At 37.6% G+C, this 41885-nt stretch carries 42 protein-coding genes; 30 read left to right on the top strand and 12 right to left on the bottom strand.

Annotation, left to right across the window (positions count from 1 at the left end):
- Positions 1 to 102: 102 nt before the first annotated feature.
- The 15 genes from GHT08_RS20225 (at position 103) to GHT08_RS20155 (ending at position 15078) form a co-directional block, all read left to right on the top strand.
- A complete protein-coding gene (locus GHT08_RS20225; protein WP_163583201.1) occupies positions 103 to 960 on the top strand; it encodes an aminoglycoside 6-adenylyltransferase in 858 nt (285 codons plus the stop codon).
- Positions 961 to 966: 6 nt separating this feature from the next.
- Entirely contained in the window at positions 967 to 1725 is a 759-nt protein-coding gene (locus GHT08_RS20220; RefSeq protein ID WP_163583198.1) for a GNAT family N-acetyltransferase, read from the top strand.
- 274 nt (positions 1726 to 1999) lie between these two features.
- Entirely contained in the window at positions 2000 to 2884 is an 885-nt protein-coding gene (locus GHT08_RS20215) for a glycerophosphodiester phosphodiesterase (RefSeq protein WP_163583197.1), read from the top strand.
- A 176-nt stretch (positions 2885 to 3060) separates the two neighbouring features.
- A complete protein-coding gene (locus GHT08_RS20210) occupies positions 3061 to 3534 on the top strand; it encodes a DinB family protein (RefSeq protein WP_163583196.1) in 474 nt (157 codons plus the stop codon).
- A gap of 17 nt (positions 3535 to 3551) precedes the next feature.
- Positions 3552 to 4103: an alpha/beta fold hydrolase gene (locus tag GHT08_RS20205; RefSeq protein WP_163583195.1), complete on the top strand. Its 552-nt coding sequence runs from the start codon at positions 3552 to 3554 to the stop codon at positions 4101 to 4103.
- A 47-nt stretch (positions 4104 to 4150) separates the two neighbouring features.
- Positions 4151 to 4759, top strand: coding sequence for a dihydrofolate reductase family protein (locus GHT08_RS20200; RefSeq protein WP_163583194.1), 609 nt, complete (start codon positions 4151 to 4153; stop codon positions 4757 to 4759).
- Positions 4760 to 4974: 215 nt separating this feature from the next.
- Positions 4975 to 5601 carry a hypothetical protein gene (locus GHT08_RS20195; protein ID WP_163583193.1) on the top strand — a complete coding sequence of 209 codons (627 nt, stop codon included), beginning with the start codon at positions 4975 to 4977 and terminating at the stop codon, positions 5599 to 5601.
- Positions 5602 to 5742: 141 nt separating this feature from the next.
- On the top strand, positions 5743 to 6381 hold the full coding sequence (locus GHT08_RS20190; RefSeq protein WP_163583192.1) for a hypothetical protein: 639 nt from the start codon (positions 5743 to 5745) through the stop codon (positions 6379 to 6381).
- 6 nt (positions 6382 to 6387) lie between these two features.
- Complete coding sequence (locus tag GHT08_RS20185; RefSeq protein WP_163583191.1) at positions 6388 to 7101, top strand: ABC transporter ATP-binding protein; 714 nt, start codon at positions 6388 to 6390, stop codon at positions 7099 to 7101.
- Entirely contained in the window at positions 7061 to 9538 is a 2478-nt protein-coding gene (locus GHT08_RS20180; protein WP_337747870.1) for an ABC transporter permease, read from the top strand. Before GHT08_RS20185 ends, GHT08_RS20180 begins: the two co-directional genes overlap by 41 nt.
- 12 nt (positions 9539 to 9550) lie before the next feature.
- Positions 9551 to 10054 (top strand): PadR family transcriptional regulator, encoded by a 504-nt coding sequence (locus tag GHT08_RS20175; protein ID WP_163583189.1) that lies wholly within the window; start codon positions 9551 to 9553, stop codon positions 10052 to 10054.
- A gap of 292 nt (positions 10055 to 10346) precedes the next feature.
- Entirely contained in the window at positions 10347 to 11333 is a 987-nt protein-coding gene (locus tag GHT08_RS20170) for a LacI family DNA-binding transcriptional regulator (RefSeq protein WP_163583188.1), read from the top strand.
- Between the two features lie 147 nt (positions 11334 to 11480).
- Positions 11481 to 12815, top strand: coding sequence for an ABC transporter substrate-binding protein (locus GHT08_RS20165; protein ID WP_163583187.1), 1335 nt, complete (start codon positions 11481 to 11483; stop codon positions 12813 to 12815).
- A 112-nt stretch (positions 12816 to 12927) separates the two neighbouring features.
- Positions 12928 to 14241 (top strand): carbohydrate ABC transporter permease, encoded by a 1314-nt coding sequence (locus tag GHT08_RS20160; RefSeq protein ID WP_238343623.1) that lies wholly within the window; start codon positions 12928 to 12930, stop codon positions 14239 to 14241.
- Positions 14242 to 14256: 15 nt separating this feature from the next.
- Entirely contained in the window at positions 14257 to 15078 is an 822-nt protein-coding gene (locus GHT08_RS20155; protein WP_163583186.1) for a carbohydrate ABC transporter permease, read from the top strand.
- 35 nt (positions 15079 to 15113) lie between these two features.
- On the opposite strand, the gene GHT08_RS20150 is transcribed toward GHT08_RS20155, so the two are convergent.
- Positions 15114 to 16544: an amidase gene (locus GHT08_RS20150; protein WP_163583185.1), complete on the bottom strand. Its 1431-nt coding sequence runs from the start codon at positions 16542 to 16544 to the stop codon at positions 15114 to 15116.
- Between the two features lie 84 nt (positions 16545 to 16628).
- Positions 16629 to 17231 (bottom strand): TetR/AcrR family transcriptional regulator C-terminal domain-containing protein, encoded by a 603-nt coding sequence (locus GHT08_RS20145; RefSeq protein WP_163583184.1) that lies wholly within the window; start codon positions 17229 to 17231, stop codon positions 16629 to 16631.
- Positions 17232 to 17396: 165 nt separating this feature from the next.
- Between GHT08_RS20145 and GHT08_RS20140 the strand changes: the two genes are divergently transcribed.
- The 5 genes from GHT08_RS20140 (at position 17397) to GHT08_RS20120 (ending at position 20657) form a co-directional block, all read left to right on the top strand.
- Complete coding sequence (locus GHT08_RS20140; protein ID WP_163583183.1) at positions 17397 to 17885, top strand: hypothetical protein; 489 nt, start codon at positions 17397 to 17399, stop codon at positions 17883 to 17885.
- A gap of 328 nt (positions 17886 to 18213) precedes the next feature.
- Positions 18214 to 18645 carry a VOC family protein gene (locus tag GHT08_RS20135; protein WP_163583182.1) on the top strand — a complete coding sequence of 144 codons (432 nt, stop codon included), beginning with the start codon at positions 18214 to 18216 and terminating at the stop codon, positions 18643 to 18645.
- Positions 18645 to 19427: a DNA alkylation repair protein gene (locus tag GHT08_RS20130; protein WP_163583181.1), complete on the top strand. Its 783-nt coding sequence runs from the start codon at positions 18645 to 18647 to the stop codon at positions 19425 to 19427. The genes GHT08_RS20135 and GHT08_RS20130 overlap by 1 nt, the downstream gene beginning before the upstream one ends.
- Positions 19428 to 19440: 13 nt before the next feature.
- The gene (locus tag GHT08_RS20125; RefSeq protein ID WP_163583180.1) at positions 19441 to 20025 is read left to right on the top strand and encodes a TetR/AcrR family transcriptional regulator; all 585 of its coding nucleotides are present in this window, start codon (positions 19441 to 19443) and stop codon (positions 20023 to 20025) included.
- 83 nt (positions 20026 to 20108) lie between these two features.
- Positions 20109 to 20657 (top strand): DUF7010 family protein, encoded by a 549-nt coding sequence (locus GHT08_RS20120; RefSeq protein ID WP_163583179.1) that lies wholly within the window; start codon positions 20109 to 20111, stop codon positions 20655 to 20657.
- A 43-nt stretch (positions 20658 to 20700) separates the two neighbouring features.
- On the opposite strand, the gene GHT08_RS20115 is transcribed toward GHT08_RS20120, so the two are convergent.
- The 4 genes from GHT08_RS20115 to GHT08_RS20100 all read right to left on the bottom strand — a co-directional run bounded on the left by GHT08_RS20115 (position 20701) and on the right by GHT08_RS20100 (position 27063).
- Positions 20701 to 23898, bottom strand: a complete 3198-nt coding sequence (locus GHT08_RS20115; RefSeq protein WP_163583178.1) for a DEAD/DEAH box helicase — start codon at positions 23896 to 23898, stop codon at positions 20701 to 20703.
- Between the two features lie 254 nt (positions 23899 to 24152).
- The gene (locus tag GHT08_RS20110; protein ID WP_163583177.1) at positions 24153 to 24563 is read right to left on the bottom strand and encodes a VOC family protein; all 411 of its coding nucleotides are present in this window, start codon (positions 24561 to 24563) and stop codon (positions 24153 to 24155) included.
- Between the two features lie 42 nt (positions 24564 to 24605).
- Positions 24606 to 26117 carry an osmoprotectant update ABC transporter permease/substrate-binding subunit OpuFB gene (gene opuFB / locus GHT08_RS20105; RefSeq protein WP_163583176.1) on the bottom strand — a complete coding sequence of 504 codons (1512 nt, stop codon included), beginning with the start codon at positions 26115 to 26117 and terminating at the stop codon, positions 24606 to 24608.
- On the bottom strand, positions 26110 to 27063 hold the full coding sequence (locus GHT08_RS20100) for an ABC transporter ATP-binding protein (RefSeq protein WP_163583175.1): 954 nt from the start codon (positions 27061 to 27063) through the stop codon (positions 26110 to 26112). The genes opuFB and GHT08_RS20100 overlap by 8 nt, the downstream gene beginning before the upstream one ends.
- 145 nt (positions 27064 to 27208) lie before the next feature.
- On the opposite strand from GHT08_RS20100, the gene GHT08_RS20095 reads away from it, so the two are divergent.
- The 3 genes from GHT08_RS20095 to GHT08_RS20085 all read left to right on the top strand — a co-directional run bounded on the left by GHT08_RS20095 (position 27209) and on the right by GHT08_RS20085 (position 30267).
- Positions 27209 to 27838, top strand: a complete 630-nt coding sequence (locus tag GHT08_RS20095; RefSeq protein WP_475404885.1) for an NfeD family membrane protein — start codon at positions 27209 to 27211, stop codon at positions 27836 to 27838.
- 14 nt (positions 27839 to 27852) lie between these two features.
- On the top strand, positions 27853 to 29304 hold the full coding sequence (locus GHT08_RS20090; RefSeq protein ID WP_163583173.1) for a flotillin family protein: 1452 nt from the start codon (positions 27853 to 27855) through the stop codon (positions 29302 to 29304).
- 516 nt (positions 29305 to 29820) lie between these two features.
- Positions 29821 to 30267: a DUF1801 domain-containing protein gene (locus tag GHT08_RS20085; RefSeq protein WP_163583172.1), complete on the top strand. Its 447-nt coding sequence runs from the start codon at positions 29821 to 29823 to the stop codon at positions 30265 to 30267.
- Here GHT08_RS20085 and GHT08_RS20080 read toward each other — a convergent pair.
- Positions 30264 to 31214, bottom strand: a complete 951-nt coding sequence (locus GHT08_RS20080) for a sodium:calcium antiporter (RefSeq protein WP_163583171.1) — start codon at positions 31212 to 31214, stop codon at positions 30264 to 30266. The two genes, GHT08_RS20085 and GHT08_RS20080, sit on opposite strands and share 4 nt — an antisense overlap.
- A gap of 144 nt (positions 31215 to 31358) precedes the next feature.
- Between GHT08_RS20080 and GHT08_RS20075 the strand changes: the two genes are divergently transcribed.
- On the top strand, positions 31359 to 31853 hold the full coding sequence (locus tag GHT08_RS20075) for a metal-dependent hydrolase (RefSeq protein WP_163583170.1): 495 nt from the start codon (positions 31359 to 31361) through the stop codon (positions 31851 to 31853).
- Here GHT08_RS20075 and GHT08_RS20070 read toward each other — a convergent pair.
- Positions 31825 to 32544 carry a MurR/RpiR family transcriptional regulator gene (locus GHT08_RS20070; RefSeq protein ID WP_163583169.1) on the bottom strand — a complete coding sequence of 240 codons (720 nt, stop codon included), beginning with the start codon at positions 32542 to 32544 and terminating at the stop codon, positions 31825 to 31827. The genes GHT08_RS20075 and GHT08_RS20070 overlap by 29 nt on opposite strands.
- 190 nt (positions 32545 to 32734) lie before the next feature.
- On the opposite strand from GHT08_RS20070, the gene GHT08_RS20065 reads away from it, so the two are divergent.
- Positions 32735 to 34177 carry a glycoside hydrolase family 1 protein gene (locus GHT08_RS20065; RefSeq protein WP_163583168.1) on the top strand — a complete coding sequence of 481 codons (1443 nt, stop codon included), beginning with the start codon at positions 32735 to 32737 and terminating at the stop codon, positions 34175 to 34177.
- A gap of 140 nt (positions 34178 to 34317) precedes the next feature.
- Here GHT08_RS20065 and GHT08_RS20060 read toward each other — a convergent pair whose 3' ends face one another.
- Complete coding sequence (locus tag GHT08_RS20060; RefSeq protein WP_202882539.1) at positions 34318 to 34704, bottom strand: ACT domain-containing protein; 387 nt, start codon at positions 34702 to 34704, stop codon at positions 34318 to 34320.
- A 128-nt stretch (positions 34705 to 34832) separates the two neighbouring features.
- Here GHT08_RS20060 and GHT08_RS20055 point away from each other — a divergent pair, with 128 nt between their 5' ends.
- Complete coding sequence (locus GHT08_RS20055; RefSeq protein ID WP_163583167.1) at positions 34833 to 35177, top strand: DUF4260 domain-containing protein; 345 nt, start codon at positions 34833 to 34835, stop codon at positions 35175 to 35177.
- Between the two features lie 70 nt (positions 35178 to 35247).
- Positions 35248 to 36066 (top strand): polysaccharide deacetylase family protein, encoded by an 819-nt coding sequence (locus GHT08_RS20050; RefSeq protein ID WP_163583166.1) that lies wholly within the window; start codon positions 35248 to 35250, stop codon positions 36064 to 36066.
- A gap of 258 nt (positions 36067 to 36324) precedes the next feature.
- On the opposite strand, the gene GHT08_RS20045 is transcribed toward GHT08_RS20050, so the two are convergent.
- On the bottom strand, positions 36325 to 36780 hold the full coding sequence (locus tag GHT08_RS20045) for a DUF2188 domain-containing protein (protein ID WP_163583165.1): 456 nt from the start codon (positions 36778 to 36780) through the stop codon (positions 36325 to 36327).
- Between the two features lie 24 nt (positions 36781 to 36804).
- Complete coding sequence (locus tag GHT08_RS20040) at positions 36805 to 37131, bottom strand: four-helix bundle copper-binding protein (RefSeq protein ID WP_163583164.1); 327 nt, start codon at positions 37129 to 37131, stop codon at positions 36805 to 36807.
- 146 nt (positions 37132 to 37277) lie between these two features.
- On the opposite strand from GHT08_RS20040, the gene GHT08_RS20035 reads away from it, so the two are divergent.
- The 3 genes from GHT08_RS20035 to GHT08_RS20025 are packed head-to-tail and all read left to right on the top strand — an operon-like array spanning position 37278 to position 41182.
- Entirely contained in the window at positions 37278 to 38249 is a 972-nt protein-coding gene (locus GHT08_RS20035; protein ID WP_163583163.1) for a sugar-binding protein, read from the top strand.
- Complete coding sequence (locus GHT08_RS20030; RefSeq protein WP_163583162.1) at positions 38242 to 39651, top strand: sensor histidine kinase; 1410 nt, start codon at positions 38242 to 38244, stop codon at positions 39649 to 39651. Before GHT08_RS20035 ends, GHT08_RS20030 begins: the two co-directional genes overlap by 8 nt.
- A 4-nt stretch (positions 39652 to 39655) precedes the next feature.
- A complete protein-coding gene (locus tag GHT08_RS20025) occupies positions 39656 to 41182 on the top strand; it encodes a response regulator transcription factor (protein ID WP_163583161.1) in 1527 nt (508 codons plus the stop codon).
- 165 nt (positions 41183 to 41347) lie between these two features.
- Here the strand turns inward: GHT08_RS20025 and GHT08_RS20020 are convergent, their stop codons facing one another.
- A complete protein-coding gene (locus tag GHT08_RS20020; protein WP_163583160.1) occupies positions 41348 to 41728 on the bottom strand; it encodes a helix-turn-helix transcriptional regulator in 381 nt (126 codons plus the stop codon).
- Positions 41729 to 41885: the final 157 nt, after the last annotated feature.

The raw sequence follows: 41885 nt of genomic DNA, 5'->3' as shown, positions 1-41885 counted from the left end.
AAGGGTGGTAAGTGGTGGGAGTAGTTCACCAAATATCCCTATGGCAAACCGTAATAACTGAGCGAGACCTAGATGATACAGAAAGATGGTAGGTGGATGAGTTTGGTTAATTTGACATACGATATCATAATAGAGAGATTTCAATCATTTGCTGAAAGAGAGGAAAATATCCGAGCAGCAATAATAGTTGGCTCAAGAGCAAGGCAAGAAAAACCAGCTGATCAATATGCAGATCTAGATCTCGTTATATTTGCGGAAAATCCTAATTTGTTACTACGATATAAAAATTGGTTAGCTCAGATAGGTAAGTATTATCTTACCTTTCTTGAACAAACAGCAGTTGGTGAAGGGATCGAAAGAAGAGTTTTATTTGATGGTGGACTGGATGTCGACTTTGCTTGCTTTCCTATATCCGCAATTGCAGAGATGGAATCTCACCATCAAGTCTTAAGTGTTCTTTCAAAAGGAATAAAAGTACTACTAGATAAGGATAATATCATACCACGCCTGAAAAACAATAATATAAAGCAAAATAATAAAAAAATGCCAGAAGAGAAAATAGAAAATATGGTGCACGATTTTTGGTATCACGCCGTTCTAGCTGCTAAAAAACTACGTAGAACTGAGTTGTTAGAAGGGAAATCTATAGTTGATAGTTATATGAAAGACCTGCTGATATCTTTCATTCGAATACAAGCAAAATTAAAGAATGGCAATGAGTATAACACATGGCATGGATTTCGTTTTTTTGAAGAATGGGCTGATACTAAATTTGTGTCTCCATTCAAGCAAATATATGCTCATTACGATGAAGAAGATGTTTGGAAAGCACTTAAAAATACCATGAATCTGTTTCATGAACTCTCTATAGAAGTTTATCAATTCAAGAATCTTTCTTATCCTCATGAAAATATTCAACACGCAATTCATTTAGTTGATTCATATTATCAAGGGAGATAACAATAAATGAGTAGTCATATAGATATTCGAAAAATGGAAGAGCTATCCATGAATGCTTTTCCCTCACTGCAAACGCAACTTTTGGATGGGTGGGTATTACGTTTTTCCAATGGCTATGCCAAAAGAGCAAATTCTATTAATCCGTTATATCATTCACAAGAAGATATCAATCGAAAGATAGAGAGATGTGAAAAAGTATACCAAAGGAAAGGATTAAAAGTTATCTTTAAACTAACAACTCACGTTTTCCCTGAAGAATTAGACAACATTCTAGAACGAAAAGGGTATGGCCTTGTAGGAGAAACGAGCGTTCAATTATTATCCCTAGATGAAGGAGAGACATTTTTCTCGAATAAGGCTAGTATTGATAATCAATTAAATGATAAATGGTTTTCAGAGTTTTGTGAATTAAATCATATAAAAGTTGCGGACCAGCATACGCTTAAACAGATGTTAAACCATATTAATGCTGATGTTTGTTATGTTCGTTTGACTAACGAAAAGGAAGAAACGCTCGCATGTGGAATGGGTGTGTTAGAAGGCGGGTGGATAGGGTTATATGATATTGTTACGAGTGAAATGCATAGAAACAATGGATTTGGTATAGAACTCGTTTCTTCGATTCTGAATTGGGGAAAGAAACACGGTGCTGAAAGAGCTTACCTGCAAGTGATGTTACATAATACACCAGCTTTAAAGCTATACGAAAAGCTAGGCTTTAAAGAAGCGTATCAATATTGGTACCGAATAAAAAAGGAATGTTAATAAACTATGGTGAGGTGAAGCGCTTGTATACTATCCTCGCATATTCTTCCTTAATTATAGCACTTATATCAGTGGTTTTAGCTATTAGTCGGAAGCGTTATTATTACTAGATATCTGCAATTGTTATGTTTATATTGAGTTTCAAATTTTATTAGTTTCAAGTATAGGTGTCCTCATAGAAATTATCATGGTATTTTTTGTAGACAATAAAAGGGTGTTTCTACCTTTCTGTATCTTTAGTTAGAATCATTTTTAGAGTAGTGAAGGTGATGTTGTGAAGACAACTTGGAAATGGAGCTTCATCGTACTTTTTGTTGTGATAGTGATAATTGGAGTAACATATTTATGGAAGACTGAGGAAAAGGTGGGGAATGTTAATAGTATATCACCCGTTTCGTTATCTTCTGACAAAATTTTGAATATCGCCCATCGTGGAGCATCCGGTTATGCCCCAGAACACACATTAATTGCTTATCAGTCTGCTCAACAGATGAATTCAGATTATTTAGAGATTGACATACATATGACAGCTGATGGAGAGTTAGTTGCGCTGCATGATGAGGATGTTTCCCGTACGACAAGTGGAAGTGGTTTAGTTGAAGATATGTCTCTTACTGAACTAAAAAAATTGGATGCTGGTACTTGGTTCAATATTGCTTATCCTGAAAAAGCAGATGATTATTATGTTGGAATAGAAGTGCCCACTTTAGAAGAGATCTTCGATACTTTCGGTTTACATAGCAACTATTATATCGAGATAAAAGACCCAGATCCTGTGATGACTGACAAATTTCTTAGCATGTTAGAAGACTACCACCTAATCGAAGAAAATAAAGTCATCATTCAATCCTTTAGTGCAGAGACATTGGAGCAAATTCATGCAAAATATGAGTCAATTCCGCTTATTCAACTGTTGTATAAAGATGAAGCAAAGTCCGCTAATTACAATCAGATTCGACAATATGCATCAGGAGTAGGTGTATCCTATCAAGAGATAGATCAAGAGCTCGTTCAAAAGATTCATAATGAAGATTTACACGTTCATACTTATACAGTCAATGCGGAAGAGGATATGGAACAAATGATAAGGTGGGGAGTTGACGGCATTTTTACAGATTATCCTGATCGGTTGGCAGAAATACTTTCAAATAATAGTTAATAAGACTAACTTTTGTAAATCGATAATGACCTCCGTTCACATGTGAAAAGTGAACGGAGTTTTTTACTTATGAAATGGAGCAGAACCCTAGCAAATAATAAGAAATGTGTTGTGTTAGTCTTTGGTATACTCTCATTAATGTTTGATTGAATACTAAACCAAGGAGGAGGAAGCACATGACAATATTTGATCAATATAAGTTGACGAGAGGGTTGTTTATTGATTCCATCTCACCGATTGCGAAGGATTTGATTGATCTGCAGCCACCTGGATTTCGTAATACGATTCATTGGCAGATTGGCCATGTATTAGTCATAGCAGAAGAAATTGCTAATTTCCCGCATCGAAGTAAGAGTAGCTTACCAGATAATTATAAGAAGTTGTTTGGAAGAGGTACCAAGCCTAATGATTGGCCTCAAAATGTACCAAGCATGGACCAATTAGTATTAGATTTACAAGATCAAGTAAATCGAATCGGGAATATGTCATCTGAACAGGTGCAAGAACGTTTAACAGAACCATTTGATGGGATCGACCGTTTTGAAGAGTTTGCCAGTCTTGGATTATTCCATGAGGCAATGCATTTGGGTCAGATTCTTGCAATGCAGCGAATATTGGAGCAAAATCATTCGGGTTATCAAGATTTATAGTACAGGAGGTGTAATAATTGAAAAAACAAATACTTTTAGTTCATAGTGCAGGGCGACAGGGTCCTCAGCAAGGAAGCAGTAATTTAATCGAATATTTACAAAGTCAACTTGGTGATACTTATCATTTGATAACTCCTAAGATGCCTAATCCAGAAAATCCTGAGTATGCCAGGTGGAAAGCAGCATTAACAAACATATTCGCTAACTTGGACAATGAAGTAATACTGATTGGACATTCGCTGGGTGGGGCGGTTTTATTAAAATATCTTTCAGAAATGAATGTAAAGCCTGTTGTCTCTAGTTTGTTCTTAATTGCATCACCATACTGGGGAAAAGAGGAGGACTGGCAGGCTGAGGAGTTTACCCTAGCAAAGAATTTCACATCAAACCTTCCACACATATCCCATATATATTTGTATCACAGCAAGGATGATATGGTAGTGCCGGTTACGCACATCCATCACTACGCGAACGAATTTCCACAAGCTATTACTAGAGTGTTAGAAAGAGAAGATCATTACTTTTCTAATGGCATACCTGACCTCGTAACCGATATAAGGATCTCTTAGTTAGATCCAGTAAGATATTATTAAAGTATATAGAAAGGAGAAATGGAATGGGTAAAGTAATTTTAGATATTTCTATGTCACTTGATGGTTTTATCGCAGGTGTGAATGATAACCAAAAACAGCCGCTAGGAGAAGGAGGGGAATTGATCCAAAACTGGTTGTTTAGTGGTGATCAACCAAGTCGTTACAATGAATTCTTTAAGCTTTCTGCCATAAACAAGGAAATTTTTGATGGTCCAGTTCCCATGACAGGGGCGATGGTTGTAGGAAGGAGAACTTTTGATATTGTTAATGGTTGGGGTGGCAGTCATCCGATTCAGGATGTTCCTATTTTTATCGTAACACATGAAGCTCCGGTAAGTTATGTAGAAGATAAGACAAGCTTTACTTTTGTCACAAGTGGAGTTGAAGATGCTATTGTACAGGCGAAAGAAGCTGCAAATGGTAAAAATGTCAGTATAGGAACAGCAAGTATTGCCCAGCAATGTATAAAAGCCGGTCTTCTGGATGAAATGCATCTGCATGTAGCGCCAATCCTAATGGGAAAAGGTATTCGCTTGTTTGATCAAATTGGCTCAGAACAAATAAAGTTAGAACCTCAAGAAGTGACAGATGGTTCAAATGTTACACACTTGAAATATAAGCTGTTGTATTGAAATTTGGATTTTTTACGGACAATTTAAAGTAAATAAGTCAAAAATGTGTCCATAATACAAAATCGTGAAAATCTGTAATCGTGTCCGTAAGATCCTGCTATACTCTGTTTCACCACATCCTATGGCATCTCCCGAATAATACTTGGAAATAATCAGGTACTACTAGTAAAATGAGTATCATAACGGAATTATCCATTAGAAGGTTGGGTTTGAACATGATGAATCTTAATAGTAAAGCTAAACTAGTAGTTTTACACGCGCACTATAGTAACATTGAATATACAGAGTCGGCACTGAAAAGTACCTACGTAGAACAAATTCACCATGTTGATCCAGGCCTTATTGATGCGATTAAAAATAAATCAACGCAACAGATTGAAAAACGAGTACAGACACAACTAGAATGGTTGGCATCAGCTGAGCCAGATGCTATTTTAATCACATGTACCAATTATAGTCTATACATAAAGGAAACTAAGATAAATGATACTCCCATACTGAAAATAGATGAATTATTTCTTAAGTCTCTCATTGATTATCCAATTGCAACTTTATATTTTACCAATCCTGCTACGGTGGAAGGTACTATTAATCGACTTAAACAGCAACCAAACGTAAAAGCTGATTTCCAGGTGGAGGTCATTGATCATGCTTTTGAGCTACTAATGTCCAATAAGCAAGACGCATATAGTGAAGTGATTATTGACTATATCGAAAATAATCCACCTCAAGGGCAGATAGTATTTCCTCAGCTTTCCATGCACCAGGCAGCCACACACTTAAAAAATAAAGGGTTTAGCGTTATGACTCCGGTTGATGCCTTGAAAGAGATAAAAATATAAAGGAGTTAAAAAATGCCGAAAGAGTACATGTAGTACTTTTTCGGCATTTTTACAATCGGCCATAAAAACCAATTGACTTTATATACTGAGTAAGTATATACTCAATATATATTTACTCAGTATATAAAAAGGGTGGGAAAATTGAATTTTATTGTCCAATACCAATGGGAAATCTTTATTGTCGCTGAAATACTATCACTTGCCTGCTTATTGTTATTTGGTGGGGTGCGTTATCTGTTTGGTAAGAGGAAACATAGTTTATTCTTCTTATTTTTGTTCCTCTTCTTACTCATTCTAGAGGCTGGATTAGCCTTCTTGATCTATAACGAAACAGGTGAAATCTCCACATTCCAAATAGTTATTACTATATTTGTTATTTATGCCTGTACGTTTGGTATTAACGATTTTAAAAAGCTTGATCGATGGATGCGAATAAAAATTGGAAAGTGGAGAGGTGTCGATTTACTAACAGATAAAGATAAAGCGATTATCAAAAAGCAACAAGATCCAAAGTATATTGCGAAAATAAATCGATATAGTGCAATAGCTCATTTATTAATATTTGTTATCGTACAAACCGGCTTCTGGCTATATGGATTGGGGGATTTCGCACATTTCAGCGAATATATTGCCGATTTTTCCTGGGTTGGAACGGAGGACTTAGAGAAAACGCCATATCCAAATGAGACACTCTATCGTATTTCGATGTTATGGGGGTTAATATTTATCGTTGATTTTATTTGGTCGATGTCTTACACGATTTTTCCAGCGAAAGGATGAAAAAGTTTGATTAAAACAATAGGTTTAACAAAGGATTTTAAGGCAGGAAAAGAGATGGTTTCCGTATTAAAAGGAGTAGAGTTCACCGTCAATGAAGGGGAGTTTGTAGGGATTATAGGACCAAGTGGATCTGGAAAAACGACACTGTTGCATTTATTGGCAGGGTTGGATACCCCAACAGGAGGGTCCATTCAGTTAAACGGAGATGAGTTTTCATCCCAATCTGAAAAACAGCGTACTATTTTTCGACGTCAGAAGATAGGTCTCGTTTTTCAAAATTATCAATTATTGCCTACTTTAACAGTATTCGAGAATATTGCTTTTCCACTGCATGCAGATGGGAAGAAGACTTCCGCAAAAGATGTGAACGAGCTTCTAGAAGCAGTCGATCTGAAGGGATACGAGAAACGTTTTCCCAATGAGCTTAGTGGAGGACAACAGCAAAGAGTAGCAATCGCAAGAGCATTAATCCATAAACCAGCGATTTTATTAGCAGATGAGCCGACCGGAAATTTAGATCGAGAACGCTCCAGTGAAATTCTCGACTTATTAGCTAAGCTTCATCAGGAGCGAAATCAAACGATTGTGATGGTGACACATGATATGTTTGCGGCAGGTTATTCTGATCGAATTGTGTTATTTAAAGATGGGGTGATTGAAGCAGAAGTACAAAGAGAGGATGAAGAATATGCGTTTTTCCTTTCTCGTTTCATGGCGTAATCTTACGCGGCATAAAACACGGTTTTTCCTAACGCTTATTGCCATGATTTTAGGTGTTACCGTAATGACCAGTATGCTGATAGCGAAAGAAACCACGATTAAAATCATGGATGAACAAGAGCAGCTATATGCAGGAGATGCTGATTATTGGATAAAGAGCAATCAGCGTTTTTTCTCTGAGAGTGAAGTGGAGTGGGTAACAGATCGTAAGGAAGTTGGAAAAGGTGTCGCAGCATTACTTAAACAAGGTTTTATAAATGTAGAGGCGGAGAACCTTGCACAAGCTTCCGTCAGAATTACGGGGGTTTCGAGTTATGATCATGAACTAATTGAATTACCTGTTAAAGAAGGGGATGTCACTAAAGAAGGTTTAATTATTACGGAAAACGCTGCTGCTCTATGGGGAAAAGGCGTCGGGGATACAGTTACATTTCAAGACATGGGGCAGGTCGAAGTGACGGCAGTTGTTTATGAAGGAGCAATGCTGAGCAGTCCCAAAACATTAGAAGGATCGACTTTTCGTGATGCACGTGTCATGGTTCCTTTAGATACTTTGCAAGAATGGACGGGGATGGAAGGGCAAATCTCTAATTACCGTTTTTCAGTAAAAGGGGAAAAACAACCAGAATTATTGGAAGCCTATCAAGCGCACCTAGAAGGCTCACAATTATTTGTTCAGCCGGTAGTTGTCGATAGTCAACAAAATAATGATGTAGAAGGTCTATATTTCACTTTTGATATTATTGCGATTCTTTCTATATTCATCAGTGCATTTATTGTTTTTAACATGCTTTATACAACTATTGTTGAACGAAGAAAAGAATTTGCTTTAATGAAAAGTCTGGGCTATACAAATGAAGGTATTAGACGACTGATAATAAACGAAATCGGGGTTCTTGCCGTCATAGGCTCAGCACTTGGATTACCACTAGGTGTGTGGTTAGGGTCTTTTCTCCAGGAAATGTTTATGTCTGCCATTGCTACCCAAACGATTACCTATGAGTTAGAACTGATTAAACCTTTAGTAATTTCAGGAATGGTTGGTCTCGCTTTTCCTTATCTTGCTGTCATATTTCCTATTTATCAAGCAGGTAAAACGTCTGTTATGGAGGCAATATCAGAGAGCCCAATTAATCGTCATAGAAGTGGAAAGGGTTCGCTTATACGTATCCTAGCGGGTGTTATCTGCACAGGAATTGGATTGATTGATAATCCTTGGGCATTCTTACTCTTATTCGTCGGTTTAGTACTGTTGTATCCAATTTGGATAAAGCTATTTCAATGGTTATTACAACCTCTATACAAACTGTTTTTCCGATACGCTGGAGAGCAAGCTATCCGATCTGTAAAGCAATTCGAAAATCGAAATGTAAATACATCTGCTATGCTAGCGATAGGTGTGAGTCTCGCTTTATTTATGAGTGCAGCTTTAGAATCTTTGCCTGACGGAATAGAAGATGATATTCATGCCACTTTTGGTGGAGATATACACGTGGAAAAAGAGTCACCGTGGATAGATGCAGATTTGGAAAGGATTAATGAGCTAGAGGGTGTAAGTGATAGTATCCCTTATGCAGAAATTCCCAACATAACATGGCAAACAAAAACAGGTGAATTACGAGAATTTTCTATTATTAGTTATACTGGTGAGCCACAGAATGCGGAGCTGTTTGCCATTTCGCAAACAACGGAAGAGCAGGGAGAGCATCCAGCAATTTTTGTTGGAGAGAGAGCATTAACAGAATGGGGTGGTGAGCTTGGTGAAGATATAACATTGAATACCCCTTCTGGTCCAGTTACCTTTTTTGTCAAAGGAACCGTTCAAACTTCTCATTATATGAACTATGTTGCTTTTATAGAAGACAGTGAATTGACAAGTACCTTAAACTGGCCAGAGAAATTTCATGTCATTATTGATGCCAGCGATGAGGGAACTATCCCGATTGTTTTTGCTCAACTTTGGAGTTCCTTTGAGGATTCGATCGTAAATGTTAACCCAATTACAGTTAGTATTGAACAGGGGAAGCAAGCTTTAACAGGAATGCAGGAATTATTGCAAGGCTTGTTATTGTTAATTATTGCCTTATCTGCTATTGGTATTAGTAATACATTATTGATGAATACGATGGAACGGATAAAAGAGCTGGGTACAATGCGAGCGATTGGTTTTACAAGAACACAGGTAAAGGTTATGATAATGGCCGAGGGACTTATGATCGGTATTACCGGAATTATTATAGGCACGTTATATGGTATACTAGTCATTTACCTGAATGCCCATTCTGCTCAAGGTCAAGCCTTACTGAGCTTTACAGTTCCCGGGATGAGCCTGTTTTTAGCAATTGCAGGAGGATTATTGTTTACACTTCTTGCTTCATGGTTTCCGAGCAGAACAGCATCACATATACCAGTGAAAGAAGCGATAAACTATGAATAAGCGGGGATTACCATGTCAGTAAAACATTCGATGCTTGCATTATTATATGAAAAACCGAGACACGGGTATGAATTGAAAACAGGTTTCGAAGAACTTGTTCAAGGAATGTGGCCACTCAATGCTGGCCAAGTATATACCACTCTTGATCGGTTGGAGCGTGATGCTTTAGTAGAGTCTCCGGGAAACGATCAAAAGGATCGTAAGCTTTATACAATAACACAAGCAGGTAAAGAAGAGCTGTGGAATTGGTTGGAAAAACCGGTCGGACGGTCATTGTTAAAAGACGAATTTTATTTTAAGTTTCTATGTGCTGATCATGTAGCATACGATGAGAAACAAAAAATGATCAAGAAACAAAAAGAAACGATGATAAAGGACGTCCTTCATTTAACTCATTTAAAAAAGCAAATGACGCAATCAGGAAATGATACGATGAAAATGCTTATCGAAGGAGCATTACTGCACTTAGAAGCGGATATAAAATGGCTTGATATCCTTGCTGGGGACCAAAAATAAAATGGATGTTGCAAGATTTGAACCGAGAATGTATGAAAACTCATCTCGGTTCTTTATAATAGAGTGAGAAAGGGTATCCTTGTAGATATTTGATTTTTATGTCCTTTTTTCATCCTATTTGATAAAATATGTTGTATAACAGGTAGAGATTGACTTTATATTTTCCTATATTATAATGTTATCAAATATGTAATGGATTACATTTTGATAGATAATCAAGGTCCGTATATGGTGAATTCTTCATTTTTTATTTACTTGGTGACCTTCATGATGTTTGGAAGGAGGTAGTATTATGCCTACTATACAAGACGTGGCAAAAAAAGCAGGTGTTTCAGTTGCGACCGTTTCACGGGTTTTGAATACCCCGTCTGCGGTGACAGAAAAAACGAGACAAAAAGTTCAGGATGCAATGCAGGAATTAGATTATGCCCCTAGCATTTTAGGTCGAAATCTCAGGAATTCTGAAAGTAGAATGTTGCTTGTTTTGATACCGAAGATATCAAACCCTTTCTATTTGCGAATAGTTGAAGGAATTGAAGAGACTGCACTAGATCACGGGTATAATATATTAGTCTGTCAAACCCATTCTAAAACGGAAAGAGAAAGTGTCTATTTTGATCTACTAAAAAATCGGTTAGCAGATGGTGCTATAACCATGGATCCTACGATAGATAAGGATAAACTCGTACAACTGGCTAGACAATTTCCGATTGTACAATGTAGTGAGTATGATAAAGATAAAAGTTTATCTTATATTACGATTGATAGTGAGTTGGCAGCATACCAGATGACAAAGTTCCTCTTAAAACAAGGACATAAGCGAATTGTCCTAATCAATAGTGATGAAAAATTTCTTTACGCTCGTGAACGAAAGAAAGGCTTCCATAGAGCATTAAAAGAATTTGAAATAGAATTTGAGGATGATTGGATTTATAAAACAAATGATGTGACGTTTGAAGCAGGTCAACAGGCGATGAGGTCACTGTTGAGTCATAAGGCAGGAAAGTTTACCGCAGTTTTTGCTGTATCCGATGTATTAGCTATCGGTGCGTTAAAGGAGTTAAATACGCAAGGGGTCCACGTTCCTGATGAGATAGCGATCGTTGGTTTTGATAAAATTGACTTTACCAATATGACATTCCCAAGATTAACAACGGTTGCGCAACCAATGTATAAAATGGGAAGTATTGCAGTAGATATGTTAATAAAGAAAATTCGAGGCGAGGAAATAGAAGACATCATATTAGATCATGAATTAATTATAAGAGAATCTACCTAAAGGATTATGAGTTACTTTTTCCACCGAGTAAATTAAGATAATTTATTTTTGTAAGTCATTGACTTGTATATACAGTTCATATAAAATCAAAATGTAATCGATTTCAAGTATAAACGAAATCGAAATTCTACATTAGGGGGTTCTGTTATGGAACAGGTGAAGAGGTTTTTATTAGTAGGTATTACCTTAGTATTGGCTATATTTGTTACAGCATGTAATGGTGACAATACATCTGAAACAAATAATACAGAAGGTACATCTGATGAAGAAACAAACAGTGAAGAAAATGAAAGCGCTTCAGAGGTTGAGGGAGTTACAATCGTTTATGCACGTGGTGTAGATACGACAGGAGCGATTGACTTAGTAATTGAAGCTTTCGAAGAGAAACATCCCCATATTAACGTAGAACTCAGAGAAATGCCGGCAGATACAGGACAATCACACGATCAATATGTAACCATGTTCAGTTCACAAAGTGCTGAAGTGGATGTATTTGATGCAGATGTTATCTGGCCAGCAGAATTTGCACAAGCAAACTATGCATTAGAATTAGATCGTTTCATTGAAAGAGATAGCATTGATATGGATGCCTATTTCCCAGGCACTGTTCAAGCAGCAAACTTTAATGGTAAGCAATGGGCAATGCCAAAATTCACAGATGCTGGTATGCTTTACTATCGTACTGATATTGTAGAGGAAGCACCCGAAACATGGGATGAATTGATAGAGCAAGCGAGTGAGTTACAGGGAGAAGAAGATACAGAATTTGGCTACTTAATGCAAGCAGCACAATATGAAGGGTTAGTATGTAACTATATTGAATTTATTGCATCCTATGGTGGCCAAGTTATTGATGATGATAATAATGTAGTTGTAAACAGTCCTGAAACGGTTAAAGGGCTAGAAAAATTAGCGGAAGTTGTTAATTCAGATTTTGTTCCTGACAATATTTTAAACTTTATGGAAACAGAAACAGAGAACGCTTGGATTGCTGGGGATGCGGTATTTGCTCGTAACTGGCCATATTTACAAGCATCATCCAATGACGAGGATCGTTCCTCTATTGTTGGTAATGTTGATATTGCACCTCTTCCAGCAGGTGACGAAGGTCATGCAGCCACTTTAGGGGGCTGGATGGGGATGATTAACCGTTATTCAGAACATCCAGAAGAAGCTTGGGAATTCTTAAAGTTTATGACTGGTGAAGAGGGACAGAAAATTATTGCTGTCCATGGAGGGCGTGCACCAACTTTGGAAGCGCTTTATAATGATTCGGAAGTACAAGAAGCGGGTCCGTTATTTGCAAATCCTGAATTTGTGAATGTTTTACAATCTGCGGTACCACGTCCTGTTTCGCCGATTTACCCAGAAATTTCAGATATCATGCAAATTGAAATATCCAAAGTATTAACTGGAGATCAATCAGCAGAGGAAGCTGCAGAAAAAATGCAATCCAAAATCGAGGAAGCAATGGGAGACTAATTTGTATCAATTGGAACTAACAAAGCAAGATGGGCATATGTAACTCATCTTGCTTTTTCTTTCAAGTACATCTTTCGAAAGATGTATTTGATAGAAGGGGAGGGAAGGTAAAGTGAAAAAATTTCAACTTAACGAAAAGCAGCTAGGTTATGCGATGATTTTACCATCGTTACTACTTGTTATCGTTGTCACTTTATGGCCGGTTGCACAGTCCTTTTATAACAGTCTATTTGATTACCGATTAAATGACCCAACAAGATCACAAAAAATGTTAAACGCTAATATTGATTTAGAACGGTATGTTGACAATTACTTTTATATCGAGGGTCAACTTAGTGATCTAGAAGGTAATGCTGAAGGGGATCAGTTAGAAGTAGTTCAACAAGCAAGGGAAACAATTGAAGGTTATCATCAGGAATTAACAAGTGATGAAGAAATTAATACAAAGGTTGAACAGATAGATGAAATGTTGATGAACTTTGAGCCTATATCAGACGCTGAGCTCAAATATACCGAGGTAGACAATGATTTTGCTGCAGATTATCGGAGTGCTCTGGAGAATATATCAGCGGAATTTCAATCAATAGCGGACGCTACTGACAATGAACAGTCAGCACAAAGTTTCGACCAAACTGGGTCATTGCTTGCAGGGACAAGTGACAACATTTTAGAATCGAATTTTATTGGTTTTGCGAATTATATTAAATATTTCCAAGACCAACGTATGTGGCAATCTTTATGGAACACGTTTTATTTTACCGTTGTCTCTGTTGGATTTGAACTTGTCTTAGGTTTAGCAATTGCCTTACTGATTAACCGTGCTTTTAAGGGAAGGGGAATCGTGCGTGCTTCCGTATTAATCCCGTGGGCAATACCGACAGCGGTTGCCGCCATGATGTGGGGTTTCTTATATGATGGTCAAACAGGGATTGTTGCCCACTATTTTGAGAAATTAAACATTATACCGAGTGCTTCATGGCTATTAAGCACTTCTGATGGTGGCATGTTTGCCATTATATTTGCGGATGTTTGGAAGACAACACCATATATGGCGTTATTATTACTTGCTGGGTTGCAAACCATTCCAAATTCATTGTATGAAGCTAGTAATGTTGATGGTGCTAGTAAATGGCAACAACTCTTTAAGATTACGCTGCCATTATTAAAATCAGCAATTTTAGTTGCTTTGTTGTTTAGAACATTAGATGCGTTTCGAGTTTTTGACTTAATTTATGTGTTAACTGGTGGTGGACCTGCGAATGCTACAGAATCGATATCTGTTTATGCATATATCACCTTGTTCTCACAACAGAATTTTGGAGCGGGTTCCGTGCTATCCGTTATTGTATTCCTATGTGTAGCATTAATTAGCTTTATCTATGTCCGGTTAATTGGTTCCGATTTATTCGCAGGACGTACGAAATAGAAGGGGGTACGAAAGATGAGTAAACGAGCCGGGATTGGATTTTATATATTTTTAGCCATTTTTGTTTTTTTAGTAATGTTTCCATTTATATGGGTGTTTTTAACTTCGATCAAACCTGTAGGTGAAATTTTTACTTCATTCAGTTGGTTTACCAAGAGTCCGACACTATCGTCTTATGAAGCTGCATTGACGAATCGACCGTTATTGCGTTATATGTTAAACAGTTTCGTAGTGTCTAGTTTAACTACTGTATTAGCAGTCGGTTGTGCAGCGTTTGCAGCATATGCTGTTACAAGGTTGCCAATTAAAGGAAAGGGGATATTTTTAGGAGTTGTACTTGCAGCGTCGATGTTTCCGCAGATTGCGATTATATCACCCATTTTTAATTTGGTGACGGATTTAGGATTACGCAACAGCTATATCGGATTAGTTATTCCGTATATTACAATCAGTTTACCATTATCAATCTGGGTACTTTCGACTTTTTTTCACAAGATACCTTTCGAATTAGAAGAATCTGCAAAATTAGATGGTGCCAGTCCGTTTCAAACATTTCGTAAAATTATCTTCCCTTTAGCAACACCAGGTATTTTTACTACAGCGATCTTAGTTTTTATTGCCGCTTGGAATGAGTATTTATTTGCCTTAACTATTAATAGTGATGATATTTGGAGAACTGTACCAGTAGGGATCTCCATGTATCAAAGTGAATTTTCTATTCCATGGGGAGATATTTCTGCGGCCACTGTTATCGTAACAATACCGATCGTTATTTTGGTATTGTTATTCCAAAAGCGAATTGTTTCTGGTTTAACTTCCGGTTCAGTAAAGGAGTAAAAGATAAGGGAGGCCAGCTACCTCTCTTATCTAATTTATAAGTTATCGCTAATATTTCGATAGTAATGAAACCATGGTTTTTCTTGTTCTATTTGGAAAGCGAGTTGTAGTAACAGCTGATCCTCACCTAATCTGCCAAAGAAATGAGTGCCAACGGGTAGACCATCATTGGTCCAATGGGTTGGAACACTCATTGCAGGCTGCCCTGTTGCATTTGCGATTGGCATAAATGGATTATAGTCTAACATGTTATCCATCATTTGTTGAAACGCATCAGTGTCGGGATCAGCATGCTTTCCTATTTTTGTTGGCAGTTGGTTTAAGGTTGGTGTCATCCATACATCTACATCATGGAAGAATGCTAGAATTTTTTGTGCTTCCTTCTGGATGTATACCCGCGATTCTTCATATTCTAATGCTGACAAGTCTCTCCCATATTTTAATATGTCAAAGGTTAACGGTTCTATATTGTGTAAAGAAGGTTCTTGCCCTGCCATTAGTCCAGAATGCTTGATAATAGCTGATCCGCTTCCCATCCAAATATTAATAAAATGCTTGGCAAGTTGTTTGAAATCGATTGGTGGCATTTCCTTCACTACCTCATGGCCTAATTCTTTTATGAGTTGCACAGTGTTCTCCATGTTATTTCTTGTCTCCGAATCAAAATGAATCGTCTCATCTTCTTGATATTGAACAGCAATTTTCAGTTTTCTCGGTGTTTCATGGACGCGTTCTAAAAAGTTGTTCTGTGAAGCAAAGCTTGGATATAGTTGATGATCGCCAGCTCCATTTGAAATATCCAGTAATGCCGCACTATCTCTGACAGAACGAGTAAGTGCGTGATTAATGGAAAAATTATTCATATAAGTAGGATATGGCATTCTTCCTCTACTTGGTTTAAACCCAAATAACCCACAGGCAGAAGCCGGGATTCGAATGGATCCACCACCATCATTAGCATGAGCAAAAGGAATTAGACCAGCTGCAACGGCTGCAGCAGAACCACCGCTTGATCCTCCAGGTGAGCGCTCTAAATCCCACGGGTTTTTAGTTGCTCCGAATAGCAGAGGTTCTGTCGTAGGTAGAAAACCCAATTCAGGTGTATTTGTTTTTCCTAGAAAAATAAGTCCAGCATGTTCAAAACGATCAACGATCACATCATTATCTGGAGCGATAAAATCCTTTAACATTCGCGACCCGCTAGTTTGTCTAATTCCTTTAACCGCATTTAAATCTTTTATTAAAAAAGGAAGTCCTTTAACCTTACCTTTCGTTGTTGTCATTTTTTTTGCTTGCTCCCGTCCCAACTCAAAACTTTTTGTGACTACCGCATTCAAAGTTGGATTATATTTTTCAATGCGATCGATATAAAAATCGGTTAGTTCTAGGACAGATACTTCCTTTTGATCGAGCAACGCTTTTTGACCTAAAGCGTCTAGTTGAAGCAATTGATTAAAGGGTTTCATTTATATATTCCTCCGTTTTCAAAAGCATATATTAACTGTTTAGTCTTCAGCTGATACGTTGCGATGCTTGTAATTCCTTCGGTGCTAATCTTTTTTTATTTTCTCCTTCAGTCCCATTAGCATAGTATCCAATCCAAATTGAAATTCTTTCTCCATATCTGGAATGGTTAGATGAGTAGGAGTTGATGAGTGAGGTGTTTCTTTACTTATTCCTAAAAATCGATATTCCTCTAAGATAAAAGAAGTAATGTAGACATTGTATAGCCATAAAGAGGAGAAGGCATTTTCTTTATTCATTCCTGCATTTATAAAAATTTGATGAAGCCTCTCGATTAGTTGTATGCGATATGGTGTAGTTGGTGCTGTTTCTGATAATACAACAGCCGCATCTTTAATGGATAAAAGTTGATCTCGCCATTGATTTGCAAGCTGTCTTAATTGCTCGTCCCAATTCTCTTTCTCTTCAGGAAATTGTATGTCTTTACAAATTTCATCAGCTACCAGTTCAAGTAATTCCTTTTTATTTTTAATATGCCAATAAAGCGAAGCACTTTTAATACCTAATTTTTCAGCAACTTTTCTTATCGTGATACTTTTGTAACCTTCTAATTGAAGCACCTCTAAAGCTGCTTGGACAATTTTAGATTGATCGAGCATTTTATGGTGGGATTCGTTATGTGTCGTCAATATCAAGTCTCCTTTCTGGTCGAATAATGTTATTCTCCATTTATAGATTGATTTTCAAAAGAATCTCTTGACATTATACCATTCATCAGTTAACCTATCAATGATAGTTAAACTATCATTGATAGGTTTGAGGGATCTTATAATTTTATGAAGGAGAGGATCATGATGAAAAAAATCTATACGCAGGTTGTGTTGATTAGTTTGATTACGGTTATTGGCCTTGAATTAGGTGGGGCAATTTATGAATGGGTTGTTGTTGCTTCACAGTGGAGCGCTTATCCGCCAGTATCGTTTGCCGTTCTTCAAGAACCTTATGGCTTACCGTTGGAACATTTCTGGATACCGCTTCATATGGTCGCACAAGTATTAATTGTATTTGCGGTGATCTTATGCTGGAAGGAAAGAAGTATTAGAAAATTATTATTATGGGTAATAGGACTTTACCTTCTGCTCAGAATTCCGACTTTTTTGTACTTTATACCAGAGTTAGGTGCTTTTACAAACGCAGATCCATCTGGTTCATACTCGCAAGAATGGAAGAATCGTGCAGACTTATGGGTGAACCTAAGTATAGTTAGGACAATTATTGTAGTTAGTGTCTATGTAATATCTTGGATAGGATATAACCGTTTTAAATCTTTAACCGTGAAGTGATGAATTAGTAAGTTGTTAATGAATTTCATTCGTGATTCATTTCCAAGATTTCATAGTAATAGAGATTTTGGAGATGGATCAATATCCTTCTTTCAGGTAAATGAAGAAGATCAAAAAATATATTTAATCTATATCCGTTTATTAAGAACAATATTTTACGGCATCGTCCACAGCATCTTCAGGTATAAATATGGTATCATCTTCAATTTTATAAGGGATATCATTGTCTTCTAACCGATCAGTGCCAGTTGGAAATTATGCAATTATTTTACATACATACAGTGTGTATGTTAAAATAAATCTAATCTAATTAAGAGGAGTGAGGTTCATGAAGCTAAGCAGTTTTTATCCGGTATTGATGACAGAAAAAGTAAAGGAAACGGGAGAGTTTTATCAAATGCATTTTGGGTTCTCTGTCGTATTTGATGCTGATTGGTACATGAGTTTGAAGCAGGAGGAGACGGGTGCTGAATTGGCAATTCTTCAAGCTAGCCATGAAACAGTCCCATCTTCGTTTGGTAAGTCCGTACAAGGTCTGATCCTTAATTTTGAGGTAGACAATGTGGATCAAGTGTATCAGAAATTAATTAAAGAACATCGACTTCCTTTACACCTTGCATTACGTGATGAGGCATTTGGGCAAAGACATTTTATTACAAGTGATCCAAATGGTGTTTTAATTGATGTGATCACTGTCATTCCACCTGATGAATCGTTTCAAGATCAATATAGAGAAGAAGTATGGAAGGATGAAGTGTAATGGGCAATTATGTCCCTTTAAAATATTACTTTGATCGGGAATTGGCCCTTCGTTTAACGGAATTAATTCACCCGTTTTATCCCGACTTTGACCAAAATACCTTTATAGAGTTAGTAACCAAAGAGGTAGCGAATAAAGAGTTGAAAGCTAGAGTGGAGGTATTCGCGGATGCATTGCAACAAAACCTCCCATCAGACTATCCGCAAGCCATAGCTATCTTACTAAAGATTCTTGGACCAGAAAATAAAACAGAAAAAGGAATGTTTACCAATGGATATTTCTTAATGCCGGTAGCCTATTTTGTTGAAAAGTATGGGCTGGATTATTTTGATCATTCCTTCCATGCGATGTATGAAATAACAAAACGACATACAGCTGAATATGCGATCCGTCCATATCTAATAGCAGATACCAATTCTTCTATGACCTATCTACAAGATTGGATAACAGATCCGAACCCACATGTGAGACGATTAGTGAGTGAAGGAACACGTCCAAGACTGCCATGGGCTAAAAAGATACCGCCACTGAAGAATGATCTTGAAAACAATTTATCTTTGCTTGAAAGCTTGCTTCATGATACTTCTCCTTATGTGCAAAAATCAGTAGCCAATCATCTGAATGATTTAACGAAGGAATCTCCGGAACAAGTTTTAGTATGGTTGGATCAGCTGATGAAAGCCAATCATCATGTGAATCGAAAAATAATTAAAAATGGGTTAAGAACTCTGGTAAAATTAGAACATGAGCATGCACTAGAGTTATTGCGAAAAGTAGAGTGAGGAGTGAAGCAGCATGAGAAGAACCAAATTAGAAACGGAGCAGACGATAGATAACTTGATCAAAATTGCTAGATATCATTTTACAGAGTATGGCTATGCAAAGGCAGCGCTGGAAGAGATAGTTAAAGAAGCGAATTTAACTCGAGGAGCGCTATACCACCATTTTCAAAATAAAAAAGGGCTCTTTCTTGCTGTTTTTGAAACTGTTCAAAAGGAAGTCGGGGAACATGTAGAAGCAGAAGCGGCAAGAGCTAATGACAGCTGGGAGCAGCTAATCCGTGGTTGTCGAGCTTTTTTGGAAGGGGCAGTGCAATCCCACAATCAACGTATCCTTTTGATAGATGGACCGGCCGTTTTAGGTTGGGACATGTTTCGGAAAATGGATGAGAAATATTCGATGAATTCCTTGAAGGAACAATTACAGTTAATGCAGGAGCAAGGCTTATTGAAGCCAATATCCATTGAAGCTATGACACATTGTCTGTCGGGAGCAATGAATGAAGCAGTGTTATGGATAGCTGATCGTCGTGATCATAAGGAGGTAATAGATGAGACGATGGTTGTTCTGGAACATATGCTGGAGGGATTAAGGGAGTAAGACTTCCTTCCGTGTTATAATAATTATAATCAACGAGATTTTCATACACCACGTTTAAGTCCAAAATGGTGGAGGTTAGTAAATTGAATATACTTGAATTAAAGCAAGATGCTTCTGTTAAAGGGAAAAATGGGATTGGTTTTATTATTGCGGCAACGATTATCTGGTCTGCTATAACGATTGTTTACTTGTTAGCGCTACCGTTGGAGACGAAGAATGTGATCTTATTATTTCTGCCTGCCTGTCTTTTTCCGCTTGCACTTGCTGTTTCTGCTGTGATCAAAGCGGATTGGAAGTTAGCTGATAATCCATTAGGAATGTTAGGATTGTTTTTGAACCTTGCGCAACTTATCTATTTTCCGCTGATTATCTGGGCATTTATCCAAAGTCCTGAACAAATGGTAGTCTTTTTTGCAATTATAACAGGTGCACACTTTTTCCCTTATGGCTGGTTTTATGATGCGAAGCCTTATTATATCTTCGCTCCTATTATTTCGGTTTCAATTATGGTAGCAGGCTGGACGATACAAGAAAATCAATTATGGATCATATCGCTTATGATGGTCATTTTTCTTAGTATTCTAGCTCTCTTATTATATGGGAACTATCAACAAAAGGTGAAAAGTAACTAGAATGGAGAGGGACAAACACTATGTCCCCTCAACCCTATTCTCGCTACAATGACAATATTTCACGAATATCTTCTTCCGTTAATGTGGAAGATGCTTTTTCCTTCGAATCAATGATCGCTTCTATAAGAGATCTTTTTTGTTCTTGCAAATCATTCATTTTCTCTTCGATTGTGCCACAGGCAACAAGCTTGATGACCTGTACGGCACTCGTTTGACCGATACGATGGGCACGGTCAGCCGCTTGTTCTTCCACAGCAGGGTTCCACCAAGTGTCATATAAAATGACCGTGTCAGCACCAGTCAGATTAAGACCTGTTCCGCCTGCTTTCATTGAAATGAGAAACAAATCGCATTCACCAGCATTGAACTGATTACATCGTTCAACACGTTCTTCTGACGGAGTTTGTCCATCCAAATACAAAAAGGACCTTCCCCGAAGGGCTAGATCTCTACCTATCAATTCAAGCATTTTCGTGAACTGTGAGAAAATCAATACTCTTCTTCCAGCAAGCCTGGATTCCTCTAGAATCTGTTTTAGCTGTTCAAATTTAGCAGAACTCCCTTTGTACCCATCTACAAACAAGGCAGGATGACAACAGATTTGTCGTAACCGTGTCAGGCCAGCAAGGATTTTGAGCCGATTTTTCCGTAATGTGTCTTTGTCTAGATGCTTTAAGGTATCGTGACGAAGCTTTGCCAAATAAGCGGCATAAAGCTTCTTTTGATCTGGTAGCAGTTCAACAGATTCCCTTGATTCGATTTTTTCTGGCAGCTCGGAGAGAACATCTTCTTTTACCCTGCGAAGTAAAAAGGGTCTGCTCCTCCGAGCAATCTGTGTTCTCGTGAGATTACTATACTCCTTCAATCCTTGAAATAGTTCTGGAAAGACGACATGGAAAATCGACCATAGTTCCTCTTGATTATTCTCTACCGGTGTACCAGTTAGGGCGAAACGATTATCAGCCTGTATCTTCTTTACTGCCTGTGCTGTTTGTGTAACGGGGTTTTTAAAGGCTTGTGCCTCATCAAAGAAGACAGTGTGAAAGGCTTGTTTCTTATACCAGTCAATATCCATTCGTAACAACTGGTAGGAAGTAATAACAACGTCAACTTCCGGCGCCATTGTCCGCTTATTTGACCGCCTTGTTCTATTTCCATCTACAATAGTTACTTGAATGTCAGGTGCGAACTTCTTTATCTCACTACGCCAGTTATACATTAAAGATGATGGACAAACAATGAGAGTAGGCAGTTTTTTCTTACGGATTGTAGGAAGCTCAGACAAAATAAATGCGATACTTTGTAATGTTTTACCAAGTCCCATATCATCTGCAAGAATTCCGCCAAATCCGTGACTAGCAAGTGTCTTTAGCCATTTGTAGCCGTGTATCTGATAATCTCGTAATATCGCCTCTAAACTATTTGGCACTGTAAATGTCTGATTATCAGGATTTTCGATATTGTGCAGGAACTGCCGAAACGATTGTTCAAATGTGAATACCTGATCATCAGTGGAGTCTAATAGTTGCATTCCTTTAATGACTGGTACATGTAGTCCACTTACCAAGTCGTCCTGATCCTGACTTGGAGCAGCACTCCTTAAAAAACGTTGAAGCTCTTCAAACTCTCTTGTTTCTAATGACAATAAGGATCCGTCCCGCAAACGATAGTACTTTTGCTTTTCCGCCAAAGCCGATAATATGTCGCGTATCTCTTGGTCAGGGATGCCATTCATTTCAAATTTGAATTCCAACCAGTTGGTTCTTTCGCTTTGGATCTTTACTTTAATCTTTGGTCGCGGATTCTCTTTGAATATCCTGTTTCGCACAGCAGTTGTAGCATATACTTGTGCTATTTTTTGCATCTTCGGGAGCATATGGTATAAAAAGTCATATTCTAGAGCTTCGTTATGCAAGAAGTATCCACTATCTGTTTTTGCGAACTGACTGTCATCCATCATTTGCAGTATCGTATGTTCCTTCTCCTCATCTCTTATCAAAATCGATGCCGTTTCGATTTGTTCATCATCCAATGGATTGATCAAAATATTTCCATAATGAAATTCCAAACTTGCAAGCAGTCGGTTTCTCACTCGATCCAAGTATAATTTAGTAATTAAAGGAGTCTGCTTCAGTTGATTGGTGACCGCACCATGTAAATGGACTTGACCTAATCTTTTCAATATAGGTAGTCCTTTTTCTATGAAAAATTCCGTTTGTTTTGGCGGAATCGGGATTTGATTAGTTTTAGAAGTATCTAATAGCTGAATGAGCTCAGAAAGATACTGAAATTCCTCTTCTTTTATCTGTATGAAATGGTCGTCAAATAGTAGCGCTTGATAAGCATCTAACATAACGATCTTATCTTGTCCTTGAACGGTGAGCAGAGAATCTTGATTGTCAGTTTTAGTAAAGGAAATCGATAACGGCAAGGTGACATGATCAGAAAAGTAGAGTTTGTCTATCCTTTTCTCCCCGTTTGCTAACTTCACAACTGGTGCTTTAGTGAGTAAGGGCACAAGTCGCACCCAGGGAGATGGTGGAATAACTAATAGCTGATCTATGTTATATTCAAATTTATCTATTAACCGATCATAACCATATGCTGTTTCGTCATTCATCACTTGGATCAGTTGTTGGATAATGGCGTCTGTATCAGTTGAAAAACAATGCAATTCTGGATTGTACGTGAATGAACTAGTTAGCTGATAGTTACCGTGTTCTTTCACCTGCTTCAGAAAGGCGCGGATATTTGTAACTTTAGTAGTGCCAACCTCAACTTCTATTCCAAACAGGGATTGTCCCTGATTATTGGTAATAAGTTTGCACGTGAAAGCTAAAGGAAGTACTTGCCGGCTTTCAAATCGTGGCTGTTGGGCACTAGGACGGACTCTGCGATTTTCTAATAGAGTCATTAGTCCTTTTGAAATTTCTGAACTAGACGAAGAGAGTGATTCTCTTTGTGAATGTTCAGATATCGCTAGTAAAACAGCCGCTACATGCTGACAGTCATTTTTGACAGAAGCTAATGTAGGACAGCTACATGTTGTCCTTATACGGCCACTTTCATCCTGTTCTACTGTGACATGGAAATTTTCTCTTCCGGCTACGATTGCCTCGCAACGATGAGCAGTGAAAGTCTCAAGATATACTTTATTCGAACGATAAAAAGAAAGTCCTTTTTTGAAGGAAATTTTACCACTAGCCTCTTCAATTTTTTTGTGACTCCATTTTATATTCATATGATGCGTTCTCGCCTTCTATCAAGACACATGTCATGTCCATTTAGTATTTGTTCAATATTTTTAATCACGGTGCTAACAGCCTGTAAAAACCCTCACTTCAAGTTTCAAGTCTAAGTGGGGGATAACAGACGCTAACATCAACTATTAATCAGCGGAGATCAAAACCCCACTGATCATAGTCTCACTTTATCATTATTCTAGTAACGAACGGAACATAAATGTTGGGACTAGGAAATATGTAATATCCTTGTTTAAGGATAATCACAATATTCGATAATAGTTCCTTCTGTATCAGCAGGGTTTAAGTAAATTAATCGTCTGCCGTGTTTGTTGACTCGTCTAGTGTGCTCCATCACGCGAATGTCTTCTTTCTTTAGATCCTCAATTGCTATATCTAAGTGATCCACGCGATAAGCGATATGGTGAACACCTTTGCCTTTTTGCTTAATGAAACGAGCAATAGGAGAGGTTGTATTATTGGTTGGCATCAATAACTCTGTACGAGCACCCTCGATATCGATGATCGCAATTTCACTCTCGACACCAGTGGCTTCACTACGATAGCGATCAACCAATTCTCCACCTAAGACATTTATATAAAAATCGATACTGCCTTCCAGATCTCTAACTGCAATCCCAATGTGATCTAATACTTTTTTCATAACAATCACCTTTCACAACTATTTCCACCAATTGTAACATGATTATAACCCTTCTTCTTCTAAGTAAGATTTTGCTACTTCATATGCACTCTTTCCTTCGACGGCTACTTGGTAGTTCATTTCCCGCATTTGATCATCGGTAATTTTCCCCGCGAGTTGGTTAAGTATTTCCTCTAGTTCAGGATAACGATCCAGTGTTTCTTGTCTTAGTAGGGGTGCCCCTTGATAAGGTGGAAAAAGCCCTTTATCATCCTCCAACACTTGTAATTGGTATCTCCTTAATTCACTGTCCGTAGAATAAGCATCAATTAGATTGACATCACCTTCTTCGATCGCTGCATATCGAAGTTGAGGTTCCATCGTGGTAACGTTAGGGAAGTTTATTCCATAGAGTTCCTGAATTCCTAAATAGCCATCTTCTCGATCAGAGAACTCGAGCGTAAACCCTGCCTGCACCTCGTTTTCTATTCCTTGCAAATCAGAAATAGTCTCTAAATGATGTTGTTCGGCAAATTCCTCTGGTACTGCTAATGTGTATGTATTGTTATATTGCATAGGCTGTAAGAATTTCAGGTCATATTTTTCTAATAATCCATCATGTGCTTGATGATATACCTCTTCTGCATCATTACTTGAGGCAGTCTCATTTAAAAATTGCGATAATGCTGTTCCAGTAAATTCCGGATAGATATCAATGCTTCCTGATTGCAATGCGTCAAACAAAAAGGAAGTCTTGCCTAGTCCGGGTTCTAATTCTACCTGCAGATCTGTTTCTTCTTCAATTAATATTTTGTATATATTAATTAATATTTCCGGTTCAGCACCGAGCTTTCCGCCGATGACAAAGGTATCTTGATTATTTTTCATTACGTTCGGCACAATGATAAATAGTAAAGAAATAATGATAATTAGAATGATCGTCACGATGGATTGTTTGAAAGAAAATTGCTCCATCTTCCTTAATAAAAAGTCAAAAACAATGGCTAAAAGTGCAGCAGGTATTGCACCTAAGATAATAAGTGATGTGTTATTGCGATCGATCCCTAGCAAAATGATATCTCCTAAACCACCGGCTCCTATTAAAGCAGCAAGTGTCGCTGTACCGACGATTAAAACCATGGCTGTTCTGATCCCAGCCATAATCACTGGCATTGCGAGAGGGAGTTCTACTTTCATCAGTCTTTTTGATCGATTCATTCCCATTGCTGTTGCAGCTTCGATTAAGGAACTATCTACTTCTTTAATCCCTGTATACGTGTTGCGCAAGATTGGTAATAACGCATAAATAATTAATGCGATGATTGCTGGTACTTTGCCGATACCGAATAAAGGGATGAAAAGGCCTAATAAAGCTAAGGAAGGTATGGTTTGTAAAACGGCGGTAGTTCCAATGATAGCTTCTGCAATTTTTTCCTTTTTGGTCAAGTAGATACCGATAGGAATTGAAATGAATACAGCGAACAATAAGGCAATGAACGATATTTGGATATGTTCCAACAATGCTTGCCATAATTGGCCGTGTCTACCTTGGAACACGTCATAGAAATCAGACATATTCTCCCCGCCCTTCTTTTAAAGAGGAGGATAAGTATTGTACCAATGTTTGTCGATTTACTTGTCCAACAGTTTTCCCCTTTGATGTAACGTAAATGGTTTCTTCCTTGGATAACATATCTAAAACTTCTTCAAGGGAAGCGGAGGCGTCAATTGTCATAGACGGTTTTCCGTCACTTGCAGGTTGCATCATATCGTTTAAATGAAAAGTGGCACCAATGCTGTTAGTAGAACCTATAAAGTCACGGACAAAATCATTAACAGGATTAGTCAGGATTTCTTTTGGACTACCGAGCTGCACGATTTTCCCTTCTTTCATGATGCAGATTCTGTCTGCAAGCTTAAGCGCTTCTTGGATATCATGAGTAACAAATACAATCGTTTTATTGATTTTTTGTTGTAAATCGATGATATCTTCTTGCAATTTTTCTCTGCTGATTGGATCTAATGCACTAAATGGTTCATCCATTAGGATAATATCTGGGTCTGCCGCTAAGGCGCGAATAACTCCCACTCGCTGTTGCTCGCCACCTGAAAGTTCATGTGGCTGGCGGTTGCGATATGTATCAGGATCAAGACCGACCATTTGTAATAATTCATTTGTGCGGTTTTTTATGTCATCCTTGTCCCAATTTTTCATTTCTGGAACAATAGCAATGTTTTCTTCGATGGTCATGTGTGGAAAAAGCGCAATTTGCTGGAGGACATAGCCGATATTCCATCTTAATGCATGGATGTTATAATCACTAATTCTCTTATTATCGATGTAAATGGTACCTGTTGAAAGTGGAATGAGTCGATTCATCATTTTCAGTGTCGTCGTTTTTCCACAGCCACTAGGGCCGATCAGTACAAAAAATTCTCCTTTTTCAATGGAGAAACTCGCACTATCGACAGCTTTTGTACCATCAGTAAATTGCTTGGATACATTCTCGAACGTGATCATACTAATAAACTCCCTTATTCGTGTTTATCGATACTTTCTACTTTTAGCATATCATATGGGGTTCATGTAAGATAAAGAAAAGTTTTTTTAATAACTGTTGAAGAGTGCTGGCGAAAGATGGCGATAATCGTATGAATATGGTAAAATATCAAGAAATATACATACTCTGTTCCTGTTCTTTATAAAAAATGGGAACTTTTTTCCTTTTGGTTCGTATATATTATTAAGTCATTCATCAGGAGGTGTACATATTGGAGTACTAGATATTTATTGGTGGATACTATGGGGGAGTTTGGCAGTTGCCATTCTTTCTTTGTTACTAGGTAATGTTTTAGATGGAATCTTAGATAGCGTATTTGATAGTTTAGGAGACTTTTTCAATCCATTACTAGTCTTTGGTACTTTATCTGTTATTGGAGGAGCAGGTGTTTTACTTACTAAATATTCTTCTTTAAACGATATTTATGTCTTACTTATTAGTATATTAATAGGAATAGGAGCATATTTACTTATTTACTATTTCCTTGTGATTCCGATGTCGAATGCTGAGTCCTCTACTTCTATATCCATTCATGATCTAGAAGGGAAAGTTGGTGAGGTGATTACTACCATTCCTGCTCAAGGTATGGGAGAAGTATTCATTTCCTCTACAAGTGGTAGTCGTAATGAAACTGCCAAAAGCTTTGATCAAACGATTATTAAGCAAGGACAACAAGTTGTTGTTGTAAAGGTTGAAGATCAGATTTTATATGTTTCAGAACTAGATGAACTTTAATTAGGAGGCTAAGAATGGACTTTTTGATTGTTATAGGTGTCGTCGTTGCGGTTATCCTAGCATTTGCAATTCTATTTGCAGCTCGCTATAAAACAGTAGGCGCAGATGATGCTATGATCGTAACAGGTAGTTTTTTAGGGAGCAAGAACGTACACAGAACAGATGATGGAGGAGGCATTAAGATCGTCCGTGGTGGCGGTGCCTTTATCCTGCCGGTTTTCCAGCAGAAAGAAAACATTAGCTTACGTTCTCATAGTTTAGATATCTCTACACCGAATGTTTACACCGAGAATGGCGTACCAGTAATGGCGGATGGAACAGCGATTATCAAAGTGCAAAGTACAACAGAAGGAATTGCAACAGCAGGGGAACAATTCCTAGGGAAAGACGATTCCGAACTTCGCAAAGAAGCGCAAGAAGTATTGGAAGGTCATTTGCGAGCAATCTTAGGAACGATGACAGTAGAGGAAATCTACAAAAACCGAGAACGCTTCGCACAAGAGGTACAAACGCAAGCGGCTGTTGATTTAAAGAAAATGGGGCTGCAAATTGTCTCTTTCACCATTAAAGATGTGCAAGACGAAAATGGTTATTTGGAAGCACTAGGAAAGCCGCGTATTGCGGAAGTAAAAAGAGACGCCCAAATTGCTGAAGCAAATGCAATGAGAGATGCTCGTATTCAAAAAGCTTCAGCAGAACGCGAAAGTCAAAGTGCAGAGCTATTAAGCGAAACGCAAATTGCCGAATCCACAAAAGAGAAAGAACTAAAAGTAGCAGCTTATAAGCGCGATCAAGACACGGCTAAAGCAGAAGCGGATATGGCTTATAAATTACAAGGAGCAAAATCAGAACAACAAGTTAAACAAGAAGAAATGCAAATCCAATTGGTTGAGAAAAATAAACAAATTGAAATCGACGAAAAAGAAGTACTTCGTAAGCAACGTCAATATGAAGCGGAAATCTCCAAAAAGGCAGAGGCAGAGCGTTATGCGGCTGAACAAAAAGCAGAAGCAGACAAAGTTGCTCGCGTAAAAAATGCCGAAGCAGAAGCTGAACAAATACGCTTGGACGGGGAAGCCGAAGCAGATGCTATCCGTCAAAAAGGTTTAGCAGAGGCAGAAGCGAAAGAAAAAATTGCCGAAGCAATGGAGAAATATGGCGAGGCAGCGATCCTCGAAATGATTATCAACATGCTTCCTGAATTTGCTGGAAAAATTGCTGAACCTGTCCGTTCTATTGACAAGGTAACAGTTGTTGATAATGGAAAAGGCGATGGCGATGGTGCAACGCGAATGAGTAATTATGTAACTAAATTAATGAGCCAATTGCCAGAAACATTAAAAGATGTATCTGGTGTTGACTTAAAAGGGATGTTAGATAATGTCGCATCCAATAACGAATCCAAAATCAAGGATAGTTTAGCTAAGGCAAAAACAGAAAGTCCAGAAGTAACGAACGGAGAATAAACAAAAAGGATAGGTTAAGCCTATCCTTTTTTTCTTGTAAAGAAGTATATAAACATTGGTATTCTAACTTTTATAGAGATTTCAATGTTATATTTTAGCACTTTTAAGGGATAATAATCCAAGTTTTTAGCTCTATCATATGTTGTAGAACAATACTTAGCGAAGGCCGCCCACTTTCACTCCTGTGGGAATCGTTTGACCTGAAGATCCACTTTTTCGAGCGGGTTTTGCTTGAAAAAGTTAGCTGAAGGGCAAACCCCACGGAAAGGGAGGTGGGCAGCCGGAGCGGTGGTCAAGCTGTTCAATTATTTCATAATGAATGCTAGAGAAATGGTAAATCTTTTTATTATCCAATAGTTATCTCTTATAGACAAAACAAACAATGATATCGAAAGGTGTCCATAAGAAAGAGTATTAGGGACAAAAATTAGCAAAATCCTATCCAAATGTCTGTAAGATACCGAAGTTCGCAATCCTTCTGTGCTACAATAGAAAGAAAAATGAGGAGGAGTATTGATGTCAGAAGCTATCATTCAAACATATTTAAAAGATAAAGAAGAAAAATGGCACGAACCGTTTACTAGACTTTATCATGTGATCGATGAGAACATTCCAGATGGTTTTGCACTTGAAATGCAATATGGCATGCCTTCATTCGTTGTTCCATTGGCAACATTTCCTAAAGGATACCATGTCCAGGAAGGTACACCACTCCCTTTTATAAGTATTGCAGCACAAAAGAAGCATATCGCTGTCTATCATATGGCCATCTATGCTGATGAGGAATTGCTTGACTGGTTTCACAAGGAATATCCTAATCACATGTCTACTAAATTAAATATGGGTAAAAGCTGTATTCGATTTACAAATCCTAAAAAAGTTCCTTTCGAGTTGCTTGGTGAACTATCCACCAAAATAACAGTGGATGAATGGATCGAGATGTATAAAAGTAGGACAGATTAAAACATGATGTAGGTAGCGATAAAATATAGAACAATAGTTGTTACTGATGGTAATGCATAGATGATTACATTTTTGACTATTGGTCGCTGTAATGCATAGATAGTTAAGAAGATCATCATCAGTCCAAGTAAAGCTGTCATTGCATTTGATAGGCTTGTCATATTTAAAATTGCACCTTTTTGGTGGAAGATGTCTGTAATCACTAGTAGTTGCAGATTATATAGGTTACTACCTAAAATGGCACCAATAGCAAGAGAGTATTTGGCCATCTGAAATGCTGCAAGTACAGTGACTAATTCAGGTAAAGAGGTTGCCGCAGCAATTAAGAAGCTTCCGACAAAACTGGAGTTCATTCCTGTTTGATCAGCAATTTCGTCGCCGGAAATAGTTAAAGTACTACCAGCAAGAAAGACGGTAATCGCGGCGAAGATAAAACGAATGACTCCTTGTTTTAATGTTAAATCAGATGTTACCTCAATATCTTCTTCCTCATGATCGAGTTTCTTCACAACAAATAAATAAAGAATAATCAGTAGATACATCTCGAAACCAATATGAAAAAAGCTAGGAGAGTTGTCCCAAAGAATGGCAATAACTAATAAGGCAGTCATTACAAATCCGGCTTTTGCAACCGGGAGATGTGTGCTTTGTTCTAATCTATTAAATACTCTTTTTTTTCGGTAAATAAGATCAAATGCCATTAAAATCAAAATGTTAAACACATTGCTACCTAACATATTTCCAACGGCAATATCGGCATTGTCAATATAGACAGCAGTTAAACTAGTTGTTAATTCAGGTAAACTTGTTGCCCCACCAATTAGAAAGGTCCCTATCATAGCCCCACTTAGTGTTGATTTTTGATTAATGACGTCTCCATATTTATTTAATTGAATGGCAGCGAAAATTACTATGATAGCTGCCAGGAAAAATACAATGAATGTCATGACTATCCTCCCCAAAATGATTAAACTATAAAAGATTTTAAACGAATAGCGAACATATATTCTTGATAGACAAGCATCGATATGGTATGATAAATGCCTTCATTACATAATTTTATCCGCAACATGAAAAGGAGATATAATATTATGACAGGAAAAACACATATTATGGGTGGGATCGCAGCAACTACTGTGATGGCCACTTTTACAGATTATGACCCTGCATGGTTTATATTTGCAGGAGCTATAGGGGGGTTAATACCAGACATATGTCATGGGGGAAGTAAAATTGGCCGAAAATTTCCACTCTTGTCTAAAGTGATTAATACGTTATTTGGTCATCGTACTTTTACGCATAGTCTATTATTTTTACTGTTAGTTGGATTTGTATTATCGCTAATAACTAGTAATAAATCATTCATTATAGGTGTCGTTATTGGAATGATCAGCCACTTCCTATTAGATTCTATGACAAAGCAAGGAATAAAATTACTTTATCCAGTAAACATTACCGTAAGATTTCCATTCACAACAAAAACCGGTGGTACAGTAGAAAATCTTGTTTTATTAGGGCTGACTTTGCTGACTATATACTTTGGAAAGGACATCGCCCTTATGACTTCTTTATTTTTCGTGCCATAGATTCCAAAATATAAACAACTGGAACTTGTGTGGTGACATTGGAATCTTGGAACCATTCTTCTGTAACATAATACGCTAGGTTTACATCTGATATTTTTGCTATTGTAGATAATTTATGATTCGTTATGCTAACAATCTGGCTGCCTTCCTGTTTGAGCTGATTAACTTGAGTTACGGTAAAAGGGTTTTCTCCCGACACCGAGAGTACAATGGTTACACTGTTATAGCGAAATTTAGCATGAATCGGATAATGAGGATCTTTGATATAGACCGAAAACTTCCCCATGCTGGAAAAATATCTTGCTCCATATTCTGCTAGAATACCGGAGCTGCCGATCCCAGTGAAAATCACACTTTCTGCTTTTGTTATTAACTTGGCTGCTTTATCCATCTGTTCCTCTAGATCGCCGGATAGTGTTCGTTCGAAGAATTCTGTAATGGAATGTTGAGGACTTTTTATAACTGTCCGCTTATTTTCTTCTAATTGCATTTTTAGTTTCACCTTAAATTCGGAAAAGCCATCACAATCTATTTTACGACAGAAGCGTAAAATCGTTGCTGTCGATACATGTGTTTCATCCGCTAATTCACGAATTCTCATATAAGCTACTTTTTCACTGTTTTTAGATATATAGTTATACAATTCTAATTCCAATTCGTTAAAGGAAGCAATCATTTCATGGGTAAACATCGAGGTAGAATCCCTTCTTCATAAATAGTTTTTTCTTATTTTAGCATAATCATAGAAAATGTTACAGGTTGTTACATTAGCGAAACATGTTACGGAAGTTGTTATATACAACAGAAAGATGAAATCATATTTACCTTGCTTATAATCCAAACTATAATACAAATAGAATTGGATAACAGGAGGTTACGTCATGCCAACAAAAACGTATCAATTCCCAGAAAATTTTCTGTGGGGTGGTGCTACTGCAGCTAACCAAATTGAAGGTGGCTTTCATGAAGGAAATAAAGGCTTAAATATAGCAGATGTTTTACCAGGTGGAAAAGGCCGGCTAAATATCTTAAAAGAGCCAGGTTTTAACTTTGAAGTAAATGCGGAGAAATATACGTATCCGAATCATGAGGCTATTGATTTTTACCATCGTTACAAGGAAGATATTGCGCTGTTTGCAGAAATGGGCTTTAAAGTATTTCGAATGTCGATCGCCTGGACAAGAATTTTTCCTAACGGTGATGAGACAGAACCCAATGAGGAAGGACTAGCATTTTATGACCGGGTGTTTGATGAACTGCATAAACACAATATTGAACCAGTGGTCACCATATCTCATTATGAAATGCCGGTTAATTTAGTCAAGAATTATGGTGGTTGGCGAAGCCGAGAAGTGGTGACTTTCTTTGAGCGTTATGCCAAAACAATTTTGGAGCGTTATCAAAACAAAGTGAAATACTGGATGACATTTAACGAGATTAACAGTGGACTAATCATGCCAATTATGGGGCTCGGTTTCTCGATCCAAAAGGAAGAGGATAAATATACGCCAACATTCCAAGCATTTCACCACCAGTTTGTTGCAAGCAGTTTAGCGGTAAAAGCTTGTCATGAGATAATTCCAGATGCCCAAATTGGTTGTATGATTTTATATGCGCCAGTTTATCCATATGATGCTAATCCGGAAAATGTTATGCATGCGCTAGAGGAAGAGCGTCTGTTTAATTATTATTGTGCAGATGTGCAAGTCCGTGGTGAATATCCTGCGTTTATGACTCGTTACTTCAAAGAACATAATATCGAGTTAGATATCAAAGAAGGCGATTTAGAACTAATGAAAGAACATACGGTTGATTATATTGGTTTCAGCTACTATATGTCCCGTACAGAAAAGAAACTAAAAACGGGTGAAGAACAAGCGGATGGTAATATTATGTCTGGTGTAAGAAATCCTTTCTTGAAAGCAAGTGACTGGGGTTGGGAGATCGACCCAACTGGTTTGAGAATCGCTTTAAATCAATTATATGACCGTTATCGTGTACCACTTTTTGTCGTTGAAAACGGACTTGGCGCAAAAGACGTAGTAGAAGAAGACGGCTCTATCCGTGATGATTACCGCATTGAATATTTGCGTGATCACATTGTTGCAATGGGTGAAGCAATAGAAGAAGGTGTTGATTTAATGGGCTATACCGCTTGGGGTTGTATTGATTTAGTAAGTGCATCAACAGGTGAAATGTCTAAGCGCTATGGTTTTATTTATGTAGACAAAGATGATGAAGGAAACGGAAAGCTAGAGCGAAGCAGAAAGAAATCATTCTACTGGTATCAAAATGTGATTGATACTAATGGAAAAGAGTTATAAAAGAATATAGCTTATTATGAAGAAGGGGCTAGCACCTCTTCTTCTTTTTGGTTAGCAAAGAAAGTATAAAATCAGTACAATGACTGCGTTAAGCCAAGTAGTTATGTTGAAATGTTTGATGTATATTGGCAACGCTCCGCCTAATTACTCACGTGATGTCCAGCCTCAGTTAGCACTGCTGTCGCCTTTTCCAGCTTTTCTTCCTTTATTAAAATATAATCTGTATTAAACGTAGATAGAGCAAAAATGCTAATGTCATGATTAGCAAGAGTGGTCGCTATGTTGGCTAATATCCCTGTAAGCGCAAAATCAAGCACTCCCTCAATTTTTAAGCAACGCCATCCATCTTCACGATCGATAACAATATGATCATCAAACGTTATGTTACTATTACAAACGATTGAGCATTCCTCTTTCGTATAGGAGACGGAAACTAGCTCAGCAGTTTGCATCAGGTGAGTTGGAATGCTTTCTTGCGGTGCTAATTTAATAACAGAATACTGATTGTGTAATATCGAAAAGTTCATTTGTTTTCCCCTTTTGTTTAGAAAATAGTGAGCTAGTACTATTATAAGGCAAAATTAACGTAATTTTAATCATTTCTAATCATGATTTGTAGTAGAATGGTTGTAAGATAAAAAGAAGGCGGTGTACTGTGAATAAATTATTGTTACATTTAGAAGGAACGGCAGTTTTTGCATTAAGTCTTTATGCATATTTTTATTTCTCGTTTGGTTGGCTGATGCTAGTTCTATTATTACTGGCTCCAGATCTTGCAATGCTAGGATATTTGATTAACAATAAGGTCGGTTCTATTATCTATAACCTTTTTCATACGTATGTTCTTTCGCTTTGTGGTGTCGTCATCGGTTTTCTTTTTCATGATTTGTTATTGGCGATCAGTTTAATTTGGACGGCACATATTGGGATGGATCGAATGGTGGGCTATGGATTAAAGTATTCTAGTGGTTTTAAGGATACGCATTTCGATCGGGTTTAAATAGCAGATATTTCGGTTCATATACATTACAATATAAATGAAAGCGGTTAAAAAAGGAGATGAAAATCAAATGCCAAAAGTGGTGATGACTTTTCCGAAAGGAAAATTCAAAGTATTAACAATGAGCTATGATGATGGGAAAGCGGCGGACAGACGTTTAGTCGATATCTTTAATCGTTATGGGATTAAAGGGTCTTTTCACTTGAATTCTGGCCTGCTTGGAGAAGGAGACAGAATACCAGCAGAAGAAATAGCGTCATTATATCAAGGGCATGAAGTTTCAGCACATACGGTCACACACCCTACCATTGCACGTTCTCCGAAAGAACAGTTCATAGAAGAAGTAATGGAAGATCGAAAAAAGCTGGAAGAACTAGCAGGTTACCCGGTAAGAGGGCTATCCTATCCGAATGGTTCTTATAACTCTTTAATAAAAGAAGTACTGCCCTATTTAGGGATCGAATATGCAAGAACAGTAAATAGTACAGGCAACTTCAGCATGCCAGATGATTGTATCGAATGGAATCCAACGTGTCATCATAACCAAAATCTTTTACAACTGGCAGAAGAGTTTGTTTCCTTACATAAGAAACAATATTTATATATGTTTTATGTGTGGGGACATAGCTATGAATTTGATCATGATGATAATTGGGAATTAATCGAACAGTTCTCCGAATTTATTGGAGGCAAAGAAGATATTTGGTATGCAACCAATATGGAAATTGTTGATTATATCAAGGCATTTAGGAGGCTGCATTTTTCAGCAAATAGTCAGCTTGTCTATAACCCATCAGCTCAATCCGTTTGGCTAAGTGTTGATGAACGGATGGTGGAAGTGCCGGGAGGTAGACAAGTGGATTTGGTAAAAGAAGAGATCTGGAAATAATCAGTCCTATGGTTACGATTATTTAAGTTCAATCATTTTAACTACCAAGAAATAGGCTGACCAAAGTGTGTGAGATATCTCTGGTCAGCCTTCTTATATTAATTATTATCATTTTCGCTATTTTTCTGATCGCCTTTTGCAAATTTTCCTTGGCGGTCATATTCTTTGTTGGTTTTGTTTGTTTTCTTCACCGCTTTTTCCTTGGTTGTTGGCCATGAATGATTTAATCTGATACTCGATGCTCAAGTAGTTATGCTATTATTCTGAGAAAGTTACTTTTTCTTGAATGGAACCGTCTTTTTTATGGATTATAGCAGCGGTTCCTTTATTAGTGGCAATTTCTTTTGCCCTCTCGATAGCTTCCTGTTTATTGTCGAAAACATAAGAAGCTTGTTTGGCGTCTTGTACTTTTACAGCCCAGCCATTTTCATGTGGAATGACATGCTCGCCTTTTTCCAATAGCTCGGGTCTACTATTTTGTGCATCTTGATCGCGCCTCCTAAGCTCTTCGTCACTCATTTGTTTCGCTTGTTGAATCTCTTTATCAGATGCATTTTCATACCATTCTTTTGCCTGTTCGGTTGCGATCGGAATAGCCTGACCTTCCTTGTATCCTTCATCGATCATTGCATTGGCGATATCAATCGCTTTCTTTCTGATGGGAGTTTCTAAGTTTTTCAATGAACTTGGATAATCGCTTGTATCCCATGGCATGGTATCACTCCTCTCAATGGTAGGTTAGGAAACTTCTCTACAAACTTTTGCACAATGGAAGCAAGCATCCGCACATCTTTGGCAATGATCGTGATGATGTCTGTTACATTCCTCTCCGCATGTTTGACAAATTTCTGCACAAACAGCAGCTAATAGCTTAATAAACGGGGAATTTCTTGTGATAGCTGCCTTTAAATAGCTACAAATCTCCGCACATTCACGATCAAGTTGAATGCAGTTCGTCATCATGTCGACATTTTCTTCTTTTAAGCACGCATTAAAACAATGGTTACATTTCGTCATGCAAATGTGTAAAGTATCCAGTAGTTTTTGGTACTTTTGATCAATCATTGATTCTAACCTCCAATCGTAGTATGGTGCTTACATAATGTACGATTCCCATATTTAGGACGACTAAACTTGGATGCAGTTGGTTTTCGTTTCAGAATTGGTGTGCTATTATAATTCGTATCATCATTGGAACACAGGAGGGTGACATGAGAAATAGTAAGTTAATGAATATTATTCTTATTTCGTGCTTTGTTGTAGCTGTGAGCTTTTCGATATACTTTTATATACAATCTAAAGCATTCCAATCCAAGATTAATGATGCGACTTCGAAAGAACAGGTGCCAACTTATCATTTTGCTCTGATTGGAGAAGAAATGGATCATGATTACTGGCGATTAGTTGGTGAAGGGGCAAAAGATATGGAAGAAAAATATGATGTGTTTATCGAGTATGAGGGGCCGAGGCGTTCAAATCCAGAAGAACAATTGAAGCTTCTAGACATTGCGATGAAATCGAAAGTGGACGGCATTATTGTTCAAGCGTTGAATGATGAATTTCTACCAGTTATTAATCAAGCAGTAGATCAGGGAATTCCGGTTATAACGATTGATACTGATGCACCGGAAAGTAAACGGTCGACTTATATCGGAACGGATAATTATGAAGCTGGAAAACTAGCTGGTAAGGCATTGCTTGAAGATACGGGTGGTGAAGCTACTGTAGGGATCATCACAGGTAGTTTTGAAAACGCTCATCATCAATTACGTGTCGATGGATTTAGAGATGTTGTCGAACAAGAGCCAGGTATTGATATTGTTGCGGTTGAAGAGTCGAATATTACGAGAGTAGTTGCGGAAGAGAAGACGCACAATATGTTAAGTGATTATCCTGATATTACCGCGTTATATGGAACAAGTGCATTAGATGGGATTGGTATGGTTGCTGCTGCTGAATCGTTGGGAGTAGAAGAATCCCTATATATGATTGCTTTCGATGTATTACCAGCGAACATTGCACTTTTGGAAGAGGGAAAAATGGATGTATTAATTGGGCAAAAACCATATGAAATGGGAAATCGCAGTGTGGAGTTAATGCTGGACTTGATGAATAATCAAGAAGTACAGGATGTTTACCACACGAATGCATCTGTAGTTAGAAAAGAGGATATTGATGATTAGGATTAGAACAAAACTACTCATATACTTCGCTGCTATTCTGTTATTAGTGATTATTTTATTTTTCATTCGTGAACAAAGCGCGCAAAGAATTGTTGAATTACATGATGAACGTTCTGATCATTATTTTTTATTAAATGAAATAACAAATATTACAGATCAGACATATCAATCACTGCAAATTTATGTCCATGAGCCAACAGAAGAAAACCTCCAATATTATGAGGAGGACAAGCAACAATTAAACGAATTACAAGAGCGGTTTGAGATAGCTGCTGAAGAAAGTATAGATAAGAAAAACTATGTCCATTTATTAACAAGCTTCTTAGAATTAACCGATTTAACTGCAGAGGGGGTAGCACAAGATGATATTGAGCAATACTCCTATTATTTGAATGAAGCAGATAATAGTGCAACTTATATTCATGAGAAAACCTTAGAATTAATTAATTCAGAGCTTACCGTTTATCAGAATTTAATAGAACTGGAAGACCAACGTGTTAAATATTCGAAAAATATGGGGACTGCTATTTTTATTTCGGTGATCATCCTTAGTATTTTGTTTGCCTTATGGTTCTCTAATGGCATTACAAGGGCGATTGAACGCCTAACTGGTGCTGCCAAGGAAATTTCGCAGGGAAATTATACAGTAGAAGATGTCGTTGTGCCACAAAAGGATGAACTAAAAATATTGACAGAAACATTTAATCAAATGAAATGGAATATCGTCGAGGCGATTCGGGAAATGAAGGAAAAAGCCCGGATGTCTCAATTGTTAAAGGAAATGGAATTGAAGAGCTTGCAAAATCAAATTAATCCTCATTTTCTATTTAATACATTAAACACGATTTCCAAAACATCCTATATTGAGGGAGCAGAACGAACCAGTGATTTAATCTCGTCTGTTTCGGCGTTGTTACGTTATAATATCGGTAGTTTAGATAGAGAAACCTATTTGAAAGATGAAGTAGAGATCGTGAAGGAATACTTTTTCATACAAAAAACGAGGTTCGGTGATAGGGTGACATTCGATCAGGATATCGAGGAAGAATGTTTACAAACCCCAATACCTTGCCTGACGTTACAGCCTATTATTGAGAATGCCTTCATGCATGGTATTGAGGAAATGGCAGATGGTGCAGAAATAACCCTTGCCATTTATCAAAAGAATGGAAAAGTCTGGATTGAAATAACCGATAACGGAGTAGGGATGGATCAGGAAACGATTGATCGTTTATTAACAGCAGATGAGAATACAGAAACGAATAGAAAAGGGCATTCGACAGGGATTGGCATGCGCAATGTAATCGATCGCCTCAAGTTATTTGATAAAGAAAGTGAAGTGTCTATTCGATCAGAGGTTGGCAAAGGAACTAAAGTAACCATTAAGCTACGAAAGGGGTGACAAAATGATAAAAGTTATGCTTGTAGATGATGAGGCCATTGAACGAGAAGGCATCCGGATGATTTTAGAACGGAACAGATCAAATGCTGAAATTATTGCAGAAGCAAAAAACGGTAAAGAAGCAGTTGAGTTTGCCACAACACATCGACCTGATATTATTTTTATGGACATTAAAATGCCAGAATTTGATGGTTTGGTAGCAATTGAACAAATTCTTCAGATGATTCCGGAAACAAAATGTATCATGGTATCTGCATTTGATACGTTTCAATATGCTAAACGAGCCATGAAATTTGGCATAAAAGAATACCTGTTAAAGCCGAGCAAAGTATCAGAAGTATTAGAAGCTTACGATCGGATGGTTGTGGAGCTATCTGAAAAAAATGAGCTAAATGAACGATTAGAACAAGCAAGTGCATTGGTAGAAATGGAATTTATCTTAACGCTGATGATGGATCATGTCCATGAGTTCAACGCAGAAGATTGGACGAAATGGCTAGATGTCGAGAATACAAAGGGCTTTGCCGCAGTATTTTCTTTTCAGGCAGAGATGCTTAGACCTGACCGTCAACAGAAAAGCAACTGGTATCACACACTAAAAGACGGTTTATCAAGATTACCTTATGATGTTTTTGTAGGACCGCTCACAGGTTATCAAGTTCCAGTTTTCGTAAAGTATGGTGATTATCGAATGGATCAATTTGCCAGAGATGTCATACAGGATATACAGCGTGAATTACGTGACTGTCAGCTCTGTGTTGGGGTAGGAGCAGTTATTACTGATTTACAGGACTTTTCCAGGTCCTATCAAGAAGCACTATATGCTTTAGAGCAAGTGCAAACCCACTCTGGCGCTAAATATCAAGTCTATACAGAACAAATGGCTGAAAAAAGAAAAGAATGGATCCATTTTGAAGAAGAGAAAGAATTACTAGAAGTCATTAAAAAAGGAGATAGTCAGCAGGGGACGTTTTTATTTGACCGCTATTTCCAATCTGTACAACAGAATGCAAATTATCAGGTCCGAATCATCCAAAAGACAATCGAAAACTTTTTTATTATCTTAACAAGAATGACCAAAGAGCTAGGTCTGGATCGGAATATCCAAATGAGCTTTGATCAGTTTGAAACAGCGACACAGATCAGGGAAGCTGCCAAGGCTCACTTGCAAAGAGTTATGAAGCAGATACGTGAATGGCGTTCTACTGGAGTTCATGGTCTGTTAATGCAGGCAAAGGAATATATTGAAGCTCATTATCAAAGAAATATAACATTGGAAGAAGTAGCTGAGATAGTGGGGCTAAGTTCTTATTACTTCAGTAAATTGTTTAAAGAGCATTTTCAAATTACTTTTGTTGAGTATGTGACACAAATTAGGCTGACAAAGGCAAAAGACTTATTATTAGATGAGCGGGTATCATTAAAAGAAATTGCTTTAACGGTCGGATATAAGGATCCTAATTATTTTAGTCGAGTATTTAAGAAAGAGACTGGATTGAGCCCGAGTGAATACCGTAAGCAGTATTCATGAAAAAGGACGGGTGTGAGAATTTTTTGCACGGAAATCACGGTGCTGAACGTCTGTAAACCCGTAACTTCAAGCTTTAAGTAACACAAGAAAGCTAAGTTGGGGTTTAGACCCTGATAAGGTTCGCTAATGATAAGTGGGGGCAAAACCTCCACTGTTATAGTCACTTTATTTGGTTACTTTCTCCTTGCGAAAATGAGCTGGTGTTGTACCAATGTACTTTTTGAAAGTCCGGTAAAAGTGTGGGATGCTTTCGAATCCACACTTTTCTGCAACATAAGAAATTGTATAATTCGTAGTGATTAATAATTCCTTTGCTTTAAATATTCGTTTTTTATTGACATAGACTGTTAATCCCATACCAGTAATATCCTTGAAGACGCGACTAAAATGAGCAGGGCTGACGAGGGCTTCGTTGGCTAAAGTAGTCAGGGAGATGTTATGTTGCAGGTGGTGATCAATGTATGAAAAGATATCATTTATCCAGTCACGATTGTTATCTTTTTTTACGGAAGCCTCTGTATCCTGTTTTGAATGAAGGCGAGACAATTCTAATCATATATGATTAGAATTAACACGGAAGCGTGTGAGCATCCTGGTTGTTTTTCTTCCAACTCTTGATGTATGTTTGCAAGGTATTGCTCCAATTTAATTTGATGCTTTTCAGAAAGATGTATTTTATCAGCAATAGGCGAGAAGACTCCCA

It is taken from the genome of Gracilibacillus saliphilus (assembly GCF_010994085.1).
GTDB classification, from domain to species: Bacteria; Bacillota; Bacilli; order Bacillales; family Amphibacillaceae; genus Gracilibacillus; species Gracilibacillus lacisalsi.
Note: the sequence above shows the minus strand (reverse complement) of the source record. Positions and strands in the feature narration are given on the sequence as shown.

What these genes read in the sequence shown, in the direction of transcription:
- GHT08_RS20220 (WP_163583198.1), top strand. Translation starts at nt 967, where the DNA reads ATGAGTAGTCATATAGATATTCGAAAAATGGAAGAGCTATCCATGAAT.
- GHT08_RS20210 (WP_163583196.1), top strand. Translation starts at nt 3,061, where the DNA reads ATGACAATATTTGATCAATATAAGTTGACGAGAGGGTTGTTTATTGAT.
- GHT08_RS20200 (WP_163583194.1), top strand. Translation starts at nt 4,151, where the DNA reads ATGGGTAAAGTAATTTTAGATATTTCTATGTCACTTGATGGTTTTATC.
- GHT08_RS20195 (WP_163583193.1), top strand. Translation starts at nt 4,975, where the DNA reads ATGATGAATCTTAATAGTAAAGCTAAACTAGTAGTTTTACACGCGCAC.
- GHT08_RS20180 (WP_337747870.1), top strand. Translation starts at nt 7,061, where the DNA reads ATGAAGAATATGCGTTTTTCCTTTCTCGTTTCATGGCGTAATCTTACG.
- GHT08_RS20175 (WP_163583189.1), top strand. Translation starts at nt 9,551, where the DNA reads ATGTCAGTAAAACATTCGATGCTTGCATTATTATATGAAAAACCGAGA.
- GHT08_RS20170 (WP_163583188.1), top strand. Translation starts at nt 10,347, where the DNA reads ATGCCTACTATACAAGACGTGGCAAAAAAAGCAGGTGTTTCAGTTGCG.
- GHT08_RS20165 (WP_163583187.1), top strand. Translation starts at nt 11,481, where the DNA reads ATGGAACAGGTGAAGAGGTTTTTATTAGTAGGTATTACCTTAGTATTG.
- GHT08_RS20155 (WP_163583186.1), top strand. Translation starts at nt 14,257, where the DNA reads ATGAGTAAACGAGCCGGGATTGGATTTTATATATTTTTAGCCATTTTT.
- GHT08_RS20150 (WP_163583185.1), bottom strand. Translation starts at nt 16,544, where the DNA reads ATGAAACCCTTTAATCAATTGCTTCAACTAGACGCTTTAGGTCAAAAA.
- GHT08_RS20140 (WP_163583183.1), top strand. Translation starts at nt 17,397, where the DNA reads ATGAAAAAAATCTATACGCAGGTTGTGTTGATTAGTTTGATTACGGTT.
- GHT08_RS20135 (WP_163583182.1), top strand. Translation starts at nt 18,214, where the DNA reads ATGAAGCTAAGCAGTTTTTATCCGGTATTGATGACAGAAAAAGTAAAG.
- GHT08_RS20130 (WP_163583181.1), top strand. Translation starts at nt 18,645, where the DNA reads ATGGGCAATTATGTCCCTTTAAAATATTACTTTGATCGGGAATTGGCC.
- GHT08_RS20125 (WP_163583180.1), top strand. Translation starts at nt 19,441, where the DNA reads ATGAGAAGAACCAAATTAGAAACGGAGCAGACGATAGATAACTTGATC.
- GHT08_RS20115 (WP_163583178.1), bottom strand. Translation starts at nt 23,898, where the DNA reads ATGAATATAAAATGGAGTCACAAAAAAATTGAAGAGGCTAGTGGTAAA.
- GHT08_RS20110 (WP_163583177.1), bottom strand. Translation starts at nt 24,563, where the DNA reads ATGAAAAAAGTATTAGATCACATTGGGATTGCAGTTAGAGATCTGGAA.
- opuFB (WP_163583176.1), bottom strand. Translation starts at nt 26,117, where the DNA reads ATGTCTGATTTCTATGACGTGTTCCAAGGTAGACACGGCCAATTATGG.
- GHT08_RS20100 (WP_163583175.1), bottom strand. Translation starts at nt 27,063, where the DNA reads ATGATCACGTTCGAGAATGTATCCAAGCAATTTACTGATGGTACAAAA.
- GHT08_RS20090 (WP_163583173.1), top strand. Translation starts at nt 27,853, where the DNA reads ATGGACTTTTTGATTGTTATAGGTGTCGTCGTTGCGGTTATCCTAGCA.
- GHT08_RS20085 (WP_163583172.1), top strand. Translation starts at nt 29,821, where the DNA reads ATGTCAGAAGCTATCATTCAAACATATTTAAAAGATAAAGAAGAAAAA.
- GHT08_RS20080 (WP_163583171.1), bottom strand. Translation starts at nt 31,214, where the DNA reads ATGACATTCATTGTATTTTTCCTGGCAGCTATCATAGTAATTTTCGCT.
- GHT08_RS20075 (WP_163583170.1), top strand. Translation starts at nt 31,359, where the DNA reads ATGACAGGAAAAACACATATTATGGGTGGGATCGCAGCAACTACTGTG.
- GHT08_RS20070 (WP_163583169.1), bottom strand. Translation starts at nt 32,544, where the DNA reads ATGTTTACCCATGAAATGATTGCTTCCTTTAACGAATTGGAATTAGAA.
- GHT08_RS20065 (WP_163583168.1), top strand. Translation starts at nt 32,735, where the DNA reads ATGCCAACAAAAACGTATCAATTCCCAGAAAATTTTCTGTGGGGTGGT.
- GHT08_RS20060 (WP_202882539.1), bottom strand. Translation starts at nt 34,704, where the DNA reads ATGAACTTTTCGATATTACACAATCAGTATTCTGTTATTAAATTAGCA.
- GHT08_RS20050 (WP_163583166.1), top strand. Translation starts at nt 35,248, where the DNA reads ATGCCAAAAGTGGTGATGACTTTTCCGAAAGGAAAATTCAAAGTATTA.
- GHT08_RS20045 (WP_163583165.1), bottom strand. Translation starts at nt 36,780, where the DNA reads ATGCCATGGGATACAAGCGATTATCCAAGTTCATTGAAAAACTTAGAA.
- GHT08_RS20040 (WP_163583164.1), bottom strand. Translation starts at nt 37,131, where the DNA reads ATGATTGATCAAAAGTACCAAAAACTACTGGATACTTTACACATTTGC.
- GHT08_RS20035 (WP_163583163.1), top strand. Translation starts at nt 37,278, where the DNA reads ATGAGAAATAGTAAGTTAATGAATATTATTCTTATTTCGTGCTTTGTT.
- GHT08_RS20030 (WP_163583162.1), top strand. Translation starts at nt 38,242, where the DNA reads ATGATTAGGATTAGAACAAAACTACTCATATACTTCGCTGCTATTCTG.
- GHT08_RS20025 (WP_163583161.1), top strand. Translation starts at nt 39,656, where the DNA reads ATGATAAAAGTTATGCTTGTAGATGATGAGGCCATTGAACGAGAAGGC.